We start from the raw sequence: 56,079 nt of genomic DNA on the forward strand, positions 1-56,079 counted from the left end.
CGAGGCCGAGTACACCGAGGCGCCGGCTTCGGACACCATGACCTTGGTCATTTTCATCGCTGGATATTTTTTGATCAGCTCGATCGCCAGCTTGTCGGTCTCGCGGCTGGCAGTGCCGTTACCGATGGCGATCAGGTCCACCGAGTGCTTGGCGCACAGGGCGGCGAGAATGGCGATGGTCTGATCCCATTTATTGTGCGGCACGTGCGGGTAAACCGTGGCGTGATCGAGCAGCTTGCCGGTCGAGTCGACCACGGCCACCTTGCAGCCGGTACGCAGGCCCGGGTCGAGGCCCAGGGTTGCGCGCGGACCGGCCGGAGCGGCCAGCAGCAGGTCGTGCAGGTTGTGTGCGAACACGTTGATCGCTTCGGTTTCGGCGCCATCGCGCAGCTCGCCCAGCAGGTCGGTTTCCAGGTGGGTGTAGAGCTTGACCTTCCAGGTCCAGCGCACCACTTCACCGAGCCATTTGTCCGCCGGGCGGTTCTGGTTCTGGATGCCGAACTGCTGGCCGATCATGCCTTCGCACGGGTGCATCGTGCCGGGCAGCTCATCGCCGACTTTCAGCGCGGAGCTGAGAATGCCTTCGTTGCGGCCACGGAAAATCGCCAGGGCGCGGTGCGACGGCATGCTTTTCAGCGGCTCGTCGTGTTCGAAATAATCACGGAACTTGGCGCCTTCCTCTTCCTTGCCAGCGATGACGCGGGCACTGAGGATCGCTTCCTGTTTGAGGAAATTACGCAGTTTTTCCAACAGGCTGGCGTCTTCGGCGAAGCGCTCCATGAGGATGTACTTGGCGCCTTCCAGCGCAGCCTTTACATCGGCCACGCCTTTTTCGGCGTCGACGAAGCGCGCGGCTTCGGTTTCCGGCGACAGGTTCGGGTCGTTGAACAAGCCGTCGGCCAGTTCGCCGAGGCCGGCTTCGAGGGCGATCTGGCCCTTGGTGCGGCGCTTCTGCTTGTACGGCAGGTACAAGTCTTCGAGACGGGTCTTGGTGTCGGCGAGCTTGATGTCGCGCTCAAGGGCAGGGGTGAGTTTGCCTTGCTCCTCGATGCTGGCGAGGATGCTGATGCGCCGTTCGTCGAGTTCTCGCAGGTAGCGCAGGCGCTCTTCCAGATGACGCAACTGGGTGTCATCGAGGCTGCCGGTGACTTCTTTCCGGTAACGGGCGATAAAGGGAACGGTAGAACCTTCATCGAGTAGCGCGACGGCCGCTTCGACCTGTTGTGGGCGTACGCCGAGTTCCTCGGCGATGCGGCTGTTGATGCTGTCCATAAAACCACCTGACATAGTATGAAAGCAGGCTCGCAGGCACGCAGATAATGGCCTGGAGGCTGATTGAGCGGCTGGAAAATTGCCGCTGCCTGGATCAAGAAGCTGCCCATTGACCCGTGAAATCGAACAGTTACTGCACAGGGCCGGAAAAAATACCGGCCACTTACGGTAACGATTCAGACGTTGCCTGGCGCAAAACGCCGCGCATTATAACCAGCGTTCTGTCATTCGGGGGCGTTGCAGGCTGTAGGCATAAACCCCGGTTTTCTGGCAGTGAAGGAAAAATCTGCTAACAATGCACACGGTGCGTATAACGACAGCTACGCCATAATGCGCGCCGAGCTAAAAGGAGCATCCAATGAGCAGCACTGCACAAACGGCTGAAGGCGAAAAAATTCTTATCGTTGATGACGATCCGGGGCTGAGCAGCCTGCTGGAGCGTTTCTTCGTCAGCAAGGGCTACCGTGCCCGTACCGTTCCGAACACCGAGCAGATGGACCGTCTGCTGGCGCGTGAAGTGTTCAATCTGGTCGTTCTCGACCTGATGCTGCCGGGCGAAGACGGCCTGACCGCGTGCCGCCGTCTGCGCAGCGCGAATAACCAGATTCCGATCATCATGCTCACCGCCAAGGGCGATGAGCTGAGCCGTATCAAGGGCCTTGAACTGGGCGCCGACGATTACCTGGCCAAGCCGTTCAACCCCGACGAGCTGATGGCGCGGGTCAAAGCGGTGTTGCGCCGTCAGGCCGCACCGGTGCCGGGCGCACCGGGCAGTGAGGACGAAAACGTCACCTTCGGTGATTACGTGTTGTCGCTGGCGACCCGCGAGCTCAAGCGTGGCGATGAAGTGCACATGCTCACCACCGGTGAGTTCGCGGTACTCAAGGCGCTGGTGATGAACGCGCGTCAGCCGCTGACCCGCGACAAGCTGATGAACCTCGCCCGTGGTCGTGAATGGGATGCGCTGGAGCGTTCCATCGACGTGCAGATCTCGCGTCTGCGCCGGATGATCGAACCCGATCCGTCGAAACCGCGCTACATCCAGACCGTCTGGGGCGTGGGTTACGTGTTCGTACCGGATGGCACCGCCACCAAGTGATCGGTGATTTGTAGGAGCGGGTCTGCAAGGCTCTGGTCGCACGGCCATTGCCACAGACTCGCAATCCGCAATATGCGAGCATTGCTCGCTCCTGCAAGTGTGTAGCGGTTAAAGATGAAAACCCCCGTCTGGTTCCCCCAAAGTTTTTTCTCCCGCACCCTCTGGCTGGTGCTGATCGTCGTGCTGTTTTCCAAGGCGCTGACCCTGGTTTATCTGTTGATGAACGAGGACGTGCTGGTGGATCGCCAATACAGCCATGGCGTCGCTCTGACGCTGCGCGCCTATTGGGCCGCCGACGAAGAGAACCGCGCAAAAATTGCCGATGCCGCGACCCTGATTCGTGTGGTCGGCGCCGGTGTGCCGGAAGGCGAGCAGCACTGGCCGTACAGCGAAATCTACCAACGTCAGATGCAGGCGGAACTGGGTGCCGACACCGAGGTGCGTTTGCGCATGCACTCGCCGCCGGCACTGTGGGTGAGGGCGCCGAGTCTGGGCGATGGCTGGCTGAAAGTGCCGTTGTATCCGCATCCGCTGCGCGGCCAGAAAATCTGGAACGTGCTCGGCTGGTTCCTCGCCATTGGCCTGTTGTCGACGGCATCGGCATGGATTTTCGTCAGCCAGCTCAACCAGCCGTTGAAGCGCCTGGTGTATGCCGCGCGGCAACTCGGCCAGGGCCGCAGCGTGCGTTTGCCGATCAGCGACACGCCGAGCGAAATGACCGAGGTTTATCGCGCCTTCAACCAGATGGCCGAGGACGTCGAACAGGCCGGGCGTGAGCGCGAGCTGATGCTGGCGGGGGTTTCTCACGACTTGCGTACACCGCTGACGCGCTTGCGCCTGTCGCTGGAACTGATGGGCGATCACACCGACCTCACCGACGACATGGTCCGCGACATCGAAGACATGGACGCGATTCTCGACCAGTTCCTCGCGTTCATCCGCGATGGTCGTGATGAGTCAGTGGAGGAGGTCGACCTCAGCGATCTGGTGCGCGAAGTCGCCGCGCCGTACAACCAGAACGAAGAGAAAGTGCGCCTGCGCCTGGAACCGATCCAGCCGTTTCCGCTGCGTCGAGTGTCGATGAAACGCCTGCTCAACAACCTGATCGGCAACGCCTTGAACCATGCCGGCACCGGTGTTGAGGTCGCGGCTTATGTGTCCGGAGATACCAGCGCGCCGTATGTGGTTCTGAGCGTGATGGACCGTGGCGCGGGGATTGATCCGTCCGAGCTTGAGGCAATCTTCAATCCGTTTACCCGAGGTGATCGGGCTCGCGGTGGCAAAGGCACCGGGCTGGGGCTGGCGATCGTGAAAAGGATTGCGGCGATGCATGGCGGCAATGTCGAATTGCGCAACCGCTCCGGGGGGGGACTGGAGGCGCGGGTGAGATTGCCGTTGGGATTGATGTTGCCGAGAGATGCGGTGTAACGGCGGAAAAAAAGATCGCAGCCTGCGGCAGCTCCTACACGAAATGCATTCCCCTGTAAGAGCTGCCGAAGGCTGCGATCTTTTGCTTTTAACCTTTGCCCTTGGTGCGAGTCATATTCGGCCCGCCATTCTTTTCCAGATGCTCGATGATGATCCCGGCGACATTCTTGCCAGTGGTGGTTTCGATGCCTTCCAGTCCCGGTGACGAATTCACTTCCATCACCAGCGGACCGTGATTGGAGCGCAGGATATCCACACCCGCCACCGCCAGGCCCATGACCTTGGCAGCGCGTAACGCGGTCATGCGTTCTTCCGGGGTGATCTTGATCAGGCTGGCGCTGCCGCCGCGATGCAGGTTGGAACGAAACTCCCCCGGTTTGGCCTGGCGCTTCATTGCGGCGATCACCTTGTCGCCGACCACGAAGCAGCGGATATCCGCGCCGCCGGCTTCCTTGATGTATTCCTGAACCATGATGTTCTGCTTCAGGCCCATGAACGCTTCGATCACCGACTCTGCCGCCGTCGCGGTTTCGCACAGCACCACGCCGATGCCCTGAGTGCCTTCCAGTACCTTGATCACCAGCGGTGCGCCGTTGACCATGGCGATCAGGTCGGGGATGTCGTCCGGCGAGTGTGCAAAACCGGTGACCGGCAGACCGATGCCGCGCCGCGACAGCAGCTGCAGTGAACGCAATTTGTCCCGCGAACGGGCAATGGCCACCGACTCGTTGAGCGGGAACACGCCCATCATTTCGAACTGACGCAACACCGCGCAGCCGTAGAACGTCACCGACGCGCCGATCCGCGGGATCACCGCGTCGAAACCTTCCAGCGGTTTGCCGCGGTAATGGATCTGCGGCTTGTGGCTGGCAATGTTCATGTAGGCGCGCAAGGTGTCGATCACCACCATTTCATGCCCGCGCTCGATTCCGGCTTCGACCAGACGGCGGGTGGAATACAGACGCGGATTACGCGACAGCACAGCGATCTTCATGCAACACCTGTGGAGGAGGTAGATACCGGGAACACCGGCTTGTCTTGTACATACTTGATGCCCGGATTGACCACCAACTGGCCATCGATCAGGGCTTTGGAACCGAGCAACAGGCGATAGCGCATGGACTTGCGGCAGGCCAGGGTGAACTCCACCGGCCAGACCCGATCACCCAGGGCCAGCGTGGTGCTGATCACATAGCGCACTTGCGCATGGCCGTTGGAGCTCTTGATGGTTTTGCGCGTGACCAGTGGCGCTTCGCAGCGCCGGTGACGCAACTGCACCACGGTGCCGAGATGCGCGGTAAAGCGCACCCATTTCTCGCCGTCGCGTTCGAACGGTTCGATATCGGTGGCGTGCAGGCTGGAGGTGCTGGCGCCGGTGTCGATTTTTGCGCGCAGGCCCGCGACTCCCAGGCCCGGGAGCGCCACCCACTCGCGCAGACCGACAACGGTCAAATGATCAAATGTCTTCAAAGAAAAAAACCAAGGGTTAACGCTTCCAGGCCTCGTCCGGCACCTGGGCCAACGCTTTGAATGCAGGTCTGGCGAACCAGTAGCCCTGCATCAGGAATATTCCACAGTCCGCGAGGAAATCCCGTTCTCCGGCGCTTTCTATGCCTTCGGCAATGACTGTAACGTCCAACTCCGCACACATTGTGACAATCCCCCGTACGATCACCTGACGGACACGGTCCTGGTCAACATCGCGGATCAGCGCCATGTCGAGTTTGATCAGGTCCGGTTGGAAATCAGCCAGCAGATTGAGCCCCGAATAACCGGCACCGAAATCGTCGATGGCGGTCTTGAAGCCGAATTCGCGGTATTCACGCAGAATATTGGTCAAATGGCGATAATTATCTACGTGCTCGATTTCCAGGGTTTCGAAAATCAGTCGGTCGATCGGAAAGTTGTGTTTGCGTGCGGCCTCCAGTGTGCTGCGAATGCACAGCTCTGGACGGTAGACGGCGTTGGGCAAAAAGTTGATCGACAAGTGTGTCTGCATATTAAGGCTCGCCGCGCCTTCGATGGCGCGGGTCCGGCAGAGCTGGTCGAAACGGTAGCGGTTGTCTTCTGTAACCTGATTTAACACCGACAGTGCACCTTCCCCGGCCACGCCTCGCACCAGCGCTTCGTGGGCAAACACCGATTGGTCGCGCAGGTCGACGATCGGCTGGTAGGCGAAGGCAAAATCGAAATCCAGCGGTTCGCTTTGCTGGCAGCCCTGGCAACCGGCCCTGGGTGAGGTCAACGAAGTTGGAAATTTAGTCACGCGGTCACTCCAGGCCGGTCGGGCGGCGAAGATCACAGTCTATCTGGAGGGCCGAGTTCTTGCGCCCGACAGAAACGGTAGTACAGTTCCGACTACTGGCTGAGCGAGGAATTCATATGGGACAGAAGCAGGAGGAGGACGACAAGGTCCGTCTCGATAAATGGCTATGGGCAGCGCGTTTCTACAAGACCCGTGCATTGGCCAAAGCCGCCATTGAAAGTGGCAAGGTGCATTGCCGTGGCGAGCGCTGCAAACCGGGCAAGGAGCCGCGCATCGGTGATGAGTTCGAGATACGTACCGGCTTCGAAGTGCGCACGGTGAAGGTCGAGGCATTGTCGATCGTGCGTCGTGGCGCGCCCGAGGCGCAGGCCTTGTATGCCGAGACCGAAGCGAGTATTGCCAAGCGTGAAGCAGCTGCGGCGATGCGCAAGGCGGGATCGTTGGGCGTGAGCACCGATGGCAAACCGAGCAAGAAACAGCGGCGGGATCTGTTCAAGTTTCGCGGTAGTAGCAACGAAGATTGAAACGTTGTGCCGGCCTCTTCGCGAGCAGGCTCGCTGGCACATTCGATCGAGTCGTCTGTGGCAGCGAGCCTGCTCGCGAATCGAGTACGACGCGGTATCAGGCGCTACGCACCACACTCATCCGCGACACCATCGGCAGCTTGCCCAGCAACGCGAAAATCGGCGCGGTCAGCTTCAACCAGAGGTTCGACGCGTGCCAGGCGAACGGTGTGTAGTAACCCCAGCCCAACGCCCACACCGCCAGCAGCAAGCCGCCGATGTAGTCGTCCTGACCCCAATGCGCGCCGGCCACCAGACGCGGCAGCATGAACAACACTGCCAGACCCCATACTGTTAGAAATTGTCCGAAGGTGCGGCTGAACACGCCCATGAACAATGCCCAGATCAACAGCACTGAGGCATGATCACCGGGGAAACTCTGGCCGGAACGGTCCTTCAGCTCCCAGGTTTTTTCCAGGTGCGGAAAGTAATCGCTGATGTGCACGGCGCCCTCAAGCACCATTGACGGGCTGCTGTGCTGCCAGCCCATGTGATCGGCGAATTTGGAAAACAGCGCGCGGATCACCACCATCAGCAGCAGGATCGAGAAAAAGCCGAAGAACGCGCGACGCACGTCGATCGCCCTGAAGACCCAGTCGCCCTTGATCAGCAGCGTCAGCAGAATCAGTCCGACGACGATGTCGAACGGGCGCAGACTTGCAATTGCCCAGATGTGGAGCCATATCGGGTTGCTGGCCAGCGGCGCATTCAGCGAGCGGAACAGCCACTCGTCGAAAATCACACACAGCATCTGGCCGGTAGGCCATAACCAGAAAGCCAGTAGCGCCAACGGCACTACGTTACACAGAACCAGCCGGCCGAGGTTCCACCTTGATTGGAACAAACCCGGATTGTTCATAAAATGCCTCCCATGGCGAAAAAGCGCCGGCACCAAAAAAAGTGCCAGCAAGCGCAAATTTTCACGTTTTGTAATCATTTTGTCATCACATTCAGATACCCAGACCTATGACCGACCTAGCGGATACCGATTTCACTCAACGCTTCATCTTCGATGACAGCGACACTCGCGGCGAACTGGTAGCGCTGGAGCGCAGCTACGCCGAAGTCCTCGCCAAACACCCGTACCCGGAACCTGTCGCGCAGTTGCTCGGCGAACTGATGGCGGCCGCGTCGTTGCTGGTCGGCACGCTCAAGTTCGATGGCTTGCTGATTTTGCAGGCACGCTCGGAAGGGCCGATTCCGCTGCTGATGATCGAGTGCTCCAGCGAGCGTGAGATCCGTGGCCTGGCGCGTTACAACGCCGAGCAGATCGCCGCAGACGCCACCCTCAGCGATCTGATGCCGAACGGCGTTCTGGCCCTGACCGTCGACCCGACTGTCGGCCAGCGCTATCAGGGCATTGTCGATCTCGACGGCGAAACACTGTCGGACTGTTTCACCAACTATTTCGTCATGTCGCAGCAGGTTGGCACCCGCTTCAAGCTGTTCGCCGACGGTCGTCGTGCGCGCGGCATGCTGCTGCAACAACTCCCCGCCGATCGTTTGAAAGACGAAGAGGATCGCGCCGCCAGCTGGCAGCACCTCACCGCGTTGGCCAGCACTCTGAGCGCCGATGAGCTGCTGAGCCTGGACAACGAAACCGTCCTGCATCGCCTGTACCACGAAGAACAAGTGCGCCTGTTCGATGTGCAGCATTTGCGCTTCAGTTGCAGTTGCTCGCGGGAACGCTCCGGCAATGCGCTGGTCAGTCTTGGGCTGGACGATGCGCTGGCGCTGGCCGCCGAGCAGGGCGGTAAAGTCGAGATCGATTGCCAGTTCTGCAATCAGCAGTACCTGTTCGACGCGGCCGATATTGCTCAATTGTTCGCTGGCGCGGGCGTCGATACGCCGTCAGATACCCGTCACTAAAACGGTTCAGCGCAGGTAAATTCACTGCGGAATGACGGAATATCGCCGTTACGACGGGAGGACCCTACTCTTTTTGGGCTTTTCTGGCATAATCCGGCCCACTTTTTTCGCGGTAGTAGTGCACGACTTTCTACTACAAAACGTTTGGAGCACACTCGGCCACTGGCCGACGGGGAACCTCATGACGCAAGCCAATAACGCCGTGTACACCGATCTGAGTGTTGATGATCTGGTAAAAGAAGCCCTGAATCGCGGTGAAGGCGAGCTTGCCGATACCGGCGCTCTGGTTGTTCGCACCGGTCACCGCACCGGCCGTTCGCCAGTCGACCGTTTCATCGTTGAAGAGCCTTCCACCCAGGCTGCTATCGCCTGGGGCCCGATCAACCGCAAGTTCCCGGCCGACAAGTTCGATGCCCTGTGGGCTCGCGTCGAGGCCTTCAACAACGCGCAAGAGCACTTCGTTTCCCACGTGCATGTAGGCGCGGCGGAAGATCACTACCTGGCCGTGAAAATGACCACGCAGACTGCCTGGCAGAACCTGTTCGGTCGTTGCCTGTTCATCAACCCGGCCCAGTACAACCCGGCTGGCCGTGAAGAATGGCAAGTGCTCAACGTTGCCAACTTCGAGTGCGTGCCTGAGCGTGACGGCACCAACTCCGACGGTTGCGTGATCATCAACTTCGCGCAGAAGAAAGTGCTGATCGCCGGCATGCGTTACGCCGGCGAGATGAAGAAAGCCATGTTCTCGGTGCAGAACTTCCTGCTGCCGGCCGCTGACGTGCTGCCAATGCACTGCGCTGCCAACATCGGCGAAGACGGCGACGTGACCCTGTTCTTCGGTCTGTCGGGCACCGGTAAAACCACCCTGTCGGCTGACGAAAGCCGTTACCTGATCGGTGACGACGAACACGGCTGGGGCGAAGGCGTGGTGTTCAACATCGAAGGCGGTTGCTATGCCAAGTGCATCGACCTCTCCGAGAAGAACGAGCCGGTCATCTGGAAAGCCATCAAGCACGGTGCGGTGCTGGAGAACGTCGTTATCGACGACGCCAAGCACGCCGACTATGCCGATGTCAGCCTGACCCAGAACAGCCGCGCCGCCTACCCGCTGGAGCACGTTGCCAAGCGTTCCGAGAAGAACCTCGGTGGCGAGCCAAACGCGGTGATCTTCCTGACCTGCGACCTGACCGGCGTGCTGCCGCCAGTGTCGATCCTCAACGAAGAGCAAGCGGCCTACCACTTCCTGTCCGGCTACACCGCACTGGTGGGCTCGACTGAAATGGGTTCGGGCAGCGGCATCAAGTCGACCTTCTCCACCTGCTTCGGCGCACCGTTCTTCCCGCGTCCGGCTGGCGAATACGCCGAACTGCTGATCAAGCGCATCCGCGGTTTCGGCTCCAAGGTCTACCTGGTCAACACCGGCTGGACCGGCGGCGGCTACGGCGTCGGCCAACGCTTCAACATCCCGACCACCCGCGCGGTGATCGCCGCGATCCAGAGCGGCGCGCTGATCGGTGCAGCCACCGAACACCTCGACACCATCAACCTCGACGTGCCTCTGGCCGTCCCGGGCGTCGACACTAACCTGCTCAACCCACGCAACACCTGGGCTGACAAGGCTGCGTACGACGAGGCCGCCAAAGCATTGGCCGGTCTGTTCATCGAGAACTTCAAGAAGTTCGAAGTGAGCGACGCGATCAAGGCGGCTGGGCCGAAGTTGTAAGTAGTGGTTTGCAGTGAATAAAAAACCGCCGTTTGGGGCGGTTTTTTCATGGGCGAAGATTTGGGTAAGCTCATCTCAACGGCGATTCGTCACTTGCCGTGTAGCAGTATTCATTCATTTTTGGCGTGATACGGCCAGAGTAATGCCACTTAACATTACTGCAAAATGATCCTCTAGCTAAGGCCATTGCCGCCGTGCATGCATGACACGCAGCACTTCCACCCGGTCTTTTTTGATTGCGTAGACGATGACGTAGTTGGCGGCCGCAACGATTTCACGTGTTCCGAGGACCCTGCCCTTTCGGTACAAGGTTGGGCGCTGTCTTGCTATTTCCCCTTTTGATTCGAACATTTCATCGAGATCCGCAGCAGCGTCTGGGTTGTCCTGACCGATTCGATCCATTATCCGGTCACGGTCAGCAAGCGCTTCCGGGCGCCAGACCAACTTCATCAGCGCCCTCGTTGACGCAGGGCATCACGCTTGGCGGCGAATATTCGGCGAGCATCTTCATCGCTGATACTTGGCCTTGGATCATCGATGCTGATCTGCACCTGTCGCTTGAACCATTCCTCATAAGCGGCCGCTTCATGGGCTTGTTTCAATGCTTCAGAGCGATCGGGCCGGGCGTAGGTTTTCAGTTGCAACGGGTCATAACCGGAGGCATCCACGTTGAACTGGCTGATGCCCAAGCCCTGCAGATAGGTCACCAGCGTCTCCAGCTTCTTGAACAGGCGCGCCTGACCACTGCGTTGTGCTGTCAGTGCGCATTTACGGCTGCCTTGCCGAATCTCGACCGACCAGCCTCCTGGTTTCGCGACGATGATTGTGCCGCTCACAGAACCGTTTTCGACCAAGCGAAGGAGGGTGCTGTGATCGATGATTTCGGTGCTGGTCATAGATGCGAGCCCTTCGATGAGTAATGGCTCCCATCGTACGCAATCAATAGTAGTTTGCAAAATTTGACTCCTGATGTTGGATACGCCGTGTGCAGCGATGATGTTTCGTTTGTTGCTGGGCCGGGGCTTTCGGACTTGCAGCAGGTCGCAGCCGTCCTGTGTCAGCGGATACAGAGCGTGGGTGATGTGGGTGTCGCTGACCAAAGCAGCGACACCCATGACTATAGGTTCGCACCACCACCTCGTGATAGCCGACAAGGCATCGCGTGAAGTAGGAATGGGACGAACAGAGCGCCAGACGTTGCTACCGATTCTTCAACGCCTTTCAACACAGATGCTGGTAACCGGAAATATCCAGCAGGCTTGTGGTCAGTCCGGTTGCAGGGCGGTAGATCGTGCCTTTGACTGCTGAAAACGGCACGCCTTTGCTGCCCAGCGAGACATAGCGCTCGCCTTTGTCCAGTTCGGTGAAATAGGTGTAGGACTGGCTGTGCATCTTCTTGTAGCGGGCTTCGTCGCTGACGATGGCGCCGGTGAGGCGGCGCAGGTCGGTATCGCTCAGGTTGAGCGTTTTGCTCAGTGGCACGCCCCAGCGCTTGAGGCAGGTTTCCGCCAGATGGCGAACGATGCGGCCGGGCTCGATCAGCGCGTTGAGGTCGCTGCTGCTGCTCGGCTCGCCGCCGAGCGCCGTGGCGTTGCCAGCAAGGGTGGCGTGGCGACCGGCCATTGGATAGATCGAAGTCCTGGTGCCGGTAGCGGTTTGCGGGATCACGCAGCTGAAGCCTTTTGAGCGCTCGTCGCGGGCATAGAAGGCGATGTATTCCTTGACGTTGGATTCGAGTTTGACGCGGTTTTCCTGGAAGTTGCCAATTCCCGGGACTGGATCAATCGCAAAGATATTCACCGGAATATGTTTGAGCGCAGCGTCCCTGGACATTGCATTGGCAAGCATATGGCAACTGATACCACCCCGGCTCCAGCCGAGCAGATTGACACGCGTTGGAATAATGCCGTCCTTGCGGAAAGTCTTGATGATCTGTTCCTGCAACTTCTGTTGCGTGATACTTCGGTCGCCATAGTTATACTGGCGCCAGAACCAGGAACCTTCCTCTTTTACATCTTCAATAGGAATGCCTGCGGCTTTCAGACGGTTATATTCTGCCTCGGTAAGTTGTTTACGTTGCCAATCGCATTTGCCTTTGATGATATTCAACGCGTGCTGCACGTTTTCATCCCAGCCTTTGCCGAACAGCGTGCCGGACAAGCCGTATTCAGAGGTCTTGGTGAACAGGTCGTCGGCTTGCAGATTGCCGCTGCCAGGGCCGTCGACGACGATCCACTCGGCAAATTCGCGTCCGCTGTGGTGTGCAGCGAGCGTAGAAACGATTTCGCCGTCCCAGAAGTTTTTATGTTTGTCATCAAATTTGTTGGAACCGGTGCCGCAGAAAAAGATTGTTAAAGTTGTCATTTTGTTGCTCTTGCTTATGTATAAGAGCAGTCAAGTTAGTTTTAGGTGGTGTTAAAAATAAATGGCGCTATTGTGTCTGCGTTTGTAATGTGAGGTTTGTTATATATATGTGGCTGAGCTTTTCGAAAGTATGTCGAGGCGCTTCAATTGTTAAACGCTTGTTTTTCGCCTCCCATGTATCATTCAGTATCGATTCAACCCCAACCTTTTCTCGACTCGCTGCAATCGCCCGCTAGGCTTTGGGCATGGCAGCAGTCAAAGGAGTGACAGTAAATGCACCACACCCTGGAACAGGTTTTTGGTTATCCACAGTTTCGCCCCGGTCAGGAGGCCGCTGTCAGCGCGGTGCTGGCGGGGCGCTCCGCGGCGGCGATCTTTCCCACCGGCTCCGGCAAATCGCTTTGCTATCAGCTGCCGGCGCTTTTACTGCCACACCTGACATTGGTGGTTTCGCCGTTGCTGGCGTTGATGCAGGATCAACTGGCGTTTCTCAAGCGCCACGGTATCTCCGCAGGCAGTATCGATTCGGCGCAGAGCCGCGAGGATGCCAACGACGTCATGGCCCGTGCGCGTTCGGGGGAATTGAAGATTCTGATGATCTCCGTCGAACGCCTGAAAAATGAGCGCTTCCGCAATTTTCTGCAGCAGGTGCCGATCTCGTTGCTGGTAGTCGACGAGGCGCACTGCATTTCCGAATGGGGCCACAACTTTCGGCCGGACTACCTGAAATTGCCGGACTACCAACGTCAGTTCAACATCCCGCAGGCCTTGCTGCTCACCGCCACGGCGACACCAAAAGTCATCGCCGACATGCAGGCCAAATTCGCCATATCTCCTGACGATGTAGTGACCACCGGTTTCTATCGGCCCAACCTCAACCTGCTGGTCGAGCCTGTACGCGGTCAGGACAAGCGCCGGCGTCTGGTCGAATGGATGAGCGAGCGTCCCGGGCAACCGAGCATTGTCTACGTGACGTTGCAGAAGACCGCCGAGCACATCGCCGAGCATCTTCAACGCAACGGAATTCAGGCCGAGGCATACCACGCAGGTTTGCCCCACGATCAGCGTGAAGACATTCAACGTCGCTTCATGGCCGGGCAGTCCAATTGCATTGTCGCCACCATTGCCTTCGGCATGGGCATCGACAAGAGCGACATCCGTAACGTCGTGCATTTCGATCTGCCCAAATCCATCGAAAACTACAGCCAGGAAATCGGCCGCGCCGGACGCGACGGACAGCCCTCCGACTGCCTGGTACTAGCGAATCGCGACAGCCTCAATGTGCTGGAGAACTTCGTCTACGGCGATACGCCCGAGCGTGATGGCATTCGTTATGTGCTCGATGAACTCAAAGCCTCGGTCCCGGAAGGGCAATGGGAGTTTCTGCTTGGGCCATTGGCGGATCAGAGCAACATTCGCTCGTTGCCGTTGAAGACTCTGCTGGTGCAGCTGGAACTGCGAGGCCTGATCGCGCCGCGCTACGCTTATTACGCTGAATACCGCTTCAAATATCTGCTTGAGCCTGAAGCATTGCTCCAGCGCTTCGAAGGCGAGCGCAGGGATTTCGTTGCGGCGATCATCAGAACGTCCGCGCGAGCGCGCACCTGGGCCACGGTGGATTTCGAGGCGATGTACTCGCAGTATTCTGCCGAGCGCAATCGCGTGGTGACAGCGTTGGATTATTTTCAGGAGAAGGGCTGGGTCGAGCTTGAAAGCAAGCAAATGACCGAGGTCTACAGCCTGCTGCACAGTGATTTCGCCAGCGATGCCCTGAGTGCGGAGCTGCACGAGTATTTCACCCGCCACGAACAGACTGAAGTGGCGCGGATTCACGCCATGCTTGAGGTGTTCGCCACCGAACGCTGCCTGGGTTATCGCCTGGCCGAGTATTTCGGTGACCACAATGCCCCTGAACATTGCGGGCATTGTTCGGTATGTCACGGCCAGATCGCGCGGTTGCCGGAGCCGCCGCCGTTGCCAGCACTTGTGGATAAAAACTTCGCGGAATTGTGTGGTGAATTTATCCACAGGCATGAGCAGCACACAGGCAGCCTTCCGACGGCCGAACGCCTCACACGGTTCCTGTGCGGAATCAGCGTGCCGTTGTTCACCAAACTCAAGGCGCGGGCGATTCCGGGTTTTGCTGCGTTGGAAGAGTATCCCTACGCAAAGGTCCGCGAGTGGGCGGACAGTCACTTGCTCGATTAAGCAGAGAGTCTGTGGGCGCTGCATCCATCCGCTGAATGTCGATCATCACGCTAATAAACTTCAAAAACCGCCGTTGCCTGACTAAGGTTGGAATCTGTCTTCGGGCCACTCACAAGAGAACAACATGAGCCAGACAAGCTTCGAGATTCAGCAGGCTGCCGTGATCGGCGCGGGCACCATGGGCCGTGGCATCGTCATGTGCCTGGCCAGTGCCGGCGTGAACGTGCAATGGGTGGATAACAATCCGCAGATGCTTGAGCAGGCGCTGACGACGGTCGCGCAAACTTATGCACACAACGTGCACCAGGGCCGCATTGATCAGGCCGAGGCGGATGCGCGAATGGCTCGCGTATCTGCAGCGGCGGATTACGCGGCGATCCGCAACGTCGATCTGGTGATCGAAGCGGTGTACGAGAACCTTGAACTGAAGCAGAAGATCTTTCGCGAGCTTGATGGCCTGCTCAAGCCTGAGGCGCTGCTGGCGAGCAACACCTCGGCGCTGGACATCGACGCCATCGCGGCTGCGACCCGGCGCCCGGCACAGGTACTGGGTCTGCATTTCTTCAGCCCCGCGCACATCATGAAGCTGCTGGAAATCGTGCGCGGTGCGCAGACCTCGCCAGCGGTGCTGGAGGCCGCGCTGGCACTCGGCAAGCGCATGGGCAAGGTCAGCGTGTTGTCCGGCAACTGCCACGGTTTTATCGGCAATCGCATGCTGCATCCGTATGTACTCGAAGCGCGCAAGATGCTTCTCGAAGGCGCTTATCCACAGCAGGTGGATGCCGCGCTGCAAGGCTTCGGCTTCGCCATGGGGCCGTTTCGCATGTACGACGTGGTTGGCATCGATCTGGAATGGCGTGCTCGGGAGCTAGCTGGCAAGGGACAGGATGCGCCGCAGGTTCAGGTGGATAACCGCCTGTGCGAGATGGGCCGGTTCGGGCAGAAGTCCGGTAACGGTTATTACCATTACGAGCCGGGCAGTCGCCAGGCCGAGCATGATCCCGAGGTCGATGCATTGGTACTGCGGGTCAGCGAAGAGCTGGGTTTCCAGCGTCGCGACATCGGTCCCGAAGAAATCCTTGAGCGTTGTTTGCTGGCACTGGTCAACGAAGGCGCGAAGATTCTGCAGGAAGGCATCGCCGGCTCGGCCCATGACATCGATCTGGTGTACTTGAACGGCTATGGTTTTCCAGCGGAGAAGGGCGGGCCGATGGCGTGGGCGGATCAGCAGGGGCTGGCGGATATCCATCAGCGCTTGCTGACGCTGGAGACACGCCAGGGCGATCAGTGGACGCCGGCGCGGTTGATTGGCGAACTGGCGGCGCAGGGGAAGGGGTTTGCTGATCGTTGACGCCGGTCGGCTGTGCTGACGCCTTCGCGAGCAGGCTCGCTCCCACAGGTAAAGTGTTCGTCATCATGATCAGATTCAAGTAAGAAAATGCGAGAACCCTGAATGAATCAACGCTGCGACTACCCCCACTTCCAGCCCATCACCACACGCTGGCACGACAACGACGCCTACGGTCACGTCAACAACGTTACCTACTACAGCTTCTTCGACACGGCGGTGAACACTTATCTGATTCAGGTCGGTGGCCTGGATATTCATGACGGCGAAGTGGTGGGATTCGTGGTCAGTTCCGCCTGCGATTACTTTGCCTCGATCGCTTTCCCCGATCTGATCGAGATCGGATTGCGGGTCGGCAAGCTGGGCAACAGTTCGGTGCAATACGAACTGGCTGTGTTCAAGGTTGGCGAAAGCGAGGCGTGTGCGGCGGGGCGGTTCGTGCATGTGTTTGTCGATCGGGCGAGCAATCAGCCGGTGCCGATTCCGGCAGGTTTGCGTGGGGCGCTGGAGCGGCTGGTGGTCTAGGCGCGCAAAAAAAATCGCAGCTCAAAAGCTGCGATTTTTTGTTCATGCCTTCGCCTTAGTGGTGGCGATAGTACTTGTGATGCTTGCGGTGGCCGTAGGCATGGCCGCGACCTGGATGACCACGGTCGCGGTAGTAGCGACGGTCATCATGGCCACGGTCGTAGCGACGATCATCGTCGTCGCTCTTGTTGCCCATGTAGTTACCCAGCGCGCCGCCCGCGCCGCCACCTGCGGCAGAGCCGATCAGGCTGCCGGTGGTGCCGCCAAGGCTGCGGCCGACAACGTTACCGCCGGCTGCACCCAGTGCACCGCCGATGGCCGCTTCGCCACGGCTGCGCTTGTCGGCGCCGACCGCACTACCACCCGCGCCGCCCAGGGCTGCGCCGATGGTGGAACCTGTATTGCCGCCTAACGATTGACCGACGACCGAGCCAAGAACCCCGCCCAATGCGCCGCCCACACCTGCTTCGGTGGTGCCTCCGGCAGAAGCGAAGCCACTGACCAGGCCAAGGGACAACAAGAGAATCGAGGAGAACTTCATAGAGGATGAGCCTCAAAGGGATGACGGCGCCGATCCTGAAGCTCTGCAATGGGCGTGACAATCAAAATCCGACGAATAACACGACTTGTATACAATATTGCAAGTTACTGTTTTTTCACCGGAACTTAACCGATTTTCGCCGGTCTTTAGCTACTTCGGACAGGCCGTTTTCATGCAAAAACGGCCTTTTTTGTGGGCGGTCGAAAATCTTCGCCACGGCAGATCTGTTGACAGGTCGATGGCTTTCGCGAGCAGGCTCGCTCCCACATTTGAAACGCATTCCAAGTGTGGGAGCGAGCCTGCTCGCGAAGGGGCCGGATCTGGCTCCGCGGTTAAGCGGATTTAGCCATGATCAACCCCGTCTCACTCGCCGCTTCCAGCCGGATAGCAATGAACTTCGACGTCGGCGTGTGGCTGCCATCGCCAGTGCTCTCCAGCGGCACCAGCGGATTGACCTCCGGATAGTACGCCGCCGCCTGCCCCGCAGGAATATCGAACGCCAACAATGTAAAACCTTTCACCCGGCGCTCGCGACCGTCGTCCCAGATCGACACGATGTCGGCCTTCTGCCCCGGACGGAAGCCCAGACGAATGATGTCGGCCTCGTTGGCGAACAGCACGTCACGCTGGCCCTTCACGCCACGGTAGCGGTCGTCGAGACCATAGATCGTCGTGTTGTACTGATCGTGGGAGCGCATCGATTGCAGGATCAGATCCGGCACCTGCCCGGTGGCGCGGGTGCGTTCGTGGACCAGATCTTTCGGCAACTGATTGGCGCGGAAGTTGGCGCGGCCTGACGGCGTGTTCCACTTGCGGGCGCCAGCCGAGTTGCCCAGATAGAAGCCGCCCGGGTTTTTGATCTTGTCGTTGAAGTCTTTGAAACTCGGGATGGTGTCGGCGATCAGTTCGCGAATGCGCCCGTAATCGGCTACCAGCCAGTTCCAGTCGACCGGTTGGCTGCCCAGCGTCGCGGCAGCGATGCCGGCAATGATCGACGGTTCCGAGCGCATCTGGTTCGACAGCGGCTGCAACTGGCCGTTGGACGCGTGGACCATGCTGAACGAGTCTTCCACGGTCACCGCTTGCGGGCCTTCGGTCTGGATATCGATGTCGGTACGGCCCAGGCACGGCAGGATCAGCGCGTCTTTGCCGTGAGCGAGGTGGCTGCGGTTGAGTTTGGTGCTGATCTGCACGGTCAGGTCACAGTTGCTCAGCGCTTCGAAGGTGCGCGAGCTGTCCGGCGTGGCCTGGGCAAAGTTGCCGCCCAAGCCGATGAATACCTTGGCGCGACCTTCGGCCATCGCATGAATCGCCTCGACCACGTTGTGGCCATTGTGGCGTGGCACCTTGAACTGGAAGCGACGCTCCAGCGAGTCGAGGAACGCCACCGGTGGACGCTCGTTGATGCCCATGGTGCGGTCGCCCTGCACGTTGCTGTGACCACGCACCGGGCACAGACCGGCGCCAGGTTTGCCGATATTGCCGCGCAGCAGCATCAGGTTGGCGATTTCCTGAATGGTCGGCACCGAATGACGGTGCTGGGTAATGCCCATGGCCCAGCACATGATCACGTTCTTGCCTTTGGCGTACATGCGCGCGGCTTGCTCGATCTCGACCAGGGTCAGCCCCGATTGCTCGACGATCTGTTCCCACGAGGTGTCGTCGACAGTGGCGAGGTACTCCAGCACGTTGGCGCTGTGGGCATTGAGGAAATCATGGTCGAACACCGCCGGCTCGCCTGCCTTCTGCGCATCGCGTTCCCATTGCAGGAGGAACTTGGCCATGCCGCGCAGCACTGCCATGTCGCCGCCGAGTGCCGGGCGGAAATACGCGGTGTTGGTCGGCTTGTCGCCGTTGGTGAGCATTTCGATCGGGTGCTGGGGATGCTGGAAACGCTCCAGACCGCGCTCTTTCAGCGGATTGATGCACACCACCTGAGCGCCGCGTTTCACCGCTTCACGCAACGGTTCGAGCATGCGCGGATGGTTGGTACCGGGGTTCTGGCCCCAGACGAAAATCGCGTCGGCGTGTTCGAAGTCGTCGAAGGTCACCGTGCCTTTGCCGACCCCGACACTCTGCGCCAACGCCACGCCGCTGGCCTCGTGGCACATGTTCGAGCAGTCAGGAAAATTGTTGGTGCCGTAAGCCCGCACGAACAGCTGATACAGATACGCCGCTTCGTTGCTGGCGCGTCCCGAGGTGTAGAACTCGGCCTGATCCGGGCTTGGCAGGTTGCGCAGGTGCTTGCCGATCAGAGCGAAGGCATCTTCCCAACTGATCGGCTTGTAGCGATCGGACTCGGCGTCGTAGACCATCGGCTCGGTCAGGCGGCCCTGATATTCCAGCCAGTAATCGCTCTGCTCCAGCAGAGAAGTGACGCTGTGCTTGGCGAAAAACTTCGCATCGACGCGACGCTTGGTCGCTTCCCAGTTCACCGCTTTGGCACCGTTCTCGCAGAACTTGACCATGCCGCTCTCCGGCGAATCACCCCAAGCGCAACCCGGGCAGTCGAAGCCGCCGTTCTGGTTGGTCTTGAGCATCATGCGCAGGTTTTTCAGGGCGTTGTCGCTGGTCAGCCACGCCTGGGCCACACTGATCAGGGCGCCCCAGCCGCCAGCGGCACCTTTGTAAGGCTTGTAGCGCGGGACAGGTTTCTGGTCGGCTTGATGATGTTGGCTCACGCTTGATTCTCCATCGCGGGGCTGTACACCCGCGGCGCACTTTTCTGCGGCAGGTGGATGAGATTGAGGTTATGGCGCCGGGCCCATTGCACGGCAAGGCCGGTGGGTGCCGACAGGCTGACCAAGGTCTGGATGCCAGCACGCAAGACTTTCTGGATCAATTCGAGGCTGCAACGGCTGGTGACAATCGCCAGGCCGCCTTCGGTGGAAATCTTCTGGCGGATCAACCCGCCGATCAGCTTATCGAGGGCGTTGTGTCGGCCGATGTCTTCGCGGCCGAGCAGCAATTCGCCGCTGGCATTCATGAACACCGCAGCATGCACCGCGCCGCAGTGCTGGCCGAGCGGCTGGAAGGCGCCGATGCGCTGGCGCAAACCGTCGAGCCATTCGATCGGTGGCAAGGCTGCGCCCGCCAACACTTTGAGCTCAGGCAGCGCCTGTTCGACGGCTTCGACGCCGCACAGTCCGCAGCCGCTGGTGCCGGCCAACTGCCGACGCTGCTGTTTGAGGTTCCAGAACGCGCGATTGGCGATGGTCACTTGCGCGTATTGCGCCGAGCCTGCGCCCGTCAGTTGCAGATCGTAGATATCGCTGGCGTCTTCGATGATGCCGCTGCCGAGGCTGAAACCGACGATGAAATCTTCAAGATCGGTCGGGGTCACCAGCATCACCGCCTGGCTGATGCCGTTGTAGGCGATCGCCAACGCGACTTCCTCGGCCAGCGCGGTGCTGGCCGATGCCTCAAAGGGTAGATCGCTGTAGCTGTAGGTCTGGCTGGCGGCAGGCGCGGGCGTTTCAATTGCTGGCGCCGCGCAGGCTGGGCGCTTGGCGTTCATGGCATCACCGACGGTTTGATCTAGGTCAAGACTAGGCGCGGCAAGTTGTCGCGTCTAATCGCTATTACCGATCTACCGATAGATGCCGTCGATCAAGCGTCTTTTGACGATTTCTGATAAAGCGCGAAACAGGCTTCCGCCAGCGCTGAACGCGGCGCGCCACGGCGCATGATCAGGCCCAGCGGCGCGAGGGTGTGGGCATTTTCGATCGGTTGCAGACGCAGGTGATCAGCAAGGGTTTCCGCGCCGCCATCGAGCGGCATGATCGCGCAGCAAAAACCGCCGTGTACTGCTTGCAGCAGTTGATGCACGGCGTCGGTTTGCAACAGCGGTTGCGGGGTCAGGCCACGGCTGTGGAAGTTGTGGTCGATGGACTGGCGAAAGTGCATGCCGGTGGTGAGCATGCACAGCGGCAGTTCGATCAGCGATTCCCAGCTCAGGGGTTCTTCGCCGAAGTTGAACGAGCGCTCGTCATAGAGCAAGCCCATGCGCGTCTCGTTGAAGGCCAGCGAATCGAAGCGCTCGCTGTCCAGGCGCTCCAGATACGACACGCCAATGTCGATGCGGTTGTTCGCCAGGTGTTCGAGCACTTGCTCGGAGCTCAGCGACGACAGCTCGAAGCGCAAGTCCGGGTGCGCCGCGTGCAGTCGTTGCATCAGCGGCAAGGGATCGAAGCTCGACAGCGGCACCACCCCCAGGCGCAGCGTACCGATCAGGTTGCCGCGACAGGCCGCCGCTTCCGCCTGCAAGCCGTCGTAAGCTGCCAGCACCGTACGCGCCCACGCCAGCACGCGTTCGCCCGGTGCGGTGAAGCCTTCGAAGCGCTGGCCGCGATTGACCAATGGCAGGTCGAGTTCTTCTTCGAGGCTGCGCAAGCGCATCGACAGGGTCGGCTGGGTGATGTGGCAGCGCGCGGCGGCCTGGCCGAAATGGCGGGTTTCGTCGAGGGCGATGAGGAATTTCAGTTGCTTGATGTCCATCTTCGCTCCGGGCGGTTGGCGGGGTGTGGCGATTCTACCGCCTGCGGCGCGGCAGCGTCATTGGTCGGACCGGAACCGGGTTTGGCTGGGGTGGTCTAGGCTTGGACGACTGACCCTTTATTACATGGAGTGAATGCGATGAGCCTGTTCAGTTTTTTGAAAGAAGCCGGTGAAAAGATTCTCGATGCACTGACGCCGGACAAGGCCGAGGCCAACAGCGCAGCGCTGACCAAGCACGTGCAGGAAGCGCTGACCGGTATCGATACGTCGAAGATCCAGGTCAAGGTTGAAGGCGAGAAGGTCATCGCCACGGGTGAAGCGGCGAGTCAGGAAGAGAAAGAGAAGATTCTTTTGGCCCTGGGTAACGTCGCCGGCGTGAGTGGCGTGGACGATCAGATCACCGTGACGGGTGGCGTTGCCGCCGCCGCAAAATTTGTCACGGTCGAGAAGGGCGACACGCTGAGTGCGATTTCCAAGCGCGTGTATGGCGACGCCAACCAGTACAACAAGATTTTCGAGGCCAACAAACCTCAGCTCAAACATCCAGACAAGATCTATCCGGGACAAGTACTGCGTATTCCCGAATAACATTCGAAAGCGCTTTCGCGAGCAGGCTCGCTCCCACATTTGAAACGCATTTCAGTGTGGGAGCGAGCCTGCTCGCGAAGGCAGCAACGCGACGTCAAAGCCCTGCAATCAAATCGCGGTAGTCCTCGACTGCGGCAAACTCCGCCGTGTCCTTCGGCCCTTTGCGGCTGTCCGGTTCTTTCACCGCCAGCAAGTGCGCCACGCCAAAATCCCGTGCACTGCGCAGGATCGGCAAGGTGTCATCGATAAACAGGCTGCGCGCCGGATCAAAACCGATGTCCGCCTGCAAGGCATCCCAGAACTGCGGGTTCTCCTTGGGATAACCATAGTCGTGCGAGCTGATCAGCCGCTCGAAGTATGGTGCGAGTTCGATCCGTTCCAGTTTCAACGATAGCGAATCGCGGTGCGCATTGGTGATCATGATCACCCGTTTTCCTGCGCGTTTGATTGCATCGAGAAAGGTATCGGCATCGGCGCGCAGGGCGATCAAGTGGGCGGTTTCCTGTTTCAGTTCACGCACCGACAATTTCAGTTCCGCGCTCCAGAAATCCAGGCAGTACCACTGCAACTGGCCGGCGTGGCGCTCGAACAGCGGCTGCAACTCCAGCTCGGCCATTGCCCGGCTGATGCCGTGCAGTTCGGCGTAGCGCTGAGGCAGGTGCTCGAGCCAGAAATGATTGTCGAAGTGCAGATCCAGCAGCGTGCCGTCCATGTCGAGCAGAACGGTATCGATGTCGGACCACGGTAAAGAAGGCATGGCAACGTCTCGAGCGGTGAAAAGATATCCGACGCAAACAATCGGGAAAGCCGCGTTATAGTAGCGCGTTCACGCCAAGGAGCTTTGCATGCGCCAGAAACCCACCGTACTTGCCCGCGAGATCGTCGCCACCAGTCGCCTGTTTCGCGTCGAAGAACTCAAGCTGCGATTTTCCAATGGCGTGGAGCGCACTTACGAGCGTCTGGTCGGCAAGGGTGCGGGCTACGGCGCGGTGATGATCGTCGCGATGCTTGATGCCGAACACGCAGTGTTGATCGAGGAATACTGCGGCGGCACCGACGAATACGAACTGTCTCTGCCCAAAGGCCTGATCGAGCCGGGCGAAGATGTGCTGGCGGCGGCCGAGCGGGAACTCAAGGAAGAGGCCGGTTATGGCGCGCGTCAACTGGAGCATCTGACCGAGCTGTCGCTGTCGCCCGGTTACATGAGCCAGAAAATCCAAGTGGTGCTGGCCACCGACCTGTATGAAGAGCGGCTGGAGGGTGATGAGCCGGAGCCAATGCGGGTCGACAAGGTCAACCTTCGCGAACTGTCGGCGCTGGCGCAGAATCCGCAATTTTCCGAGGGCCGCGCATTGGCGGCGCTGTATTTGACCCGTGACCTGCTGAGCCAGCGCGGGGTATTCAGCTATGAGTGAGACGTCGATGAATTTTCCCCATCCGCTGATGGCACCTGTGGTTGCGCTGGCTTTACAGGCTGGCGAGGCGATTCTGCCGTTCTGGCGTGCCGGCGTCGAAGTCACCGCCAAGTCCGATGATTCGCCGGTGACGGCCGCCGACCTGGCTGCGCATCACCTTATCGTTGCTGGGCTGACGGCGCTGGATCCGAGCATTCCGGTGCTCTCGGAAGAGGACGCCGATATCCCGCAAAGCGTGCGCGCCGGTTGGCAGCGCTGGTGGCTGGTGGATCCGCTGGACGGTACCAAGGAGTTCATCAGCGGTAGCGAAGAATTCACAGTGAACATCGCGCTGATCGAAAATGGCCGGGTGGTGTTTGGCGTGGTGACGATGCCGACCAACGGGCGCTTTTACGTCGGTGGCGCCGGATTCGGTGCCTGGCGTGGTGACAAGGACGCAACGCCAGTGGCGATACAGGTGCGCGATGTGCCTGCGCCGGGCGAGGCGTTTACCGTGGTGGCCAGCCGTCGCCACTCAAGTCCCGAGCAAGAGCGTTTGCTGGCCGGGTTGAGCGCCAGTCTTGGTGAGCTGCAACTGGCCAATATCGGCAGCTCCTTGAAGTTTTGCCTGCTGGCCGAAGGTGCTGCCGATTGCTACCCACGTCTTGCGCCGACTTCGCAGTGGGACACGGCGGCGGCGCAGGGCGTGCTGGAAGGGGCGGGAGGCGAGGTGCTGGATCTGAACGGCAAGGCGTTCAGTTACCCAGCGCGGGAATCGCTGTTGAATGAATTCTTTCTGGCGCTGCCGGCGAAGGCTGCGTGGCGCGAGAGATTGTTGGAGTTGGCTCGAGGTTAACTGCTGATCCGCAATTCCCCTCACCCCAGCCCTCTCCCCCAGGAGAGGGAGCCGACCGAGTTGTCTGGCGCTATGCATGGACCTGGAGAATCGAGTCGATTGTGGATTCGGCGAAGCAGTTTCAGGTCGACGTAAATCTGTAGCATCCCCGTATCGGTTCCCTCTCCCTCGGGAGAGGGCTAGGGTGAGGGGCTGTTGATCTTCAACGGTGCAAAACGTACTGGCCGGTAAATCTCACCGCCTCGTCCTCACTTCCCGCATTCAGTATCCGCGTATCCAGCGTCAGCCGCGCCCGTCCATATCGCCGATACATCGCTACGAACCGTTTCCAGACTGCCGCATCCGGCGCCGGGCAGATCGCCACGGCGTCCCCGGTCACCGGCAGCGGATAACTGATCTGCCCTTCCTGAATGACAATGTGTCCGTCGGTAATCCCTTCTTCCTTCAAACGCAGATGCAACCAGCCCCAACCGGCCAGCACCGCGCCGCAGTAAAGGCTGCCGCCAAACATGGTGCTCTTGTGATTGACGTTGGGCGCGAGCGGCAGGTGCAGGCTCAGTTGCTGCTCACGCCACTCGAGCACTTTGAGGCCCATCTCGGCGGTCAGTGGAATGTCGTGATGCAGAACCGTTTGCAGATAGTCGCTTTCGCTGCTCATTCGTTGTCTTCCCCGTGGCTGCTGTCGCCGAAATTCAGACCGTGTTTGCGCAGCTTGTCATGCAGGGTCTTGCGCGGAATACCCAAGGCTTCGGCGAGGCTGCGTACCGAGCTGTGCGAGCGCGCGAGTTCGGCGGCGATCAGCGATTTCTCGAAGTTTTCCACCTGCTCGCTGAGGCCGCCGCTGACCACTTCGACAGGCGTGCCGCCGCTGCCATCAGCGCTGTTGTCCAGTGCCAGCTCAAGCCCGAGGGCGAAGCGTTCGGCGGCATTTTGCAGTTCACGGACATTGCCCGGCCAGGTGTGGCGCAGCAGCAGGGCGCGGTGTGCCGGCTGCAGCTCATGGGGCGGCAAGCCATGGCGGGCGCTGGCTTCATCGGCGTAATGCTGGAACAGCACCAGTGCGTCTTCGCCCCTTTCGCGCAGCGGCGGGATGCGCAGCGGCGCGACGTTGAGGCGGTAATACAAGTCGGCGCGGAAGCGGCCCTGATCCGCCGCTTGGCGCAGGTCCTCCTTGGTCGCGGCGATGACGCGGATGTCCAGCGGGATCAACTGATTGCCACCTAGGCGCTCGACGACTCGCTCCTGCAGCATGCGCAGCAGTTTCACTTGCACGTCCATGCTCATGCTTTCGATTTCGTCGAGGAACAGCGTGCCGCCGTTGGCGAATTCGAATTTGCCGATGCGGCGTTTCTGCGCGCCGGTGAAAGCGCCGGGTTCGTGACCGAACAGTTCGCTTTCCACCACCGATTCCGCCAGCGCGCCGGCGTTGATCGCCACGAACGGGCCGTTTCGACGGCTCGACAAATCGTGCAGCGCGCGGGCCACCACCTCTTTGCCGGCACCGGTTTCGCCGAGGATCAGCACGTCAGCCTTGGTCGCCGCCAGCGCACCGATCTGCTCACGCAGACGCAGCATCGGCGTCGAATGGCCGACCAGTCGCGCGCTCAATTCGTTGCGGTCGCTCAAGGCCAGACGCAGGCTGCGGTTGTCCAGCACCAGCCGCCGTAGCGCGAGGGCGCGACGGACGCTGTCGAGCAGCGCATCGCTGGCAAAGGGTTTTTCCAGAAAATCGTAAGCGCCGGCGCGCATCGCCTGCACCGCCAGCGGTACGTCGCCATGGCCGGTGATCAGCAGCACCGGCAACTCCGGATCCTGTGCATGCAACTCGCTCAACAGTTCGAGGCCGTCCATGCCCGGCATGCGGATGTCGCTGACCACCACCCCCGGCCAGTCACGCTCCAGTTGCGCGGCCAGGCCCTTGGCTTCGGACAGCGGCAGGATTTTCAGGCCGGCCAGGTCCAGGGTCTGGCCGAGGGCCTGGCGCAAGTGCGGATCGTCGTCGATCAACACTACCTGGATGCGATTGTCGATGGTCATGCACTTCTATCCTCGGAAGGTTGCAGGCTGACTCCGGGCGCGCCGGCGCGCAGGCGCAGGGTGATCAGGGCGCCGCCTTGCTTGTGGTTGGCGAACGACAACTCGCCACCAAATGCGCGCATCAGCGTTTCACAAATGGCCAGTCCCAGACCCAGACCCTGTGTGCGGGTCTTGGTGGTGTAAAAGGGCTCGCTGGCGCGGCCAAGGGCCTCCATGCAGAACCCGGGGCCGTTGTCGCGAATGTACAGATTGACGCCGTCGGCGGTGGCTTCGGCACTCAGCCACAACTTACGCGGCGGACCTTTTTCGGTGAGCGCATCGAGGGCGTTGGCCAGCAGATTGCCCAGCACCTGACGCAAGCGGGTTTCGCCGGCCTCGACCCAAAGCGTGGCTGCGGGCAAGTCGCGGATCAGTTCGACTTCCATGCTGCGCCGACGTTTGGCCAGCAATGCCAGCGCATCGTCCAGCGCCGGTTGCAGGGCAACGCTTTCCGGTGCGTGGCGATCACGGCGGGCGAAGGCGCGCAGGTGGGCGATGATCGAGGCCATGCGCCCGGTCAGTTCGCTGATCAGCTTGAGGTTGCCGCGCGCATCCTCGGTGCGCTGATGATCGAGCAGCACTTCGGCGTTTTCCGCATAGCTGCGAATCGCCGCCAGCGGCTGATTGAGTTCGTGACTGATGCTTGCCGACATTGTCCCCAGCGCCGACAGTTTGCCGGCCTGGACCAGATCGTCCTGGGCGCGTACCAGCTCCTGCTGCGCATGCTCACGCTCGAGCACTTCCTGTTTCAAACGCCGGTTGAGGCCCTCCAGATCGCTGGTACGTTCGGCCACCCGGCCTTCCAGTTCGCGGCGCGCCTTGGCCTCGAAGGCGATGCGCTCCAGATAATGCCGGCGACGTTGCATCATCAAACCCACCAGCAGCATCACCACCAACAGCGTGGCACCGCCGATCGCAACCACCGTGCGCACCGGACGATCGATCAGCGTGCGCGGGGCGAGAATGCTCACGCTCCAGCCGGTTTCGGCGATGTCGTGGGTCTGCGTCAGCCAGGCGTCGGCGCTCAGGTTAAGCGGTCGGGGTTCGCGGGTCGGGTAGGGCTGGATCGCGGTGATCGCGGCGCGCTCGGCATCGCTCAACTCGCGAGTGGAACGGAAACGCCATTCCGGGCGCGACGTCAGGATGACCACGCCGTTATGGTCGGTCACCAGCAATTGTTCCGGGGTTTTGCCCCACAGGCTTTCGGTATGGTCGAGGTCGACCTTGATCACCAGCACGCCGATGATTTTCTCGCCGCTGCGCACAGCCGCGGCGAAGAAATACCCGCGTTTGGCCGAGGTGGTGCCGAGGCCGAAGAAGCGTCCGAGGCGCCCGGCCATGGCTTCGCTGAAATACGGGCGGAAGGCGAAGTTGCGGCCGACGAAGCTGTCGCGTTTGTCCCAGTTCGACGCCGCCAGCGTCTGGCCGGACGTGTCCATCAGGTACATGACTTCAGCGCCGGTCTGCGCGGAGATGTTTTTCAGCAGGCGATTGGCGTTGCCTTGGGTCACGCCGTCGTCCGGCGCACCGAGCACCGCGCGCAGGGCCGGCAGATCGCCGAGAATCTGCGGCAACACTTCATAGCGATGCAGGGTGCCGAGCAGGTTGGCCACGTAAAGATCGAGGGTCTGGCGATTCTGCCCGGCGAGTTCGCTGCGGTAATAGCGTTCGGCGAGGTGTTCCAGCGGCCACAGCAGCGGCGCCAGGCACAGGGCCAACAGTGCTAGGCTGCGCCAGCGAGGTCTGCGGGGGAGCGGTGGTTTCATGTGCCGGATACGCCTGTAGGGACAGGCGCATTATGCCCGGCCTCAGGCGAAGACGTCAGCGTCCTTGAGCAGCGCGGCCGCCTGGTCCTTGGCCGACAGCTTCGGCGCTTCGTCCAATTGCCAGTCGATGCCCAGCGCCGGGTCGTCCCAACGAATGCTGCGTTCGGAGGTCGGGTCGTAATAGTTGGTGGTCTTGTAGAGGAACTCGGCGAACTCACTCAGCACCACGAAGCCATGAGCGAAACCTTCGGGTACCCATAGCTGACGATGGTTTTCCGCCGACAGGCGCACCGCCACCGATTTACCGAAATGCGGCGAGCTGCGACGGATGTCCACCGCCACGTCGAGCACCTCACCTGCGGTCACACGGACCAGTTTGCCCTGGGTGTTCTGCAACTGGTAATGCAGGCCACGCAGCACGCCTTTTTGCGAGCGCGAATGGTTGTCCTGCACAAACTGCGTTTCCAGACCGGTAGCGTCCTGAAACGCCTTGGCATTGAAACTCTCGTAGAAAAAACCGCGCTCGTCGCCGAACACCTTGGGTTCGATGATCAGAACACCGGGCAGATCGGTGGTGATGACATTCATGAGGATTTCCATAGACAGGTGTGAATGGCCGACATTCTTGCGCAAAGCGCTGCGGGGCGCGAGTGTTGGGTTTGAAATGGAGCGTTCATTGAAGCCGGGGGTTGCGTAACCGCCAAGGCAATGGCGATATAAGCGCCTAATAAAATTTCAGGGGTCGTTTCATGCCGCTCGCCACGTTGATTCATCGCGCCAGTTTGCCCGGTCCGCAGGTTTCAGAGGCGCAGGCGCTGCAATGGCTGGCCGAACATTACGGGCTCAGCGGCACGTTGCAGGCGCTGGGCAGCCAGCAGGATCTGAATTATCGCGTCGACGGTGGCAGTGGGCGCTTCGTGTTGAAAGTCTGTCGTGGCGACTACGCTCTTGTGGAGCTGCAAGCCCAGCACGCAGGCCTCAATTATCTGGCCGAGCACTCGGCGATCAAGGTGCCGCGCGTCATCGCAGCCAACAACGGTGCAGATCTGTTGTCGCTGCAAGCCAATGGCGAAACGGTGCATGTGCGGTTGTTGGAGTACATCGACGGCCAGCCGTTGACCGATTTCGATCATCTTGGCCAGGACGTGGTCGCCGGGTTTGGCCGACTCTGTGGCGAGATGGATCTGGCCCTGGCAGGCTTCGATCACCCGGGCCTTGAACGCACCTTGCAGTGGGACGCGCGTCACGCCAACGCTTTGATCAGTCATCTGTTGCCGGTGATCTCGGACGTGCAGCAGCGTGCGGTGATCAGCGCTGCCGCCGAGCAGGCCGAGCGCCGTTTGCAGCCGCTGCTGGACAAGCTGCCGGTGCAGGCGATTCACATGGATATCACCGATGACAACGTCGTCTGGGCGCGTGATGCCCAGCGGCATTGGCAATTGCAGGGGGTGATCGACTTCGGTGATCTGGTGCGCACCTGGCGCATCACTGATTTGTCCGTGACCTGTGCGGCTTTGCTGCATCACGCCGATGGCGATCCGTTTGTCATCCTGCCGGCGGTCAAGGCGTATCACGCGGTCAATCCGTTGCAGTACGCAGAACTGCAAGCGCTGTGGCCCTTGATCGTGGCGCGGGCGGCGGTGCTGGTGCTCAGTGGCGAGCAACAGGTGAGCATCGATCCCGCCAATACTTATAGCCGCGACAATCTCAGCCACGAGTGGGAAATCTTCCGCGTCGCGACCTCGGTGCCACTGGAGCTGATGGAAGCGGCGATTCTCACCGCCGTGGGACAGACCGTGCCGGAGGCTGAAAACACAGAATTTGCACCATTGTTGCCCGGGCTGGTCGGGCGTGAATTTGCGCTGATCGATCTGGGCGTGTTGAGTCCGCATTTCGAAGCGGGCAATTGGGAGCAGCCGGGCATTGATCAGCGCTTGCTGACAGAAGCAGCAGCGGTCCATGGGCTGGCGGCGACGCGTTATGGCCAGTACCGCTTGTCACGCACCCGCCCGGACAGTGCGACTGAACCGGATACGTTCCCGTTGCATGTCGAATTGCGTGTGCCGACCGGAAGCGAGGTGCAAGCACCGTTCCCCGGCGTTCTGAATCAAGCGGCAAACGGGGCGCTGCAACTCGATGGCCCGCAGTTCAGCGTTCGCCTGTGGGGCGTGACGCCAGTTCTTGGCCATGACGCGGCACTGGATCGAGGCCAGAAGCTCGGTACGGTCACGGGCCCGCTGCTAGTGCAGATGTGCCGAGAAGCAGAGCTCGACGCGCCGCTGTTCTGCACGCCGTCCCGTGCATCCGCATGGCAGGCGGTGTGCCCGTCACCGGCGACTTTGCTCGGGCTGGCCTGCGACGCCGAGCCTGAGCTGGACGCGCAAACCCTGCTCGAACGCCGCGATGCCAGTTTCGCCCGCACGCAAAAACACTATTACGTTGACCCGCCACGTATTGAACGCGGCTGGCGCAATCACCTGATCGACATGCACGGCCGATCCTATCTGGACATGCTCAACAACGTCGCGGTTCTCGGCCATGGTCACCCTCGGATGGCGGCGGTCGCGGCGCGGCAGTGGTCGTTGCTCAATACCAATTCGCGCTTCAACTATGCGGCGGTCGCCGAGTTCTCCGAGCGCTTGCTGAAGCTGGCGCCGAAGGGCATGGATCGCGTGTTCCTGGTCAACAGCGGCAGCGAGGCCAATGACCTGGCGATTCGTCTGGCCTGGGCTTTCAGCGGCGGGCGCGACATGATCAGCGTGCTTGAGGCGTATCACGGCTGGACGATCGGTGCCGATGCGGTATCGACGTCGATTGCCGACAACCCGAGGGCGCTGGAAAGTCGCCCGGACTGGGTGCATCCGGTGCCGGCGCCGAACACTTATCGGGGCGAATTCCGTGGCGCGGATTCGGCGCCGGATTACGTGCGCAGCGTCGAACATCACCTGCAAAAACTGGCCGAGCAAAAGCGGCAACTGGCCGGTTTCATCTGCGAGCCGGTCTACGGTAATGCCGGGGGTATTTCTTTACCGCCGGGCTATCTGCCGCAGGTGTATGAAAAGGTCCGCGCGCAGGGCGGGGTGTGCATCGCTGACGAAGTGCAGGTCGGTTACGGGCGCATGGGCCATTTCTTCTGGGGCTTCGAAGAGCAGGGCGTGGTGCCGGACATCATCACCATGGCCAAGGGCATGGGTAACGGTCAGCCACTTGGCGCGGTGATCACTCGCCGGGAAATCGCCGAGGCGCTGGAGGCCGAAGGCTATTTCTTCTCGTCGGCGGGCGGCAGTCCGGTCAGTTGCCAGATCGGCATGGCGGTGCTGGATGTGATGGAGGAGGAAAAGCTCTGGGAAAACGCCCAGGTCGTCGGCGGTTACTTCAAGGCGCGCCTGGAAGCGTTGATCGATAAACATCCGCTGGTCGGCGCGGTGCACGGCTCCGGGTTTTATCTCGGGCTGGAACTGATCCGCAATCGGCAGACGCTGGAGCCGGCGACCGCCGAAACTGCGTTCCTGTGTGATCGCTTGCGTGAGCTGGGGATTTTCATGCAGCCGACCGGCGACGATTTGAACATTCTCAAGATCAAGCCACCGATGGTGACGTCGCGCCAAAGCGTGGATTTCTTTGTCGATATGCTGGATCGGGTGTTGAGCGAAGGACTGTAAGCAAGGCACATCCCCTGCGGGAGCGAACCTGCTCGCGAAAGCTGTGTATCAGTCGCCACATGCGGTGACTGACACAGCGCATTCGCGAGCAGGCTCGCTCCCACATTTGTTTTCTGTCTTAAGTCCGATTTGTATCGATTTAATTGGCGTTGAAACAGAGATATTCCTTCTTTGCAGCTTTTAAAGCCGATATTTATCGGTTATAAAGTCGCCATTGCTCCGGCATGGTGATCTCTTGTCCGGTGCGCGCGTTTTCTTTTCGGTCGAATTCTTCGACCGTCAAAGCACTAGCCCGGAGATGATTCATGAGCCGTATCGTTACCGTCGCCGCCACGCAGATGGCCTGTTCGTGGGACCTGGAAGCCAACCTCGAAACCGCTGAAAGACTGGTCCGAGAAGCCGCCGCCAAAGGCGCGCAGATCATCCTCATCCAGGAACTGTTCGAGGCGCCGTATTTCTGCCAGAAGCCGAATCCGGATTACCTGCAACTGGCAACGACGGTTGAAGAAAACGTCGCCATCAAGCATTTCCGGAAAATCGCCAAAGAGCTGCAAGTGGTGCTGCCGATCAGCTTCTACGAACTGGCCGGGCGTGCACGCTTCAACAGCGTCGCGATCATCGACGCCGACGGCAGCAACCTCGGGATTTATCGCAAGAGCCACATCCCCGACGGCCCGGGCTATCACGAAAAGTATTACTTCAACCCGGGCGACACCGGCTTCAAGGTATGGAACACCCGTTACGCGAAAATCGGCGTCGGCATCTGCTGGGACCAGTGGTTCCCGGAAGCGGCGCGCAGCATGGCCTTGCAAGGCGCGGAAATTCTCTTTTATCCAACCGCGATCGGCAGCGAGCCGCACGACAAGGCCATTTCTTCGCGCGATCACTGGCAGCGGGTGCAGCAGGGCCATGCCGGCGCCAACCTGATGCCGCTGATCGCCAGCAACCGCATCGGCAACGAAGAACAGGACGGCTACGACATCACCTTCTATGGCTCTTCGTTCATCGCCAATCAGTTCGGCGAAAAAGTGCAGGAGCTGAATAAAACCGAAGAAGGTATTCTTGTGCACACGTTCAACCTCGACGAGCTGGAACATATTCGCAGCGCGTGGGGTTCATTCCGCGACCGCCGGCCGAATCTGTACGGCGCGTTGAAAACCCTCGACGGTTCCCTGGAGTCCTGATGACCACATTGAAAAGTACCCCACGCGCCGATGGCTTCTACATGCCGGCCGAGTGGGCGCCACAGACCCAGACCTGGATGATCTGGCCCGAGCGCCCGGACAACTGGCGTCTGGGCGGCAAACCGGCGCAGGCTGCGCACGCCACGGTGGCCAAGGCCATCGCCCGCTTCGAGCCGGTCACCGTTGCCGTCTCCGCCGGCCAATACGAAAACGCCCGCGCGCGCCTCGATGTGCCGAATATCCGCGTGGTGGAAATGTCCAGCGACGATGCCTGGGTTCGCGACAGCGGCCCGACCTTCGTGATCAATAACCATGGCGAAGTGCGCGGTGTGAACTGGGATTTCAACGCCTGGGGTGGTTTCGATGGCGGCCTGTATGCACCGTGGAACCGTGATTCGCAGGTCGGCGGCAAGATCCTCGAGATCGAGCGCAGCCCGCGTTACCGCACCGAAGGTTTCGTGCTCGAAGGCGGGTCGATTCATGTCGACGGTGAAGGCACGCTGATCACCACCGAAGAATGCCTGCTCAACCGCAATCGCAACCCGCACCTGAGCCGCGAAGAAATCGAGACGGTACTGCGTGACAACCTGTCCGTGGACAAGATCATCTGGCTGCCGGATGGCTTGTTCAACGATGAAACTGACGGCCATGTGGATAACTTCTGCTGCTACGTGCGTCCGGGCGAAGTGCTGCTGGCGTGGACCGATGATCCGCAGGATCCGAACTACCCGCGCTGCCAGGCCGCAATGAAAGTGCTGCAAAGCAGCACCGACGCCAAGGGCCGCCCGTTCACGGTGCACAAAATGCCGATTCCGGGGCCGCTCTATGCGACCGAAGAAGAGTGTGCCGGCGTCGATGCGGTGGACGGTTCGCAGGAGCGCAATCCTTCCGTGCGTCTGGCCGGTTCCTACGTGAACTTCCTGATCGTCAACGGTGGCATCATCGCGCCGAGCTTCGACGACCCGATGGATGCCCCGGCCAGGGAAATCTTGCAGAAGCTGTTTCCGCAGCACGAAGTGGTGATGGTGCCGGGCCGTGAACTGTTACTGGGTGGCGGCAATATTCACTGCCTTACCCAACAGCAGCCAGCGCCGCACAAAGAGTGAGTTGAGTCGTAACAGCTTGAGTTGATTCACAAATCAGCCAGGCAATGATTAGCTCGCTCAGCATCAAAGCAAGCCCGCGGCCCGTCAGGACTGCGGGCTTGTTTGTATCCGCCGGTCGACATTCGAGTCGCCTTGGCATAGCTCTTGTATTGCTCCTGATGCACTAGGGAGGGAGGGGAACTTCAACAGTTCTGTCACAAACCTTGGATAACGTAGCCGCTCACGAACGGGGAGAGAGCGCTGAAATGAACGCCGAAGTGAACGTAATCAGCGAGCGGACTGTGCATCCCATGGCCGTCAACGGCGAATCGCTCCAGCTTGTCGCGCACTGGTTGAAGTCCAATGGAACGCGTCAGATCAGACAACCTGATCCGCGCCGGATGATGATCGAGCGCTACCCCGCTGGCCTGTTCAGCGAGGCCGAGCTGGAAGCCTTGTGGGATGTGATGGAAGGATAAGAACAATAGGGATTGGTAAAAGCGCTGCCGGGATGGCGGCGCTTTTTTTGTCTGATTTTTATCCACAGGTATTCAAAAGTGGGAGCGAGCCTGCTCGCGAAGACGTCAGCCCTGCCAGTGACTTTGTTGACTGATCCAGCGCTTCGCGAGCAGGCTCGCTCCCACAGTTCAAACTCCCTGTTTAATCCGTTTTTTCTGCAACCGCCGAGCAAAAAAATTACGTTTCTTAGACGTTTTTCGCCTATTTAAAGACGATTCTTGAAATTGACACACAGTTCAGGGCGCGGCTACGATTCGGCCCAACGCCTGTGGCTAACCGCCATGACTCAAAATAAGGAGCAGGCCCGCCATGACGTTAACGTCGGCGGGCTTTTTTGTTTCGGGGTGAATACAAGAGTGCAGAAAGCGCCGTTTCAGCCGTTCGACACAGCGCGTTTCAACCCGTAATAAGGAAAACAAAATGTTGAACAAGCGAATCAGTCTGATCGCACTGGGGATGTTGAGTGCTACACAGGCCATGGCTAACGACCAGGCCGAATCCAAGGGTTTCGTTGAAGACAGCAGCCTGAAAGTGCTGCTGCGCAACGCCTACATCAATCGTGATTACAAAGACGGTAACAAGGACAAGGCCGAATGGGGCCAAGCGGCCATCGGTACGTTCTCGTCGGGCTTCACCCAAGGCACCGTAGGTGTCGGCGTGGACGCTTTCGGTCTGTACGCATTGCGCCTGGACGGCGGCAAGGGCCGTAGTGGCGCCGGCGGCATCGACTTCTTCAAACAGGAAAATGACGGTCGTGCGAACCACGACATCGCCAAGGGCGGCGCAGCGGTCAAATTCCGTGTTTCCAACACCGTGTTGACCTATGGCGACCAGATGCCGGCCCTGCCGGTGCTGAGCTACGACAACGTGCGTCTGCTGCCGGAAAGCTATACCGGTACGTTGATCACTTCCCGTGAAATCCAAGGCCTGGAATTGAACGCCGGCCGTTTCACTGCCGAGTCGCGCAAAAGCGATGAGGGCCGTGACAGCGGCGGTCTGAAGTCGATCAACGTGTTGGGCGGCAGCTATCAGTTCACCGAACACTTCAAAGGCGCGCTGTATGCGTCCGACGTTGAAGACGTCTTGAAGAAACAGTACGTGAACGCCAACTACGTGATCCCGTTCAACAAGGATCAGTCCCTGACCCTGGATTTCAACGGCTATCGCACCAAGCTGGACAGCTCGTACGTACGCGAAAACACCGTGCCGGGCGAAAGCATCGTCACTGGTCGCGACAACAAGATCTGGAGCCTGGCAGCCACTTTCGCCACCGGCCCGCACTCGTTCACCGTGGCGCATCAGCGTTCCACTGGCGACAGCAACCTGGGCTACGCCTATGGCGGCTACCAGAAAGACCAGGGTCGTGTCGGCGACGGCGGTAACTCCATCTACCTGGCCAACTCCTACTGGTCTGACTTCAACGCCGAAGACGAACGCAGCTGGCAGCTGGGTTACGGCCTGGATTTTGGTTCGTTCGGCGTTCCGGGTCTGAGCTACAACTTCGCTTACGTGCGCGGCGACAACATCACCACGTCTACCAGCGAAGGCGGCACCGAGCGCGAGATCTTCAACCAGTTCAAGTACGTCGTGCAAAGTGGCCCGGCCAAAGACCTGAGCGTGAAGTTGCGCAGTTCGATCCTGCGCGTGTCGCAGAAATCCAGCGAGTACAACGTCAGCGGTAACGAACTGCGTGTATTCGTGGACTATCCGATCAACATCTTCTGATGATCGATCCGCTGTAAGAAAAATGAGAAAACCCCGATTCGTTCGGGGTTTTTTTTCGGCGGTTTTTCAGCGCAAACCGCAAATAACCGGTGTTTTTGTCATGTAAAAGTCGTTTTTCAAGCGCTGCAGATTCCGTTTCAAGCAGTGCTTCAAATGCCTGAAATTCTTTCTCATGGACGCAAATTCTCCACCCAATAGATTAGGGCGTTCAACGCAGCGGAGAATTTGGTAATGATCGTTTTGAACAGAGAAGTGGGCGAATCGCTACGGCGCGACAAGTTTGTCAACGTCCAGGGTGGTGACTTCAATCTCTACGGTCATTTTGCCGACTTCGTCAGACTGACCAAAAGTTGGGAAAACATGGAGCCTGACAGCTACTACGGTCAGGCCGAAGCCGGCATGCGCTACCGTCGTTACAGCGACTTTGAATACAACCCGAAAACCCGTGAACTCAAGCAACTTGAGCACCGCGCTTACGTGCAATCGAAAGAGAACAACGCTTACGTCGGCGGCGTGGTGCGCCACTTCCAGGACTTTTCCGAAGAAGTGATCTCTTCGCCAGTGATGCGCAGCCTGATCGACACCGATTTTGAAGTGTACAAAAGTGTGCTGCCGGAAGAGTTGCACGATGAAATCTGGCAGTGCCAGATCCATCAGATCCGCATCGAGATCAAACCCGGCAAACAGCTGGAAATCACCCCTGAAGGCATTCATTGCGACGGCTATCCGTTCAGCGGCGTGCACTTCTGGGGGCGCAATAATGTCGAGGGCGCTGAGAGTCGTTTGTACGACATTCATCAGCATCAACTGGCGGCGACCACCTACGAGGAAATTCTCGATACCACCTACTTCCTCGATCGCGACATGCGCCATTACGTGACCCCGGCGCGCAATACCCACACCCATGCCATGGCGTACCGGCAGATTCTGGCGATTTCCTTCTCGCGGCCCGGGACCGCTTTCGACATTGTTCGCTAATCAGATCACCCCAATCGACGGCGTCGAGTGCTCGACGCCAGTGGTACTGCGCCGCGCCACCGCCAAGGATGCGCAACGCATGGAGCGCTTCTTCCGTCAGTTCGACGAAGTGTCGTTCTGCGAATGGCAGGACGCCAAATGCCTGCGCGGCGTGTTGATCCAGAAAACCACCACGGCGTACCTGGCTTTCGATGTCGAGGGCGAGATCGTCGGCGCGGTACTCGGCGGCATGCTCGGCAGTCGCGGCACGATCAACCATCTGGCCGTGAGTCCGCGTTACCGCAGTCAGGGCGTGGGCCAGCGTTTGGTCGAAGCAGCGTCGTCCGACATGAAAAGGGTCGGGGTGCTGCGGATGTTTCTGTTCGTCGACGATGCTAACCTCGCGGGCAAGCGATTCTGGACCGCCCAGGGTTTTTGCGAGCCTCACGGCGAACGAACATTTGAGAGGGATCTATGAATGAAAGGTCCGGCAGCGCGCCGCTGATGGCGACTCATCAGCCGTCGCGCACGTTTGCCGAAGCCAGCCCGGTGGTCGCCGGGTATTTCACCGTGTCGTTTGTCTTCGGGTTGATGGCGGTCAACGCCGGCCTGCCGATGTGGCTGCCGGTGGCGATGTGCTTGTTTGTCTATGCCGGCGCTTCGCAATTCGCCGCGCTGGCGCTGATCTCCAGCGGCGCGTCGCTGACCACCATTGTACTGACCACTTTCCTGATCAATGCGCGGCACATGCTGATGTCGGTGTACATGGCCAAAGCCCTGCGTGCATTGGGCTTGAGCCGCATGGAGCGTTGGGCTTACGCCGGTGGCCTGACCGATGAATCCTTCGCCTTTCATAGCGTCAAACTCGGCACGGGCGCACCGGTCAACGTGCGTTACCTGATCGGTTTCAATCTGTTCTGCCACACCTCGTGGGTGCTCGGCGGTTTGCTCGGTGCGGTCTGCGCGCAGTACGCGGCGCACCTGATCAAATATCAGCTCGACTACGCGCTGACGGCGATGATGCTCTACGTGCTGGTCTCGCTGTGCAACACGCGTAACAAACTGATTGCGGCCGCTGCTGCCGTGGTCTGCATGGGCGCACTGAGCCTGATCGGCAGTTCGCCCTTCAACGTATTTATCGCCACGTTTGTGGGCTGCGGAGTGGGTGTATGCCTGACCAAACGTTCCTGATTCTGGTGGTGGTGCTGATGATGGTCGTGACCTTTCTGCCACGCGCCTTGCCGCTGCAGGTCAACACCGAACACTGGCCGCCGTTCGTGGCGCGGGCGCTGGAATATCTGCCGGTGGCGATCGTCGCTGCGATCAGCCTCACACCCCTGTTGATCAAGGATCGGCAGATCCAGCTCGATCGCCCGGAATTCTATGCTGCAATTCCGACGTTGCTATGTGCGTATTTCAGCAAAAACCTCTTTCTCAGTGTGGCGGTGGGGACGGCTGCGTACATTGCGCTCGGCTCGTTCATGTAGCGGCAGATCAACGACGTCGTTCAGCGCTTGGTGGGACAACTCCGGGTTGTTTACCGCCAGGCGCACTTCGAGGAAATCCTCGAAACCGGGAAAAATCGTCAGACCGTTCTTCTGCGCCGCTTCACGCGAGACCATGCCGACCGCATCCATCTGCGTGATCAACGACAGCGTCAGGGTTTCGCTGCAGGAATAGACCATGCGCTGGCCGTTCTCGTGATTGCCCAGTCCGGCGTCGAGAAAGCGCAGAAAACTGTGGGAATACGGACAATCTTCCGCAGGACGCACCTGAAACTTGTTGCCCAGCAAGGTCAGCGGATCGTTTTCCTGACCACAATGCGCACCGACCACCTGCACCTGCACATCCGGCAGGACGATGCTCGGCAGCCCCGGCCGCTGCGGGCCGATCAGCACGGCAAGGTCGAAATCTTCGTTCTTCAGCTTGCTGAGGTTTTCCATCGACTCGGCGTAGCTGAACTCCATCTGATAATCGGGAAACACCTCGATCAGGCGTCCGATCATGCGTCGGTTGAAATCAGGCGACAGGGTGTTATTCAACGCCACCTTCAACGTGCGCTGCCCGGGCACCTTCAGCGCCTCGACCTTTTCTTCCATCTGTCGCGTGGCGATCAGCACTTTGTCGATGTAAGGCGTGAGCTCCGTGCCTTGCGGCGTCAGCGTCAGGCCCTTGTTGGAACGGCGAAACAAGCGGAAACCGAACTGCTCTTCGACCTTGTTCAACTGTGCGGCCAACGCCTGCACGGTCAGGCACGAATGCTCGGCTGCGGCCGACAACGAGCCGGTCTGCACGATGCGCATGAGGTTGCGTAAGGTTCTGCTATCCATGGGTAATGCCCTCTGAAGTGGGCTGGGTATTGTTGTGTACGAAACGACCGAAACGGCGCCATATGCCGGCTATATTCCTGCACCTGAGCATAGTTGTCGCGGATTTAGTAGCGAATTGATTTCCCCGCCGATGGCTGGAGGCTGACAGAGGATCGGGGTTTTTGGTGGGATGGGGGTGATGGAGATCAAAAAATGTGTGCAAGCAGTATGGATTTTTCAGTCTGCACGGTTGTTCATCAGTGTATTAATTTTGAGTAAATGTACAGATATGTACTAACCTCAAGGCATGATGATTTCTCTGGAGGCGGCCAAATGCCAACTTCATCTACTGCGTTAAACCCACGCGAACAACTCGACGCCCCCGAAGCCGGCCGCGTTGCGCTGAAGTTCTTCTTCAACCTCATGGAGCACTGGGGCTGCAATGCCGAGCAACAACGCACCCTGCTCGGTGGAGTCGGCAACACCACATTCTATAAATACAAACACCTGCCAAACACACGCTTGCCCCATGACACCCTCGAGCGCATCTCTTACCTGATGGGTATTCACAAGGCGTTGAGCATCATCTTCAGCAACAGCCGCGAGCGCGCCTACGATTGGGTCAGCAGCCCCAACACGGCGGCACCGTTCAACGGCAAAACCGCGCTGGATTACATGCTGGCGGGCCGGGTGGTCGATATCGCCGATGTGCGCCGCTACCTCGACGGAGTGCGCGGTTGAAAGCGCCGGCGCCGGTGGATGTGCCATGGCCGCGGGCGTATCGCATCGTCAACAGCAGCTTCCCGCCGATTGCACTGTTCGAAGACGTCCTCGACCCCGAGGACCTCGAAGTTGCCTACGCCATCGAAGCACTGACCAATGATCGGCTGGTCGAACAGGCCGGCGTCCTTGCCCGCGTACGTCCCGAAGATCGCCTGTCCGGCCCCGGTTCCAGCCCGGTGATGGCCGCGTTCACTCACGTCGGCAAACGCAGCCGTTTCAGTGACGGCACCTTCGGCGTCTATTACGCCGCCAGCAGCCAGGCTGCGGCGATCGCCGAAACCTGTTTTCACCAGGAACGTTTTCTCGCGGCGACCCGGGAAGCCGATCTCGAATTGACCATGCGTACTTACTTCAATCAGGTGATCAGGCCGCTGCATGATATTCGCCATGGCTTTGATCATCTGCATCAGCCTGATCCTGAGGCCTATGGCCCATCACAGCTGTTCGCGCGACAACTGCGCGACGCCGAGTCGTGGGGCTTGCTCTATAACAGCGTGCGGTTGCCCGGGCATGAATGCGTTGCGGCGTTTCGGCCGCCGGCAGTATCGATTCCGAAGCAGGGCAAGCATTTGCGCTATGTCTGGAGCGCAAGTGAGGGCAGAATTTCGTTTGTATTCGAGATCAGTCAGGTCTGAATTATCGCTTTGACTTCGTCGAGCGTTGTGACGGGAATGACGCTGGATGGAATTCGCGAAGAGGGCGACAAGTTGTAAACGGCAAATTTACTGTCGATGACTTTGTCGGACATGAGTTTCAGAGATGGAAGAATTCTGGAATGAAAATGCTGGTCCAGCCCGCACGGGGAGATAGAGCTTCCATCAGTCTCGTAAAAACGCCCGGCCGACTGGTTCATATCCGCTCCCACCAAAATCACCTTTGAAAAGCCTGCGTGATAGGCAAGTTGGAGTGCGAGATACAAGACTGTGCGGGCATCAAAAAAACCATGGGCCAGGTTTTTGCTGAATCCGATACTGCGGTTTCGGCTACCCAGAACAGCGCGATTACGTACCAGATCCTGGTTGTTGCGAAGTAGCCATTCAGTCAGGGTTGGTTTGGGCGCTTTCTTCAGAAGATAGAGATCACCTGTCGGTTCAACGGCCAGTTCCTGGGCCTGGCGAGCCCAGAGAGCTACTCGCTGACTGGTGCGCATCGCATAGGCAAACAAGTCAGGCTGTTGTAGCGAAAAACTGGTGTCGGTGCATGCGTAGAAGAACGGCTTGATGCCTGTTCCCATGAACATGGATATCGCGCCGTTCACCGTGATCATCGGGATATCGGCAAACTGTTCAATGGGAAAGTCCTTCGCGGAGTTACCCGACGCGATTATGAATACAGCGCCTCGAGCAATGTTTCGACAGTCAGAAAAGTCCCTGATTTGCGATCGTGCGCAGCCGTTTGGCGTTTCTGATGTTGAGTTCATCGATGGTCTCTTGGTCCATGTCATGCATTCAGTCCGTTGTGCTGACGTGATGAAGCGAGATGACTCTTCTACAGCGCCGCGCTTTGTAAGTGAGTGTTGCGCTCGGCGTTAGTTCCCGTTTGGCTGCTGGGCAGCCGAGGCGTTGGCCAAGAACGCTCCAGTGGCTGGCGGGTTATCTGGATAGATGCAGGAGGGAATTCGGATATGTCCGCGCATCAAGGGATCTTGAGGAAGGCCGGCATGTTTTCGGCAGGCCTGAAATGCAAAAAGCCCTCGCATCAACGAGGGCTTCGAATGGCGGTTTGCATCAATGCCTGTCTGGTGGCGCATCCATTACTTTCACCACATCATCGATCAGTGCCTTGCTTGGCTCCTGCAGATACTGTGAGGCATAAGCGCGGACGTTGCAGGATTGGGAGCAGGGGCGCAGGCAACCGACGGGTGCAGCGCAGACTCTCTTGCGGGTCGCAAGTCAGCATCCTGAGGCGTTGCGGGATTTGCATCCTGCCCGATCCCCATTTTGGACGTCTTGGCTGATCAGAAACAACAAAGCCCCTGCATTTCTGCAGGGGCTTTGTTTTGTATGGTGCGGCACCAGGAGTCGAACTATTGTGCAGGTACATGATTTAAAAATATTATTATTTTTGGCATGGTTACGTACCTCTAAAAGTACCCTAATAGACCGACTTTCAGCCCGGGATTATAAGATCTAATTTCAGCTAGTTGAAATTACTGTGTAGAAGTCTCAGGCTAAATAGGTAATGGTTATCGCGTAAAGTAAAATATATTTATATTTTTTTGAGTGCGGCGATAAAATTATGCATTCGATCTGATTCTAATGGATGATTTAACTCCGTCTCGACTAACTCAAAAAAATCCGTCTTAAGCCGAGCAATCGCTGGGAGGGTCTCAAATGCGCAGGTTTTTTTGAATTTTCTTATTGCATTTATTGCTGAATCTCTATCAGATATGTCGAAGTCGTTTTCGTACGCATAATGGATATACTGTTCAAGCCAAGTTTTATATTGTTTTTCAAGTATATTTATCCGGTAACGTTGCTCAATCTTGAATACGCGCTGCCAATTCCGTGATTTAGCGTCGGGATTGAATGTCAATCTCCAAGTAGGCCCTCTTCCATCGCCAGGTAATAGAACTGTGCCGTTTAGAGATATGGTGACATGTTCGTCTGCGTAAGGATCCATGCACTCGGCTTTTCGATCTAACTCATCCAATAAGATATCATTAGCACCTTTATAGGATCGATTACATATTGTTCCCATGGCTGTAAGGTTTAGGAGGTTTGCGCCTGCGAACGGATACTTAGATACGGCTAAGTAATGGTCTAGATCAGGATCAACAAGATCGGGGTCGGGAGCTTCTAAAAGTTCTAATCCACAAAACGGACAGCAGCCATTTTCTAGATGCGAATAAACAATTTTGTGGTAGTCAGCTCGAATTGTAAGGGTAGAGCCTGGTGTCCTGAGATCTGAAAGCTTCCCAAAAGCATATTCAAATAAGGCCCTAGTAGCCTTATGAACTGCAGGAAGGGTCTCTGCTATGCTAGGGCAAGTCGTATTTATAGAATATAGGCCAGGAAAGTGATTCTGCCCCGATAATGCTGCTAGTATCAGATCGTGTTGCTGCGCTTCCAAATTTCGGCACTCATCCAGGAACGCATTGTAAAGTTCCACAAATTTCCTTCCACGAGAGAACTCCTCTTGGTAGATATCCGGAATTGTCTCGTGAAATACAAGTGGCTCGTTCCCCTGCTGAAACGCTTCTAATGCTGTTTGAAGCACGCTGAGCAAGGTTGTGCTGATCCAATTATTAGCTGTGGCGGCGATTGGGTAAGTGAAAAGCATTTTAGTTCTTTCTTTTCAATTCAAACAGATGATCTGCGAGCAGTGCTTTTTCAACTGATGAGCCAATACGTGGCATTTCTCGTTCAATTTCTTCGGCCGAAGCAGTTCTTTTAAGCTCTTCTATTTTCTCTCGAGCTAACTCCGAAATGGGAGGGTCAACACGAAAGCAATGACTCAGAATCGAATCATAAGTTGCACCAAATGTTTCTATTTCGGGTTTGCAAGCAGAGAGTGTCTCATCTTCTTTGGTGAAAATTCTTATCTGCTCTCGGTGCATATCTGATGGCACGAATGGCGCATGGGTGGTAAGAATGAACTCTTGTTCTCCCAACCCTTGTACAGGTAGCTCTGTAAGCCTTGTAATAAGTTTTGCACGCCACTGTGGATTAAAGTGCGATTCAGGCTCATCTAAAAGAAATAAGGTGTTGCTTGCTCTAAACATCGCAATAATACCAAAAATTTGCGCCTGCTGATGTTCTCCATCGGATAGGGAAACGTAATCAACATTGGATGTACTACCGGAAGTTGAGGCTTTATGGAATCGCACCTCCTCTATCTTGAAAACTTTCATCTCGTCCTGAGGTTCGGGCAGTCTCGACGCGAATTTTCGAGTATTGATGTTTTTGCGTACGCGCTCTCTGGCGCTTTTGGGAATCATCAAATCGTTTAGCATCGCAAGCTTGTGAAGTGAGCGATATAAATCTGCTGCAGTTTCCCAGAAGGATCCAAAGGCCTTCCTGTTCTCATCGTTTACGAAGTAGTCAAGCGTATAAATTTCATTATTGGGTTCGTACTCCCAGCAAGTTGCAGATTTGCAGAGTTGCTCGATATAACGTTCCAATTCATCGGTTAGCTGAACACCTTTTCGATTAGGGTTCTTTCCTCGAATTTTCGGAGCTTTGGGATGATTGAGCTGTATTACTAATCGGAAAGAATGAAGTGCGGAGAGATTGGCATGTTTTACTAGTTCATGCCGAAGCTTATCTGATCCAAGTGTGACATTTGAGACTAGAACTTCTAGATGAGTTGAGTAATCCAGCATAACTAAACGATTGTTTGGAACAACTTTTTTAGCGTTGGTTCTTGCTGCTGATGTAACGGAGGACGCATAACCTGAGCGGCTAAAATAAAACGGAAGGCTGAGAGTTTCGTTGTCCCCAGAGGTATATGCAACGATCAGTGGCGGAAGGTAGACGCCGAATTCAGGCGCGCTATTATTCAAAATAATATCGTATTCACTTCCGACTTTTACCTCCATTATAATTTTTCCAATTCGTCCGGAAGTTTCTCTGCTTCTGCTTAGCCTAACTCGCTTTACTTCACCATTGTTTAGCGTAACTTCATAGATTATTTCAAATAATAGCTCTGGGTTAGCCGCTGTCATTTCTTCCGAAGGGCTATGTTCATGCCAAGCTGCTTGGAAAATTTCCGCGAGTATTTGGAGGAATTGCGACTTCCCCGTCCCGTTCTTGCCTAGGAGGCAGACGGGTAAGAACTCCGCATCACCCTCACTATTTCTAGGGCGAAGTAGTTCTATATCCATTCCATCAAGTAGTCCACCGCAGCTTGCCGCCTCGGAAATTTTTATCCTAATGATCCGCATCAGGCTCGCTTCCTAATTATCATAGCAGAGCTTGTTTCTTCAAATACCTGTTGTAGTTGAGGACTTTTACCCGATAAAAACGCGAAAACTGCATCCTTTAGGTCTTCATAATTTCCAGGGAACTCCTTCCTCAACTCTTGAAAATTAATACCCTCGACTGGCCATTGCTCTAGTTTTATAGTCAGGAACTCTGTGGCAGTTGACATGACCGTCTCTCGCTTGGTTTTTCCGTGTTTTTTCTGTGGTATAGACTCGCGCTTAGCTTGCATGCGTTTTAGCAGAGCACTCGCTGGTTCGTCATTTTTGTCTTGCGGCACGAGATCACCACTAAGGGCTTTTGCAAGAATAGATTCATCTAATTTTTCCGCCAGCTCTAAGGTGCGGTTCACGTGAACAGATAGCTGTTCGATATTTGCGAAGGCAGATTTTATGAGGTGAACTATCTCGTGTTGTTCAGCCTCTGGGGGCAACGGTACAGGATATTTGGCTAGGCCCGCTCGTCCAATGTGCTGTATATGAACTCCTTGCGAGCGTGAGGCGAAGCCTCCATTCATTGCAGTGAATAGGAAGTAGAAGTACAAATACTCAGATGTGCAGAGCTGAGGTTGAACGCGCAAAATAGTGTTTTGATAACAACAGTTCGGAATTTCACCCCGCCATATCGCTGGCTTGCCGACTTCTCGCGCACTCCCAGATCCTTCATTTAACAAAACGTCGCCGATAGCTAGTTTGAAGCGCTCAAAGTCGGCGTCTTCAAAATTCATTTCTTTAATGTCAGTTGTGTTGACACCCTGCCATGTAATGTTCGCAGATCTGATGTAGGGGCGCATAGACGAGCCAGTGTGATTGTCTGGCGAGCGCTGACGCCCTAACCCAACATGGCCTATTTGATCGGTGCGATACCAGCTCCAAGAATCGGGGATGGGCCATAGGGGTATCAGAGGAGCTGAATTAGATGCTGGCATATTGTCGAGAGAGACTTGCTTGCGAGATGTCAGCCTGCCCTCGAATGCGCATTTCAACGTATTAATTTTAAATTGTTCGATTAGCTTTTGAATTTTTGAAAGCTCAGATCGTGCACGAAATGATTTCGCTTGCAGCGCATCGAGTTTGGCTACGATACGTTTTTGTTCGGCTAACGGAGGGAGTGGCAAACTAAATCCCTCAATCATCGCTTTCGTCAAAGCTTGGCGGGTTGCCCCATAATTTTCCTGGTTTATAAAGTTCTGCATTGCAGAAGAAGCCAAGAAGCTTCTAACGTATTGCGGCATCACTCCTTCACTCAATCGAATGATGCTAACGTGTTGATTAACGCGTGCGCCGTCATAGCGCGAAGGCGCAACAGTTACTCTACCGATAGATGCACCTGTGATATTCAAGAGAACATCGCCTTCTTGTACGATCACATTATCTAATTTTGCAGCTTGTTGCGGGTCGATATACGCCAAACCTTTCTCTCGAACTCCATCAAAGTGAATGTTCAAGGAGCGGATTAATGGTACTCCAGAAGTTTTGTAAGATTGCTCTCCTCCTTTGGGAGTAGCCCCACTTCCAATCTTCGTGCTTATCTTGCCAAGCTCGACCTTTACCCATCCTGTTGGCAGTTTGGTCATTCATACGCTCCAGGTAAACCGAGCTCGGCTGTGAGTGCATCAATTTCTAACATTGCGGCTTGAAGATGACCAAGGATGGCGGCCGTTATGTCTTCTGGTTCAGTTAGTCCCTTTTCAACATCTTCCTCTGCTTCCCTCAGCCATGAGATATCAAGATTGTCGCTGCGAGCAGCTATTTCCTCGCGGCTGAACCTACGCCAGCGTCCGGTCTCCCCCTCGTCAGGTCCCCGCTCAGTGCCCCAGGGGCTCGTCCCGAAGGCCTTTTCAAAGCCTTCAAAATGCGCTGCAGTTATCGGAGTAGTTTTGCCGAACCGGGGCATCCCAGTACGCAGGTCATAGAACCAAACAAACTTAGTATTGCTAGTTTCACTTTTCCCGCGGTTAAAGAAGATGACGTTGGTCTTTACACCTTGCGCATAGAAGATCCCCGTCGGGAGGCGAAGGATTGTGTGCAAATTACACTGGTCCATTATCATTTGCCGTAGCGCTTTACCGCGTCCCTCTTCAAAGAGCACGTTGTCGGGTACGACGATGGCCGCTCGGCCATTAGATTCCAGTGCCCGAAGACAGTGTTCCACGAAGGGAAGCTGATAAGAGGATACGGTAGCCGTGATAGAAAGATCGTCTCGTGTGGGCACTCCACCAGCTGGGCCAAAGGGTGGATTGGTTAGGATCAGGTCCGCACGTCCAAGTGCTTTACCTTTGTTGGAAAGGGTGTCGCCAAGGTCAACATGGCTGCTATCAATGTTGTGCAAGTATAGGTTCATCAGAAGCAGTCGCAGCGTGCCTGGTACGTTTTCCATTCCACGGATTGCATGAATTTTCTGAAAGTCTTGTTCTTGCGCGCTCAGCATCAAATAGTCATTTGTACGAGCACGCATGTAGCGGTCCGCCGCAACCAAGAAGCCTCCAGTGCCTGAGGCGGGGTCTTGGATCACCTCGCCAGGTTTCGGTTGCATCAGCCGTACCAACAGTTCAATCAATACGCGTGGCGTAAAATATTGGCCCGCACCACGTTTAGTTTCTTCTGCGTTCTTCTCGAGCAGCCCCTCGTATAGATCGCCAAACTGGTCACGTTCTTCGGAGAACCAATCGAGCTCGTCTATGGCTTTAACTAGCGTCGTGAGGTTCTGCGCTTCGCGGATGAACGTGGAGGAACCTTCAAAAATTTTTTGAACAAGGTCAGGTAGTGGGCGGGCCTGGGTATAACGTTTGCGCTCCGAAGCTGACGCAGAATCACTAGGGGGCATAACGATAATATCGTCCTTGCCAAGCCGTGTGCTCAACGAACCGAATGTGAGCAGCGTCGTACGGTAAAGATCTAGTTTAGCTACGCCGTTAGCTTGGACAAGATCCGCCCAGCGCATAGTCTTCGGCAAACTACCCGCCTCGCGGTTGCGCTCGGCCATCATCTTAAGAAACAAGAGATAGGTGAGCTCGGTGACATATTGCTGGTAGGTGATCCCATCTTTCCTGAGAACGGTACAGAGGCGCCAGAGTTTCTGGACGATGGCATTTGCATTCATGGCGGCATTCTTTCTTATCGCGGGATGGGTGATGCGTTTGCAGCGACCTGAGGGCTGAATTCAGGTAGAAGGGTAGGGCAACCGAAAGGATAGCGCCCCATCATCCATTTTCCCAGTCTTCATCTCACTCCGATTGGGCACCGTCAAGCCACGTATCCTAATGTGTCGTAAGCCCCTAGCAAGCGTGGCAAACGAGGTCAGTCATGCCACATAATATCGTTAGGTTCTCCGGGCAATCTGCTAATTCGTATCAACGTTGTCGATGTGACGAGCGCGAAAGGCGCTCGCTGTCGAGTTGCCACAACAGGGATATGCTTGAACCAGCCTTTCCACGTTCACCGATTTACTCAAAGCGAATGGCCAACTTGGGTCAGCTGACAGCGGACATTTCTCATGCCTGCATCGAGCATGAGCTAGCCTCAAATTCTCGGAGATGGTTTCATGCTCGGGAACGCTCCCCTACCAGGTGATGACTGGGTGGAAAGGAAGAAGACCTCCCCCCCGAGCTCATCTCATGGCTGAATTGCCAGGACTTCCCTAACCGTTTCGTAAGCAATCGTACCGTGAGCACGAAGTAATAGCGTGTCGATTCCGCATGCCTATTCAGATGGTGATTTAAAAACCACACGAGGTGCTTATGCTGCCACGTCCACGGATTATCTTTTTGCCAACGTTCTGCGATGGCCCTCTGAATAACCCTAGCTTGCCGTATATGGCGTAAGCGCGTGGCGTGTGACCCGCTCAAGGCTCCTACTAGAAACAGCTCCATATCAAATGGCTTGCTCATGCTCGACCACCGATGTAGGCAGACGTCACATCAATTCGACCGTGTCCCAGCTCATAGCTGATTTGTAAGCGTGCCTCTCGATCAAGGCGTGGATCGAGCCGCCTGCATCTGCCACCGTTGATGGGCGCTGGGTGATTGGTGATCTGCTCATAGCGTTCGCATGCAAAAGCCGCCCGTAATTCATGAAATCCTTTGAGGTTGTGCTTATGGAGGAGGTCCCGTGCGGCGCGGACGATTTCCCGTTGGAAATCGAGGTAGCTTTCGTTCGGCGCAAGCAGGTTGTGGCTGCCGTCGGGTGAGACCTGTTCGGCGAATCTCAGCGCTTCGTGAATATGATCATCCACCCTGATCCAGCGAGGTGCCGAGGCACCTGAGCGGCCCCCTTTGGTGCCATCCTGGATGTTGATCTTGCCGTAGTGTTCGGCCTCACGTTTTAAGCGCGGTAAGTCGGCCAAAATGGCCTCGCGCAGGCGCATGCCGGTGGCCCGCGCCAACTGAGCGATGGCCGCGGCACGAGGATCCTGTTCGCTGAGCGTCTCGACGATGCGCATCAAGTGTTCGCGATCCTGGCCTTGTGGAGCTGTCGTGCGGATGGTGGTGCGCTGCATTCCCAGCGCCTTGCTTGGACTCGGCACTTTCACGTACTGATCACCGCGAAGCGCCGCTATGGTTCGGTTCACACTGGACAACCGATTTTGCGCAGTTGCGATGGCGAGCCCACCTTGTTCAACTTGCTCGCGCAGATGCCCCGCGTAGTCCAGCAAGGTCTGCCGATCAATTTGTCGCGCATCGTTAAACCCTGGTCCATCGTCTGAGCGGCACCAGCGTGCAAACGCCTGCCAGCGATCACTGTGTGCCTTGACCGTCCCGTAATGCCCGCCACCAAACAGATCGCGCAACGCTTGCGGCCCGGCATAGCTCAGTTGCCGGCCATAGCCAAAATTGCGCCCATCTCGTCTGCCCACCAGCGCCATGATCAAACTCCTCTCGAAGCCAAAACTTTTAAAACTTTCTCCACGTCATCCCGCCAAGAATGTTGAGTGTTATCAGGGATCAAGGCCCCTGCGACCTGTGAGGGTTGTCCACTAACGCGGGACTGACGGCTCTTTACGACCGGGAGCTTGGGCATCTCATGATCTGGCCTCCTGAGCACTTCCGAGGAAGTGGGCGGGTGAAGGCTGCACTGGCTGACGAGACCAGCGCCGCGAGATCCTGAGTCAGGTAAAAGCAGTGATGCGATGACCGGGGCATGCCTGACTGTCAGTCAGGTGCAGTCCATTCCGTGGGCTGCGGCACCATCATCTGCATCGCTGTTGCTGGTGATTTCGGTGTTTGTCACGCCGATTGTCACGAGTGGGAATGCCGCAAAGCCTTGTACGAGGTGGCCTGCAGCAGCGGTAGGAGCGCCCGTCTCTTTCCGGGAGAAAGAGACGGGCGCAGGTTGGCGCAATGAAATGGCCGAGCGGATAGGTTGCTGCAGGGCAGCTATGAAAGGGGATGAGTTGCCGCAGTGGGCGCACTGATAAAAGTAGGCATCCATCACATCGCTGTGACCGTGCGAGCCGCCGGACGCTAATCGCACTTTGGGAGAACCACTACGGTGTGGCGTAGCCTTAAAGGTTCTGGCTATCTGGGTTGCTGTCGATGACAGCGCTTTGCCTGATCTTTTCTACGCCTGTGGATAATTCGGATTAGGGTGCGAGCTTTTTGGGAGTTCTGCGGCTTTGCATGAAATTACCCACCGTTGGCAATCTGGGCTTTACGCACCACATTTGCTTTAGGCAAGCGTTCGCTCCTGATACTTCTCCGGGCGCAATGGCAAAAAACAATACTTCTGGCTTCCCTTACCCCAAACACCATTGCGGTTGGCGTTTCCAGTCGTCTGGAAATCCCATGAGTTTCAAAAAAAACGATTCCCTTTGGTCCATCATTTCGGCCAAGTGAAGTTTCCACTGACTGTCTGGGCTGATCAAATCGGTTAGATACGCCAGCATCGTTAGCACTATATATAGCCGCTGCTTGGGTTGAGGCCGGTCGCCAGGAGCATTTTGGATGATCCATTCTTTAGGTAAGGATGGTCGAATCGAGAGCTCCCGGTTCCATATTCGTGAGTGGTGGGCGCAGCAGTTTCGAATGAAGGTCAGAGTGTGTAGCCAGGAGGCCAGCACTTCGAAGGGGAGATTGAATCTGCTCGCGATCGCTTTCTTGTCGACGCTTTTGCCTATGGCATTGAACAGGGTGGACACCGTTCCAAGGCTAAGTTCTTCCAGGACAGCCCAGGCGGGCGGCAACTCGGGATGGGAATAGGTTGATCCGTAGAATCGAAAATAGTTATCGCGCGTGCGATTTTCAATTCGCTGCTGCTGGACCTGATCAGCTCGGCTGCTCTTTTTTATACGATCAATCTCACGTCCAAGTTTGTTACGTTCCTTGCTCAGTTGATCTCGCAGGGGCCGCAATAAATCAGAATGTGAATATGACGAAGAGAAGATTGACGCATCAGCTATCCAGTCAGGCCCGTACTTAGGGCACATGTGATTGCTGATAGTCGCTCGTATGGCGACTTCGACACGTTCGATAGCATCCATGGTTATGCGTCGCAACGAGCCATCGAAGCGGTAGATGTCGACGACTGCTTTCAGAGTGCTACCAGGTTTGAAGGTGTGTTCAGGGTTTGTTTCCTGAAAAGGGCGCATGTAGGGGCTCAAGCGAAACAGCGTGACCACTTCCAGGAAACGCATGGCGCGCTCGTCATTTGCGACTTGCAGGCCTCGTTGCTTTAGCAGTTCCAATTGCTGTTCTACGCTGAGGGCCGGCTTGTCGAAGGGCCTCATGTAGTTTTCTCCAGGCAAAAAAAACCCGCACGATTTGAGCTTGCTGACTGGGTCAACCTAGGCTTGGCGGGTGTGTTGGGGTGCATTATAGGTAGGTGCGGGAGCCCGTCAATGTTGGGCTGATGTGAAATTGTAACGGGTCCGGGCGCGCGGGCAGAGTAGGGGGCTGCTGGTTGAGATAAGGCGTCGTTGGTTTTGTCGCAGCGATGTTGCCCTCCTAATGAGCTCCAAACGCCAGAAACAACAAAGCCCCTGCATTTCTGCAGGGGCTTTGTTTTGTATGGTGCCGGCACCAGGAGTCGAACCCGGGACCTACTGATTACAAGTCAGTTGCTCTACCAACTGAGCTATACCGGCGTGTGGGCGACGATTATAGCGGTTGGGTAGATCCTGTAAACCCCTGAATTCAGACTATTTTTGCATTCCGGAAAAATCAGGCCCTGCGCAAATTTATGCGCTGCTTTTGTACCTCACGCGTAGTAAGACATTTAGACAGGGCGTACGGGTCAGCTTCGGCTTTCATGACCCCACAATTATTCACTCGGCTAGCCCAATATTCGTCGGTTATGTCGTTTTGATTGGCAGCTTATGCACAACTGAGGGGCGCGGATACTGGCTTATGCGAGGTGTTGTGAACCCATTCTCATCTTGTTCGCAAATCCCTGTTTTACAGGTTTTTTATTCATGTGCACAAAAAATGACCAGTGATGTTAAAGCGACGAAACAGGCGCAGATATTGGATCCATGGCAAATCCATCAACAGTGTTATCCACAGGCTGTGATGTTTTCAGCGCGTTCGGCGAGCAGCAGTAAGTTACGCGGTGTGAGTGAGGTGTCGCAAAAGGTGCCGAGGCGTGCGACGTATCCCTGTTCTGCGAGGAAAAGCGCCCGATCCAGATTCAGCCAGAGCTCCAATGGTCGCCGGAACAAACCGCGGAGCAATTCCAGGTTGCGAACTTCGGCCAACCGCTGCCAACCGGCTGCTTCGAGTTCGGGCCAATCTGGCTCGCCGATTGTGGATAACTCTTTGAGCACAGCCAGATCGCGACAGTAAGCAGCGAACGGTTTGTCCAGCCAGGCGCTGGGCAGGGAGGGCGTTGGCAGGTATTCATCGACGCCGCGCACTTGCCGTTGCAGCAGGTCGAAAGCCAGGCGACGAGCCATCGAGGTGTCGCGCTGACGTCGGACGCGCGCACCGGCGGTGACGGTTTCGCTCATCGGCAGCGACAGATCTTCCAGCGAGAGCTGTAGAAGCGATGCCGATCCTGCGCAGGACAAGGCGTGATATTCGTTGCGACTGATGCGGTTGTAGCAGCAGGGCGCAATCGCCATTTGCTGGCAACCTGCGGCACTGGCCAGTTGCATCAAGCGCACATGAAGATCACCGCACGCGTGGAGGGCGATGGGGGTGTGCGCGGCGTTCAATACGGCTGGGGCATCCGCCGCGAGCACATCCTGTTCGACATGCAAAGCGTGCAGATGATGACGCTGACTCAAGGCCTGACCGCTGGCGACCAGCACCGGATCGTATTCAACGCAAGTCAATTGTTGCCCGGCACCCAACAGGCGCCGTCCCAGATGCCCTTTGCCGGAGCACCAGTCCAGCCAATGCGTCGGCTGCGAGGCAAAGGATAGGCGACCGGCAAACGCCTCGATCTGCTGCCACTTGCGCCCAGGCACATCGACATTCAAGCGATGCCCGGCAGCTTCAAGCGCACGCCCCGGCAACCCACCGACCGCACTCAACTCTGCCGACAACTTCGCCAATGAAGCGAACGGCTCTGGCGCATCGACAAGATCAGCAGGATGGTTGTGCGCGCGTTCTGCATCTTCCAGCGACCGCCCGCGTAGCCACGCAGACAGCTCCGGGTAGGACGCTTCCCATGGAAGTTGTAGGTGAGTGAACGGTCGAGGTTTCCACAGCGCCTGATGCTCAATCAGAAAAGCATCCAGCGCGGTGAAACGGGCGAGTAGGGCCTCGCCCGTCAGCACGTGGGAAGTATCAGCGGCCTTGGCAGGCATCGACGCGCAGCCAGCGCTCCAGCAGCTTGAAGCCGCGTACCAGCACGTAAGCCATGACCAGATAGAACACACCGGCGGCGAAGAAGATCTCAACCGGCAGATAAGTGCGGGCGATGATCGTGCGGGCCATGCCGGTCAGTTCCAGCAGGGTCACGGTGCTGGCCAGGGCGCTGGCCTTGAGCATCAGGATCACTTCGTTGCTGTAGGCCGGCAGGCCGATGCGCGCGGCACGGGGCAGGATGATATAGAACATCGCTTTGGGCTTGGACATGCCCAAGGCCCGCGCAGCTTCGATTTCACCGGGTGGAATGGCCTGAATGGCTCCACGCAGGATTTCGGCGATGTACGCCGCCGTATGCAGCGTCATGGTCACCGTTGCACACCAGAACGGATCGCGCAGGTAGGGCCACAACGCGCTTTCACGCACCGCGTCGAACTGCGCCAGACCGTAATAGACCAGGAACAGCTGCACCAGCAGCGGCGTGCCACGGAAAAAGAAGATGTACGCGTAAGGCAGCGAGCGCACGTACCAGCGCTTCGAAGAGCGCGCGATGCCCAGCGGAATGGCGAGCAGCAGGCCGGCGATGACCGCGATGGCGACCAGTTCCAGTGTCAGCGTCGCGCCCTGTGCCAGTTTCGGCAGCCACTTGATGATGACTTCCCAGTTCATTGCGCGCTCCTCGCAAAGCCGCGGGCGGCGCGTTTTTCCAGCAAGTGCATGCCGGTCATCGCCAGCACCGTCAGGCCGAGGTACATGATTGCCGCGACCATATAGAAGGTGAACGGTTGTTTCGACACGGTCACACCGATCTGCGCGTGACGCATGATTTCTTCCAGACCGATGACCGATACCAGCGCGGTGTCTTTCATCAGGATCATGAACAGGTTGCCCAGGCCAGGCAGGGCGATGCGCCACATCTGCGGCATGATCAACCGGGTGAAAATCCGCCACTTCGACAGGCCCAGGGCCTGGCCGGCTTCACGGTGGCCCTTGGGGATGGCCAGCAGGGCGCCACGAAACACTTCCGTGGCGTACGCACCGAAGCACAGGCCCAGTGCGATCACACCGGCGGCAAAGGCGTTGAGTTGCAGGTCGGGATTGCCGAAATACTCACCGAGGGCGCGCATCAGGTTGACCGTACCGAAGTAGATCAACAGCACCCAGAGCAATTCCGGGACGCCGCGTACCAGCGTCGAATAAGTGCCGCCAAGCCATTGCAGCGGCTTGTACGGGGAAGTCTTGGCCAAGGCGCCGAGCAGGCCGAGCACCAGGCCCAGGCACAGGGCGGTGAGGGCCAGTTGGACGGTCATCAGCGCGCCAGCGGCGAGCGCCGGGCCGAATCCGTAGAGGTCGATAATCATGGGTTTCTGTTCAAATTGCGGCAGGCAAAGTCGGGAGCCGGTGCCGCTTGATCACGGCGCCGGTCCCACAGGTCAGATCAATAGATGCTGAACGGGAAGTACTTGTCGTTGATTTTCTTGTAGGTACCGTCAGCGACGATTTCCTTCAGCGCGGCGTTCAGCTTGTTGCGCAGTTCGTTGTCACCCTTGCGCACGGCGATGCCGATCTTGTCGCTTTCCACTACCGGGTCGCCCTTGAACTCGTAGTTCTTGCCGTCGTCGGTTTTCAGCCAGTCGTAGTTGGCGTACTTGTCGGCGAGGATCGCGTCGACACGGCCGGAGGTCAGGTCGAGGTAGGCGTTTTCCTGGGTGTCGTAGAGGCTGACCTTGATATCGCCACCGTAGGTGTCTTCCAGCCAGGTGCCGGCCAGCGTTGCGCGCTGGGTACCGATGGTCTTGCCCTT

52 protein-coding genes, 1 tRNA gene and 1 pseudogene (2 of these 54 only partly in view) are annotated in these 56,079 nt (G+C 57.8%); 23 read left to right on the top strand and 31 right to left on the bottom strand.

The window, feature by feature from the left end:
* Positions 1–1,272 carry the 5' portion of a Tex family protein gene (locus AAEZ10_RS11775; protein WP_110644785.1) on the bottom strand. The gene continues 1,053 nt to the left of window position 1, outside the view, so only the first 1,272 of its 2,325 coding nucleotides appear in the window; it begins with the start codon at positions 1,270–1,272; its stop codon lies beyond the left edge, outside the window.
* A gap of 358 nt (positions 1,273–1,630) precedes the next feature.
* Here AAEZ10_RS11775 and ompR point away from each other — a divergent pair, with 358 nt between their 5' ends.
* Together ompR and AAEZ10_RS11785 are read left to right on the top strand one after the other, a co-directional pair.
* Positions 1,631–2,371 carry an osmolarity response regulator transcription factor OmpR gene (gene ompR / locus AAEZ10_RS11780; protein WP_016772186.1) on the top strand — a complete coding sequence of 247 codons (741 nt, stop codon included), beginning with the start codon at positions 1,631–1,633 and terminating at the stop codon, positions 2,369–2,371.
* Positions 2,372–2,485: 114 nt separating this feature from the next.
* Positions 2,486–3,799, top strand: a complete 1,314-nt coding sequence (locus tag AAEZ10_RS11785; protein ID WP_016770645.1) for an ATP-binding protein — start codon at positions 2,486–2,488, stop codon at positions 3,797–3,799.
* Positions 3,800–3,887: 88 nt separating this feature from the next.
* Here AAEZ10_RS11785 and rimK read toward each other — a convergent pair whose 3' ends face one another.
* Genes rimK through rimA form a run of 3 tightly spaced genes read right to left on the bottom strand, consistent with a single transcriptional unit; the run spans position 3,888 to position 6,065 of the window.
* Complete coding sequence (gene rimK / locus AAEZ10_RS11790; protein ID WP_024011184.1) at positions 3,888–4,793, bottom strand: 30S ribosomal protein S6--L-glutamate ligase; 906 nt, start codon at positions 4,791–4,793, stop codon at positions 3,888–3,890.
* On the bottom strand, positions 4,790–5,269 hold the full coding sequence (gene rimB / locus AAEZ10_RS11795) for a retropepsin-like aspartic endopeptidase RimB (protein WP_016772184.1): 480 nt from the start codon (positions 5,267–5,269) through the stop codon (positions 4,790–4,792). The genes rimK and rimB overlap by 4 nt, the downstream gene beginning before the upstream one ends.
* Before the next feature lie 16 nt (positions 5,270–5,285).
* Positions 5,286–6,065, bottom strand: coding sequence for a S6 modification regulatory phosphodiesterase RimA (gene rimA, locus AAEZ10_RS11800; protein WP_350569308.1), 780 nt, complete (start codon positions 6,063–6,065; stop codon positions 5,286–5,288).
* 116 nt (positions 6,066–6,181) lie between these two features.
* Between rimA and AAEZ10_RS11805 the strand changes: the two genes are divergently transcribed.
* The gene (locus AAEZ10_RS11805; protein ID WP_056787106.1) at positions 6,182–6,589 is read left to right on the top strand and encodes an RNA-binding S4 domain-containing protein; all 408 of its coding nucleotides are present in this window, start codon (positions 6,182–6,184) and stop codon (positions 6,587–6,589) included.
* 97 nt (positions 6,590–6,686) lie between these two features.
* Here AAEZ10_RS11805 and AAEZ10_RS11810 read toward each other — a convergent pair whose 3' ends face one another.
* Positions 6,687–7,487, bottom strand: a complete 801-nt coding sequence (locus AAEZ10_RS11810; protein ID WP_073471521.1) for a phosphatase PAP2 family protein — start codon at positions 7,485–7,487, stop codon at positions 6,687–6,689.
* A gap of 107 nt (positions 7,488–7,594) precedes the next feature.
* Here AAEZ10_RS11810 and hslO point away from each other — a divergent pair, with 107 nt between their 5' ends.
* The gene (gene hslO, locus AAEZ10_RS11815) at positions 7,595–8,497 is read left to right on the top strand and encodes an Hsp33 family molecular chaperone HslO (protein ID WP_073471522.1); all 903 of its coding nucleotides are present in this window, start codon (positions 7,595–7,597) and stop codon (positions 8,495–8,497) included.
* A 181-nt stretch (positions 8,498–8,678) separates the two neighbouring features.
* The gene (locus tag AAEZ10_RS11820; RefSeq protein WP_016772179.1) at positions 8,679–10,220 is read left to right on the top strand and encodes a phosphoenolpyruvate carboxykinase; all 1,542 of its coding nucleotides are present in this window, start codon (positions 8,679–8,681) and stop codon (positions 10,218–10,220) included.
* A gap of 177 nt (positions 10,221–10,397) precedes the next feature.
* Here the strand turns inward: AAEZ10_RS11820 and AAEZ10_RS11825 are convergent, their stop codons facing one another.
* From AAEZ10_RS11825 to AAEZ10_RS11835, 3 genes are all read right to left on the bottom strand, one after another.
* Positions 10,398–10,670 carry a type II toxin-antitoxin system RelE/ParE family toxin gene (locus AAEZ10_RS11825; protein WP_073471523.1) on the bottom strand — a complete coding sequence of 91 codons (273 nt, stop codon included), beginning with the start codon at positions 10,668–10,670 and terminating at the stop codon, positions 10,398–10,400.
* Positions 10,670–11,116, bottom strand: coding sequence for an antitoxin PaaA2 family protein (locus AAEZ10_RS11830; RefSeq protein ID WP_071174073.1), 447 nt, complete (start codon positions 11,114–11,116; stop codon positions 10,670–10,672). Before AAEZ10_RS11830 ends, AAEZ10_RS11825 begins: the two co-directional genes overlap by 1 nt.
* A gap of 325 nt (positions 11,117–11,441) precedes the next feature.
* Complete coding sequence (locus AAEZ10_RS11835; RefSeq protein WP_122698811.1) at positions 11,442–12,584, bottom strand: hypothetical protein; 1,143 nt, start codon at positions 12,582–12,584, stop codon at positions 11,442–11,444.
* Positions 12,585–12,857: 273 nt separating this feature from the next.
* On the opposite strand from AAEZ10_RS11835, the gene AAEZ10_RS11840 reads away from it, so the two are divergent.
* From AAEZ10_RS11840 to AAEZ10_RS11850, 3 genes are all read left to right on the top strand, one after another.
* Positions 12,858–14,792, top strand: a complete 1,935-nt coding sequence (locus tag AAEZ10_RS11840; protein ID WP_350569313.1) for a RecQ family ATP-dependent DNA helicase — start codon at positions 12,858–12,860, stop codon at positions 14,790–14,792.
* A gap of 124 nt (positions 14,793–14,916) precedes the next feature.
* Positions 14,917–16,143: a 3-hydroxyacyl-CoA dehydrogenase gene (locus AAEZ10_RS11845; RefSeq protein ID WP_350569315.1), complete on the top strand. Its 1,227-nt coding sequence runs from the start codon at positions 14,917–14,919 to the stop codon at positions 16,141–16,143.
* 102 nt (positions 16,144–16,245) lie between these two features.
* The gene (locus AAEZ10_RS11850; RefSeq protein WP_071174077.1) at positions 16,246–16,665 is read left to right on the top strand and encodes an acyl-CoA thioesterase; all 420 of its coding nucleotides are present in this window, start codon (positions 16,246–16,248) and stop codon (positions 16,663–16,665) included.
* A 55-nt stretch (positions 16,666–16,720) separates the two neighbouring features.
* Here AAEZ10_RS11850 and AAEZ10_RS11855 read toward each other — a convergent pair whose 3' ends face one another.
* From AAEZ10_RS11855 to AAEZ10_RS11870, 4 genes are all read right to left on the bottom strand, one after another.
* Positions 16,721–17,206, bottom strand: coding sequence for a glycine zipper domain-containing protein (locus AAEZ10_RS11855; RefSeq protein WP_016772172.1), 486 nt, complete (start codon positions 17,204–17,206; stop codon positions 16,721–16,723).
* Between the two features lie 332 nt (positions 17,207–17,538).
* A complete protein-coding gene (locus AAEZ10_RS11860; protein WP_056787127.1) occupies positions 17,539–19,887 on the bottom strand; it encodes an FdhF/YdeP family oxidoreductase in 2,349 nt (782 codons plus the stop codon).
* Complete coding sequence (gene fdhD / locus AAEZ10_RS11865; protein WP_073471528.1) at positions 19,884–20,723, bottom strand: formate dehydrogenase accessory sulfurtransferase FdhD; 840 nt, start codon at positions 20,721–20,723, stop codon at positions 19,884–19,886. Before fdhD ends, AAEZ10_RS11860 begins: the two co-directional genes overlap by 4 nt.
* Positions 20,724–20,815: 92 nt before the next feature.
* Positions 20,816–21,703, bottom strand: a complete 888-nt coding sequence (locus AAEZ10_RS11870; RefSeq protein WP_350569318.1) for a LysR family transcriptional regulator — start codon at positions 21,701–21,703, stop codon at positions 20,816–20,818.
* A gap of 138 nt (positions 21,704–21,841) precedes the next feature.
* On the opposite strand from AAEZ10_RS11870, the gene lysM reads away from it, so the two are divergent.
* A complete protein-coding gene (lysM, locus tag AAEZ10_RS11875; protein WP_016772168.1) occupies positions 21,842–22,291 on the top strand; it encodes a peptidoglycan-binding protein LysM in 450 nt (149 codons plus the stop codon).
* 94 nt (positions 22,292–22,385) lie between these two features.
* Here lysM and yrfG read toward each other — a convergent pair whose 3' ends face one another.
* On the bottom strand, positions 22,386–23,048 hold the full coding sequence (gene yrfG / locus AAEZ10_RS11880; RefSeq protein ID WP_071174081.1) for a GMP/IMP nucleotidase: 663 nt from the start codon (positions 23,046–23,048) through the stop codon (positions 22,386–22,388).
* An 88-nt stretch (positions 23,049–23,136) separates the two neighbouring features.
* On the opposite strand from yrfG, the gene nudE reads away from it, so the two are divergent.
* Both nudE and cysQ read left to right on the top strand, forming a co-directional pair.
* Entirely contained in the window at positions 23,137–23,706 is a 570-nt protein-coding gene (gene nudE, locus AAEZ10_RS11885; RefSeq protein WP_016772166.1) for an ADP compounds hydrolase NudE, read from the top strand.
* 7 nt (positions 23,707–23,713) lie between these two features.
* On the top strand, positions 23,714–24,541 hold the full coding sequence (cysQ, locus tag AAEZ10_RS11890; RefSeq protein WP_350569321.1) for a 3'(2'),5'-bisphosphate nucleotidase CysQ: 828 nt from the start codon (positions 23,714–23,716) through the stop codon (positions 24,539–24,541).
* 202 nt (positions 24,542–24,743) lie between these two features.
* On the opposite strand, the gene AAEZ10_RS11895 is transcribed toward cysQ, so the two are convergent.
* The 4 genes from AAEZ10_RS11895 to rfbC are packed head-to-tail and all read right to left on the bottom strand — an operon-like array spanning position 24,744 to position 28,971.
* The gene (locus AAEZ10_RS11895) at positions 24,744–25,199 is read right to left on the bottom strand and encodes a thioesterase domain-containing protein (protein WP_350569323.1); all 456 of its coding nucleotides are present in this window, start codon (positions 25,197–25,199) and stop codon (positions 24,744–24,746) included.
* Positions 25,196–26,578 carry a sigma-54-dependent transcriptional regulator gene (locus AAEZ10_RS11900; RefSeq protein ID WP_016772163.1) on the bottom strand — a complete coding sequence of 461 codons (1,383 nt, stop codon included), beginning with the start codon at positions 26,576–26,578 and terminating at the stop codon, positions 25,196–25,198. Before AAEZ10_RS11900 ends, AAEZ10_RS11895 begins: the two co-directional genes overlap by 4 nt.
* Positions 26,575–28,383: a sensor histidine kinase gene (locus AAEZ10_RS11905; RefSeq protein WP_350569325.1), complete on the bottom strand. Its 1,809-nt coding sequence runs from the start codon at positions 28,381–28,383 to the stop codon at positions 26,575–26,577. The genes AAEZ10_RS11900 and AAEZ10_RS11905 overlap by 4 nt, the downstream gene beginning before the upstream one ends.
* A gap of 42 nt (positions 28,384–28,425) precedes the next feature.
* Positions 28,426–28,971 (bottom strand): dTDP-4-dehydrorhamnose 3,5-epimerase, encoded by a 546-nt coding sequence (rfbC, locus tag AAEZ10_RS11910; protein ID WP_110644793.1) that lies wholly within the window; start codon positions 28,969–28,971, stop codon positions 28,426–28,428.
* A 161-nt stretch (positions 28,972–29,132) separates the two neighbouring features.
* Between rfbC and AAEZ10_RS11915 the strand changes: the two genes are divergently transcribed.
* The 9 genes from AAEZ10_RS11915 to AAEZ10_RS11955 all read left to right on the top strand — a co-directional run bounded on the left by AAEZ10_RS11915 (position 29,133) and on the right by AAEZ10_RS11955 (position 39,002).
* Positions 29,133–32,045 carry an aminotransferase gene (locus AAEZ10_RS11915; RefSeq protein WP_350569328.1) on the top strand — a complete coding sequence of 971 codons (2,913 nt, stop codon included), beginning with the start codon at positions 29,133–29,135 and terminating at the stop codon, positions 32,043–32,045.
* A gap of 305 nt (positions 32,046–32,350) precedes the next feature.
* Positions 32,351–33,229: an N-carbamoylputrescine amidase gene (aguB, locus tag AAEZ10_RS11920; RefSeq protein WP_350569330.1), complete on the top strand. Its 879-nt coding sequence runs from the start codon at positions 32,351–32,353 to the stop codon at positions 33,227–33,229.
* Entirely contained in the window at positions 33,229–34,335 is a 1,107-nt protein-coding gene (gene aguA, locus AAEZ10_RS11925; RefSeq protein ID WP_122705232.1) for an agmatine deiminase, read from the top strand. The genes aguB and aguA overlap by 1 nt, the downstream gene beginning before the upstream one ends.
* Positions 34,336–34,580: 245 nt before the next feature.
* Positions 34,581–34,793 (top strand): hypothetical protein, encoded by a 213-nt coding sequence (locus tag AAEZ10_RS11930; RefSeq protein ID WP_016772156.1) that lies wholly within the window; start codon positions 34,581–34,583, stop codon positions 34,791–34,793.
* A 460-nt stretch (positions 34,794–35,253) separates the two neighbouring features.
* The gene (locus AAEZ10_RS11935) at positions 35,254–36,558 is read left to right on the top strand and encodes an OprD family porin (protein ID WP_056787155.1); all 1,305 of its coding nucleotides are present in this window, start codon (positions 35,254–35,256) and stop codon (positions 36,556–36,558) included.
* A gap of 231 nt (positions 36,559–36,789) precedes the next feature.
* Positions 36,790–37,536: a 2OG-Fe dioxygenase family protein gene (locus AAEZ10_RS11940; RefSeq protein ID WP_350569333.1), complete on the top strand. Its 747-nt coding sequence runs from the start codon at positions 36,790–36,792 to the stop codon at positions 37,534–37,536.
* A 79-nt stretch (positions 37,537–37,615) separates the two neighbouring features.
* Positions 37,616–37,993, top strand: a complete 378-nt coding sequence (locus AAEZ10_RS11945; RefSeq protein WP_003220700.1) for a GNAT family N-acetyltransferase — start codon at positions 37,616–37,618, stop codon at positions 37,991–37,993.
* A complete protein-coding gene (locus tag AAEZ10_RS11950; protein WP_016772152.1) occupies positions 37,990–38,706 on the top strand; it encodes an AzlC family ABC transporter permease in 717 nt (238 codons plus the stop codon). Before AAEZ10_RS11945 ends, AAEZ10_RS11950 begins: the two co-directional genes overlap by 4 nt.
* Positions 38,685–39,002: an AzlD domain-containing protein gene (locus AAEZ10_RS11955; protein WP_350569335.1), complete on the top strand. Its 318-nt coding sequence runs from the start codon at positions 38,685–38,687 to the stop codon at positions 39,000–39,002. Before AAEZ10_RS11950 ends, AAEZ10_RS11955 begins: the two co-directional genes overlap by 22 nt.
* On the opposite strand, the gene AAEZ10_RS11960 is transcribed toward AAEZ10_RS11955, so the two are convergent.
* Complete coding sequence (locus tag AAEZ10_RS11960) at positions 38,919–39,845, bottom strand: LysR family transcriptional regulator (RefSeq protein ID WP_016772151.1); 927 nt, start codon at positions 39,843–39,845, stop codon at positions 38,919–38,921. The genes AAEZ10_RS11955 and AAEZ10_RS11960 overlap by 84 nt on opposite strands.
* 312 nt (positions 39,846–40,157) lie before the next feature.
* Between AAEZ10_RS11960 and AAEZ10_RS11965 the strand changes: the two genes are divergently transcribed.
* Together AAEZ10_RS11965 and AAEZ10_RS11970 are read left to right on the top strand one after the other, a co-directional pair.
* A complete protein-coding gene (locus AAEZ10_RS11965; RefSeq protein WP_123444060.1) occupies positions 40,158–40,565 on the top strand; it encodes an MbcA/ParS/Xre antitoxin family protein in 408 nt (135 codons plus the stop codon).
* Positions 40,562–41,242, top strand: coding sequence for an RES family NAD+ phosphorylase (locus tag AAEZ10_RS11970; RefSeq protein WP_110644796.1), 681 nt, complete (start codon positions 40,562–40,564; stop codon positions 41,240–41,242). Before AAEZ10_RS11965 ends, AAEZ10_RS11970 begins: the two co-directional genes overlap by 4 nt.
* Here the strand turns inward: AAEZ10_RS11970 and AAEZ10_RS11975 are convergent.
* Together AAEZ10_RS11975 and AAEZ10_RS11980 are read right to left on the bottom strand one after the other, a co-directional pair.
* Positions 41,233–42,027, bottom strand: a complete 795-nt coding sequence (locus AAEZ10_RS11975) for a WaaZ-like lipopolysaccharide core biosynthesis protein (RefSeq protein WP_502947688.1) — start codon at positions 42,025–42,027, stop codon at positions 41,233–41,235. The genes AAEZ10_RS11970 and AAEZ10_RS11975 overlap by 10 nt on opposite strands.
* A gap of 307 nt (positions 42,028–42,334) precedes the next feature.
* Entirely contained in the window at positions 42,335–42,457 is a 123-nt protein-coding gene (locus AAEZ10_RS11980) for a DUF3077 domain-containing protein (RefSeq protein ID WP_110602335.1), read from the bottom strand.
* Here AAEZ10_RS11980 and AAEZ10_RS11985 point away from each other — a divergent pair.
* Positions 42,426–42,527: pseudogene (locus AAEZ10_RS11985) on the top strand (helix-turn-helix domain-containing protein); the annotation flags it as partial. The gene AAEZ10_RS11980 and the pseudogene AAEZ10_RS11985 sit on opposite strands and share 32 nt — an antisense overlap.
* A 288-nt stretch (positions 42,528–42,815) precedes the next feature.
* Here AAEZ10_RS11985 and AAEZ10_RS11990 read toward each other — a convergent pair.
* The 11 genes from AAEZ10_RS11990 to AAEZ10_RS12045 form a co-directional block, all read right to left on the bottom strand.
* Positions 42,816–43,889 (bottom strand): hypothetical protein, encoded by a 1,074-nt coding sequence (locus AAEZ10_RS11990; protein ID WP_038359894.1) that lies wholly within the window; start codon positions 43,887–43,889, stop codon positions 42,816–42,818.
* A 1-nt stretch (position 43,890) separates the two neighbouring features.
* Positions 43,891–45,492: a restriction system-associated AAA family ATPase gene (locus AAEZ10_RS11995; protein ID WP_038359896.1), complete on the bottom strand. Its 1,602-nt coding sequence runs from the start codon at positions 45,490–45,492 to the stop codon at positions 43,891–43,893.
* Positions 45,492–47,105 carry a restriction endonuclease subunit S gene (locus AAEZ10_RS12000; RefSeq protein ID WP_350569341.1) on the bottom strand — a complete coding sequence of 538 codons (1,614 nt, stop codon included), beginning with the start codon at positions 47,103–47,105 and terminating at the stop codon, positions 45,492–45,494. The genes AAEZ10_RS11995 and AAEZ10_RS12000 overlap by 1 nt, the downstream gene beginning before the upstream one ends.
* Positions 47,102–48,631 carry a class I SAM-dependent DNA methyltransferase gene (locus AAEZ10_RS12005; protein WP_038359900.1) on the bottom strand — a complete coding sequence of 510 codons (1,530 nt, stop codon included), beginning with the start codon at positions 48,629–48,631 and terminating at the stop codon, positions 47,102–47,104. The genes AAEZ10_RS12000 and AAEZ10_RS12005 overlap by 4 nt, the downstream gene beginning before the upstream one ends.
* 783 nt (positions 48,632–49,414) lie before the next feature.
* Entirely contained in the window at positions 49,415–50,392 is a 978-nt protein-coding gene (locus AAEZ10_RS12015; protein WP_038359902.1) for an integrase domain-containing protein, read from the bottom strand.
* A gap of 870 nt (positions 50,393–51,262) precedes the next feature.
* Positions 51,263–52,252, bottom strand: a complete 990-nt coding sequence (locus AAEZ10_RS12020) for an Abi family protein (RefSeq protein WP_122705212.1) — start codon at positions 52,250–52,252, stop codon at positions 51,263–51,265.
* A gap of 281 nt (positions 52,253–52,533) precedes the next feature.
* Positions 52,534–52,609: transfer RNA gene (locus AAEZ10_RS12025), tRNA-Thr, on the bottom strand.
* Positions 52,610–53,017: 408 nt separating this feature from the next.
* The gene (locus AAEZ10_RS12030) at positions 53,018–54,274 is read right to left on the bottom strand and encodes a methyltransferase (protein ID WP_350569344.1); all 1,257 of its coding nucleotides are present in this window, start codon (positions 54,272–54,274) and stop codon (positions 53,018–53,020) included.
* Entirely contained in the window at positions 54,255–54,944 is a 690-nt protein-coding gene (locus AAEZ10_RS12035; protein ID WP_350569345.1) for an ABC transporter permease, read from the bottom strand. The genes AAEZ10_RS12030 and AAEZ10_RS12035 overlap by 20 nt, the downstream gene beginning before the upstream one ends.
* Complete coding sequence (locus AAEZ10_RS12040; RefSeq protein ID WP_016772144.1) at positions 54,941–55,636, bottom strand: ABC transporter permease; 696 nt, start codon at positions 55,634–55,636, stop codon at positions 54,941–54,943. The genes AAEZ10_RS12035 and AAEZ10_RS12040 overlap by 4 nt, the downstream gene beginning before the upstream one ends.
* A 77-nt stretch (positions 55,637–55,713) precedes the next feature.
* A protein-coding gene (locus AAEZ10_RS12045) for an ABC transporter substrate-binding protein (RefSeq protein WP_348970457.1) crosses the window boundary here: on the bottom strand, positions 55,714–56,079 show its final stretch. It continues 387 nt past the right edge of the window; 366 of the gene's 753 nt are visible here — the last part of the coding sequence; the start codon falls outside the window, past its right edge; the stop codon is at positions 55,714–55,716.

The sequence above is a fragment of the Pseudomonas sp. H26/SER47-MNA-CIBAN-0231 genome (genome assembly GCF_040310465.1).
Lineage (GTDB): Bacteria > Pseudomonadota > Gammaproteobacteria > Pseudomonadales > Pseudomonadaceae > Aquipseudomonas > Aquipseudomonas atacamensis.

Excerpts from the sequence above, each read along its gene's own strand:
- ompR (WP_016772186.1), top strand. The coding sequence starts at position 1,631 with ATGAGCAGCACTGCACAAACGGCTGAAGGCGAAAAAATTCTTATCGTT.
- AAEZ10_RS11785 (WP_016770645.1), top strand. The coding sequence starts at position 2,486 with ATGAAAACCCCCGTCTGGTTCCCCCAAAGTTTTTTCTCCCGCACCCTC.
- rimK (WP_024011184.1), bottom strand. The coding sequence starts at position 4,793 with ATGAAGATCGCTGTGCTGTCGCGTAATCCGCGTCTGTATTCCACCCGC.
- AAEZ10_RS11805 (WP_056787106.1), top strand. The coding sequence starts at position 6,182 with ATGGGACAGAAGCAGGAGGAGGACGACAAGGTCCGTCTCGATAAATGG.
- AAEZ10_RS11810 (WP_073471521.1), bottom strand. The coding sequence starts at position 7,487 with ATGAACAATCCGGGTTTGTTCCAATCAAGGTGGAACCTCGGCCGGCTG.
- hslO (WP_073471522.1), top strand. The coding sequence starts at position 7,595 with ATGACCGACCTAGCGGATACCGATTTCACTCAACGCTTCATCTTCGAT.
- AAEZ10_RS11820 (WP_016772179.1), top strand. The coding sequence starts at position 8,679 with ATGACGCAAGCCAATAACGCCGTGTACACCGATCTGAGTGTTGATGAT.
- AAEZ10_RS11825 (WP_073471523.1), bottom strand. The coding sequence starts at position 10,670 with ATGAAGTTGGTCTGGCGCCCGGAAGCGCTTGCTGACCGTGACCGGATA.
- AAEZ10_RS11830 (WP_071174073.1), bottom strand. The coding sequence starts at position 11,116 with ATGACCAGCACCGAAATCATCGATCACAGCACCCTCCTTCGCTTGGTC.
- AAEZ10_RS11835 (WP_122698811.1), bottom strand. The coding sequence starts at position 12,584 with ATGACAACTTTAACAATCTTTTTCTGCGGCACCGGTTCCAACAAATTT.
- AAEZ10_RS11840 (WP_350569313.1), top strand. The coding sequence starts at position 12,858 with ATGCACCACACCCTGGAACAGGTTTTTGGTTATCCACAGTTTCGCCCC.
- AAEZ10_RS11845 (WP_350569315.1), top strand. The coding sequence starts at position 14,917 with ATGAGCCAGACAAGCTTCGAGATTCAGCAGGCTGCCGTGATCGGCGCG.
- AAEZ10_RS11850 (WP_071174077.1), top strand. The coding sequence starts at position 16,246 with ATGAATCAACGCTGCGACTACCCCCACTTCCAGCCCATCACCACACGC.
- AAEZ10_RS11855 (WP_016772172.1), bottom strand. The coding sequence starts at position 17,206 with ATGAAGTTCTCCTCGATTCTCTTGTTGTCCCTTGGCCTGGTCAGTGGC.
- fdhD (WP_073471528.1), bottom strand. The coding sequence starts at position 20,723 with ATGAACGCCAAGCGCCCAGCCTGCGCGGCGCCAGCAATTGAAACGCCC.
- AAEZ10_RS11870 (WP_350569318.1), bottom strand. The coding sequence starts at position 21,703 with ATGGACATCAAGCAACTGAAATTCCTCATCGCCCTCGACGAAACCCGC.
- lysM (WP_016772168.1), top strand. The coding sequence starts at position 21,842 with ATGAGCCTGTTCAGTTTTTTGAAAGAAGCCGGTGAAAAGATTCTCGAT.
- yrfG (WP_071174081.1), bottom strand. The coding sequence starts at position 23,048 with ATGCCTTCTTTACCGTGGTCCGACATCGATACCGTTCTGCTCGACATG.
- nudE (WP_016772166.1), top strand. The coding sequence starts at position 23,137 with ATGCGCCAGAAACCCACCGTACTTGCCCGCGAGATCGTCGCCACCAGT.
- cysQ (WP_350569321.1), top strand. The coding sequence starts at position 23,714 with ATGAATTTTCCCCATCCGCTGATGGCACCTGTGGTTGCGCTGGCTTTA.
- AAEZ10_RS11895 (WP_350569323.1), bottom strand. The coding sequence starts at position 25,199 with ATGAGCAGCGAAAGCGACTATCTGCAAACGGTTCTGCATCACGACATT.
- AAEZ10_RS11900 (WP_016772163.1), bottom strand. The coding sequence starts at position 26,578 with ATGACCATCGACAATCGCATCCAGGTAGTGTTGATCGACGACGATCCG.
- AAEZ10_RS11905 (WP_350569325.1), bottom strand. The coding sequence starts at position 28,383 with ATGAAACCACCGCTCCCCCGCAGACCTCGCTGGCGCAGCCTAGCACTG.
- rfbC (WP_110644793.1), bottom strand. The coding sequence starts at position 28,971 with ATGAATGTCATCACCACCGATCTGCCCGGTGTTCTGATCATCGAACCC.
- AAEZ10_RS11915 (WP_350569328.1), top strand. The coding sequence starts at position 29,133 with ATGCCGCTCGCCACGTTGATTCATCGCGCCAGTTTGCCCGGTCCGCAG.
- aguB (WP_350569330.1), top strand. The coding sequence starts at position 32,351 with ATGAGCCGTATCGTTACCGTCGCCGCCACGCAGATGGCCTGTTCGTGG.
- aguA (WP_122705232.1), top strand. The coding sequence starts at position 33,229 with ATGACCACATTGAAAAGTACCCCACGCGCCGATGGCTTCTACATGCCG.
- AAEZ10_RS11930 (WP_016772156.1), top strand. The coding sequence starts at position 34,581 with ATGAACGCCGAAGTGAACGTAATCAGCGAGCGGACTGTGCATCCCATG.
- AAEZ10_RS11935 (WP_056787155.1), top strand. The coding sequence starts at position 35,254 with ATGTTGAACAAGCGAATCAGTCTGATCGCACTGGGGATGTTGAGTGCT.
- AAEZ10_RS11940 (WP_350569333.1), top strand. The coding sequence starts at position 36,790 with ATGATCGTTTTGAACAGAGAAGTGGGCGAATCGCTACGGCGCGACAAG.
- AAEZ10_RS11945 (WP_003220700.1), top strand. The coding sequence starts at position 37,616 with ATGGAGCGCTTCTTCCGTCAGTTCGACGAAGTGTCGTTCTGCGAATGG.
- AAEZ10_RS11950 (WP_016772152.1), top strand. The coding sequence starts at position 37,990 with ATGAATGAAAGGTCCGGCAGCGCGCCGCTGATGGCGACTCATCAGCCG.
- AAEZ10_RS11955 (WP_350569335.1), top strand. The coding sequence starts at position 38,685 with ATGCCTGACCAAACGTTCCTGATTCTGGTGGTGGTGCTGATGATGGTC.
- AAEZ10_RS11960 (WP_016772151.1), bottom strand. The coding sequence starts at position 39,845 with ATGGATAGCAGAACCTTACGCAACCTCATGCGCATCGTGCAGACCGGC.
- AAEZ10_RS11965 (WP_123444060.1), top strand. The coding sequence starts at position 40,158 with ATGCCAACTTCATCTACTGCGTTAAACCCACGCGAACAACTCGACGCC.
- AAEZ10_RS11975 (WP_502947688.1), bottom strand. The coding sequence starts at position 42,027 with ATGAACTCAACATCAGAAACGCCAAACGGCTGCGCACGATCGCAAATC.
- AAEZ10_RS11990 (WP_038359894.1), bottom strand. The coding sequence starts at position 43,889 with ATGCTTTTCACTTACCCAATCGCCGCCACAGCTAATAATTGGATCAGC.
- AAEZ10_RS11995 (WP_038359896.1), bottom strand. The coding sequence starts at position 45,492 with ATGCGGATCATTAGGATAAAAATTTCCGAGGCGGCAAGCTGCGGTGGA.
- AAEZ10_RS12000 (WP_350569341.1), bottom strand. The coding sequence starts at position 47,105 with ATGACCAAACTGCCAACAGGATGGGTAAAGGTCGAGCTTGGCAAGATA.
- AAEZ10_RS12005 (WP_038359900.1), bottom strand. The coding sequence starts at position 48,631 with ATGAATGCAAATGCCATCGTCCAGAAACTCTGGCGCCTCTGTACCGTT.
- AAEZ10_RS12015 (WP_038359902.1), bottom strand. The coding sequence starts at position 50,392 with ATGGCGCTGGTGGGCAGACGAGATGGGCGCAATTTTGGCTATGGCCGG.
- AAEZ10_RS12020 (WP_122705212.1), bottom strand. The coding sequence starts at position 52,252 with ATGAGGCCCTTCGACAAGCCGGCCCTCAGCGTAGAACAGCAATTGGAA.
- AAEZ10_RS12030 (WP_350569344.1), bottom strand. The coding sequence starts at position 54,274 with ATGCCTGCCAAGGCCGCTGATACTTCCCACGTGCTGACGGGCGAGGCC.
- AAEZ10_RS12035 (WP_350569345.1), bottom strand. The coding sequence starts at position 54,944 with ATGAACTGGGAAGTCATCATCAAGTGGCTGCCGAAACTGGCACAGGGC.
- AAEZ10_RS12040 (WP_016772144.1), bottom strand. The coding sequence starts at position 55,636 with ATGATTATCGACCTCTACGGATTCGGCCCGGCGCTCGCCGCTGGCGCG.